At 71.9% G+C, this 57,111-nt stretch carries 41 protein-coding genes, 6 tRNA genes and 1 riboswitch; of the genes, 27 read left to right on the forward strand and 20 right to left on the reverse strand.

Annotated features, from left to right (window positions below):
• Positions 1-210 precede the first annotated feature (210 nt).
• From ACFWJX_RS12325 to purM, 3 genes are all read left to right on the forward strand, one after another.
• Positions 211-1,008, forward strand: a complete 798-nt coding sequence (locus ACFWJX_RS12325) for a sterol carrier family protein (protein ID WP_383240687.1) — start codon at positions 211-213, stop codon at positions 1,006-1,008.
• Positions 1,009-1,229: 221 nt separating this feature from the next.
• Positions 1,230-2,756, forward strand: a complete 1,527-nt coding sequence (purF, locus tag ACFWJX_RS12330; RefSeq protein WP_383240690.1) for an amidophosphoribosyltransferase — start codon at positions 1,230-1,232, stop codon at positions 2,754-2,756.
• Positions 2,757-2,802: 46 nt separating this feature from the next.
• A complete protein-coding gene (gene purM, locus ACFWJX_RS12335) occupies positions 2,803-3,885 on the forward strand; it encodes a phosphoribosylformylglycinamidine cyclo-ligase (RefSeq protein ID WP_383240693.1) in 1,083 nt (360 codons plus the stop codon).
• Positions 3,886-3,972: 87 nt separating this feature from the next.
• Here the strand turns inward: purM and ACFWJX_RS12340 are convergent, their stop codons facing one another.
• Together ACFWJX_RS12340 and ACFWJX_RS12345 are read right to left on the reverse strand one after the other, a co-directional pair.
• On the reverse strand, positions 3,973-4,230 hold the full coding sequence (locus tag ACFWJX_RS12340) for a DUF3073 domain-containing protein (protein ID WP_383240696.1): 258 nt from the start codon (positions 4,228-4,230) through the stop codon (positions 3,973-3,975).
• A gap of 280 nt (positions 4,231-4,510) precedes the next feature.
• Positions 4,511-5,614: a Leu/Phe/Val dehydrogenase gene (locus tag ACFWJX_RS12345; RefSeq protein WP_383240699.1), complete on the reverse strand. Its 1,104-nt coding sequence runs from the start codon at positions 5,612-5,614 to the stop codon at positions 4,511-4,513.
• A gap of 221 nt (positions 5,615-5,835) precedes the next feature.
• Here ACFWJX_RS12345 and ACFWJX_RS12350 point away from each other — a divergent pair, with 221 nt between their 5' ends.
• Together ACFWJX_RS12350 and bldC are read left to right on the forward strand one after the other, a co-directional pair.
• On the forward strand, positions 5,836-6,678 hold the full coding sequence (locus ACFWJX_RS12350) for a hypothetical protein (protein WP_383240702.1): 843 nt from the start codon (positions 5,836-5,838) through the stop codon (positions 6,676-6,678).
• Positions 6,679-7,225: 547 nt separating this feature from the next.
• Positions 7,226-7,432, forward strand: a complete 207-nt coding sequence (gene bldC, locus ACFWJX_RS12355; protein WP_003949541.1) for a developmental transcriptional regulator BldC — start codon at positions 7,226-7,228, stop codon at positions 7,430-7,432.
• Positions 7,433-7,859: 427 nt separating this feature from the next.
• Here the strand turns inward: bldC and ACFWJX_RS12360 are convergent, their stop codons facing one another.
• The 7 genes from ACFWJX_RS12360 to ACFWJX_RS12390 form a co-directional block, all read right to left on the reverse strand.
• Positions 7,860-8,063 carry a DUF6274 family protein gene (locus ACFWJX_RS12360; protein WP_383240705.1) on the reverse strand — a complete coding sequence of 68 codons (204 nt, stop codon included), beginning with the start codon at positions 8,061-8,063 and terminating at the stop codon, positions 7,860-7,862.
• A gap of 300 nt (positions 8,064-8,363) precedes the next feature.
• Positions 8,364-8,438, reverse strand: a tRNA-Asp gene (locus ACFWJX_RS12365).
• A 95-nt stretch (positions 8,439-8,533) separates the two neighbouring features.
• Positions 8,534-12,532: an ATP-dependent RNA helicase HrpA gene (gene hrpA, locus ACFWJX_RS12370; RefSeq protein WP_383240708.1), complete on the reverse strand. Its 3,999-nt coding sequence runs from the start codon at positions 12,530-12,532 to the stop codon at positions 8,534-8,536.
• A gap of 146 nt (positions 12,533-12,678) precedes the next feature.
• A tRNA-Phe gene (locus tag ACFWJX_RS12375) sits at positions 12,679-12,755 on the reverse strand.
• Between the two features lie 23 nt (positions 12,756-12,778).
• Positions 12,779-12,853: transfer RNA gene (locus ACFWJX_RS12380), tRNA-Asp, on the reverse strand.
• Between the two features lie 37 nt (positions 12,854-12,890).
• Positions 12,891-12,963, reverse strand: a tRNA-Glu gene (locus ACFWJX_RS12385).
• An 80-nt stretch (positions 12,964-13,043) separates the two neighbouring features.
• A complete protein-coding gene (locus ACFWJX_RS12390; RefSeq protein WP_383240711.1) occupies positions 13,044-14,648 on the reverse strand; it encodes a metallophosphoesterase in 1,605 nt (534 codons plus the stop codon).
• A gap of 79 nt (positions 14,649-14,727) precedes the next feature.
• Here ACFWJX_RS12390 and ACFWJX_RS12395 point away from each other — a divergent pair, with 79 nt between their 5' ends.
• Positions 14,728-15,078 carry a metallopeptidase family protein gene (locus ACFWJX_RS12395; RefSeq protein ID WP_211362888.1) on the forward strand — a complete coding sequence of 117 codons (351 nt, stop codon included), beginning with the start codon at positions 14,728-14,730 and terminating at the stop codon, positions 15,076-15,078.
• A gap of 246 nt (positions 15,079-15,324) precedes the next feature.
• Here the strand turns inward: ACFWJX_RS12395 and ACFWJX_RS12400 are convergent, their stop codons facing one another.
• Positions 15,325-15,717 carry a hypothetical protein gene (locus ACFWJX_RS12400; protein WP_383240714.1) on the reverse strand — a complete coding sequence of 131 codons (393 nt, stop codon included), beginning with the start codon at positions 15,715-15,717 and terminating at the stop codon, positions 15,325-15,327.
• 202 nt (positions 15,718-15,919) lie between these two features.
• Here ACFWJX_RS12400 and ACFWJX_RS12405 point away from each other — a divergent pair, with 202 nt between their 5' ends.
• The 3 genes from ACFWJX_RS12405 to ACFWJX_RS12415 all read left to right on the forward strand — a co-directional run bounded on the left by ACFWJX_RS12405 (position 15,920) and on the right by ACFWJX_RS12415 (position 20,167).
• Complete coding sequence (locus ACFWJX_RS12405; protein ID WP_383240717.1) at positions 15,920-18,295, forward strand: DEAD/DEAH box helicase; 2,376 nt, start codon at positions 15,920-15,922, stop codon at positions 18,293-18,295.
• Between the two features lie 168 nt (positions 18,296-18,463).
• A complete protein-coding gene (locus tag ACFWJX_RS12410) occupies positions 18,464-20,002 on the forward strand; it encodes an amino acid permease (protein WP_383240720.1) in 1,539 nt (512 codons plus the stop codon).
• Positions 20,003-20,091: 89 nt separating this feature from the next.
• Positions 20,092-20,167: transfer RNA gene (locus ACFWJX_RS12415), tRNA-Lys, on the forward strand.
• 71 nt (positions 20,168-20,238) lie between these two features.
• On the opposite strand, the gene ACFWJX_RS12420 is transcribed toward ACFWJX_RS12415, so the two are convergent.
• Positions 20,239-21,654: a hypothetical protein gene (locus tag ACFWJX_RS12420; protein WP_383240722.1), complete on the reverse strand. Its 1,416-nt coding sequence runs from the start codon at positions 21,652-21,654 to the stop codon at positions 20,239-20,241.
• Positions 21,655-21,926: 272 nt separating this feature from the next.
• Here ACFWJX_RS12420 and ACFWJX_RS12425 point away from each other — a divergent pair, with 272 nt between their 5' ends.
• From ACFWJX_RS12425 to ACFWJX_RS12460, 8 genes are all read left to right on the forward strand, one after another.
• Positions 21,927-22,424 (forward strand): hypothetical protein, encoded by a 498-nt coding sequence (locus tag ACFWJX_RS12425; RefSeq protein ID WP_383240725.1) that lies wholly within the window; start codon positions 21,927-21,929, stop codon positions 22,422-22,424.
• A gap of 244 nt (positions 22,425-22,668) precedes the next feature.
• Positions 22,669-24,327: a hypothetical protein gene (locus tag ACFWJX_RS12430; RefSeq protein ID WP_383240727.1), complete on the forward strand. Its 1,659-nt coding sequence runs from the start codon at positions 22,669-22,671 to the stop codon at positions 24,325-24,327.
• Positions 24,328-24,338: 11 nt separating this feature from the next.
• Positions 24,339-25,040 carry an ABC transporter ATP-binding protein gene (locus ACFWJX_RS12435; RefSeq protein ID WP_383240835.1) on the forward strand — a complete coding sequence of 234 codons (702 nt, stop codon included), beginning with the start codon at positions 24,339-24,341 and terminating at the stop codon, positions 25,038-25,040.
• The gene (locus ACFWJX_RS12440; protein WP_383240730.1) at positions 25,037-26,254 is read left to right on the forward strand and encodes an ABC transporter permease; all 1,218 of its coding nucleotides are present in this window, start codon (positions 25,037-25,039) and stop codon (positions 26,252-26,254) included. The genes ACFWJX_RS12435 and ACFWJX_RS12440 overlap by 4 nt, the downstream gene beginning before the upstream one ends.
• A 23-nt stretch (positions 26,255-26,277) precedes the next feature.
• Positions 26,278-27,354, forward strand: a complete 1,077-nt coding sequence (locus ACFWJX_RS12445; RefSeq protein WP_383240732.1) for a hypothetical protein — start codon at positions 26,278-26,280, stop codon at positions 27,352-27,354.
• A 75-nt stretch (positions 27,355-27,429) separates the two neighbouring features.
• Complete coding sequence (locus tag ACFWJX_RS12450) at positions 27,430-28,218, forward strand: DeoR/GlpR family DNA-binding transcription regulator (RefSeq protein WP_383240735.1); 789 nt, start codon at positions 27,430-27,432, stop codon at positions 28,216-28,218.
• Between the two features lie 86 nt (positions 28,219-28,304).
• The gene (locus tag ACFWJX_RS12455; RefSeq protein WP_383240838.1) at positions 28,305-28,667 is read left to right on the forward strand and encodes a DUF4406 domain-containing protein; all 363 of its coding nucleotides are present in this window, start codon (positions 28,305-28,307) and stop codon (positions 28,665-28,667) included.
• Positions 28,664-29,344 (forward strand): NUDIX domain-containing protein, encoded by a 681-nt coding sequence (locus ACFWJX_RS12460; RefSeq protein ID WP_383240738.1) that lies wholly within the window; start codon positions 28,664-28,666, stop codon positions 29,342-29,344. The genes ACFWJX_RS12455 and ACFWJX_RS12460 overlap by 4 nt, the downstream gene beginning before the upstream one ends.
• On the opposite strand, the gene ribA is transcribed toward ACFWJX_RS12460, so the two are convergent.
• Together ribA and ACFWJX_RS12470 are read right to left on the reverse strand one after the other, a co-directional pair.
• Positions 29,331-30,002, reverse strand: coding sequence for a GTP cyclohydrolase II (ribA, locus tag ACFWJX_RS12465; protein ID WP_383240740.1), 672 nt, complete (start codon positions 30,000-30,002; stop codon positions 29,331-29,333). The genes ACFWJX_RS12460 and ribA overlap by 14 nt on opposite strands.
• 117 nt (positions 30,003-30,119) lie before the next feature.
• Positions 30,120-30,641: a MarR family winged helix-turn-helix transcriptional regulator gene (locus tag ACFWJX_RS12470; RefSeq protein WP_383240743.1), complete on the reverse strand. Its 522-nt coding sequence runs from the start codon at positions 30,639-30,641 to the stop codon at positions 30,120-30,122.
• A 119-nt stretch (positions 30,642-30,760) separates the two neighbouring features.
• Here ACFWJX_RS12470 and ACFWJX_RS12475 point away from each other — a divergent pair, with 119 nt between their 5' ends.
• The 4 genes from ACFWJX_RS12475 to ACFWJX_RS12490 all read left to right on the forward strand — a co-directional run bounded on the left by ACFWJX_RS12475 (position 30,761) and on the right by ACFWJX_RS12490 (position 34,650).
• Positions 30,761-31,894 carry a dihydrofolate reductase family protein gene (locus tag ACFWJX_RS12475; RefSeq protein WP_383240746.1) on the forward strand — a complete coding sequence of 378 codons (1,134 nt, stop codon included), beginning with the start codon at positions 30,761-30,763 and terminating at the stop codon, positions 31,892-31,894.
• Between the two features lie 78 nt (positions 31,895-31,972).
• Positions 31,973-32,046: transfer RNA gene (locus ACFWJX_RS12480), tRNA-Met, on the forward strand.
• 307 nt (positions 32,047-32,353) lie between these two features.
• Positions 32,354-32,513, forward strand: a riboswitch (cyclic di-AMP (ydaO/yuaA leader).
• A 7-nt stretch (positions 32,514-32,520) separates the two neighbouring features.
• Complete coding sequence (locus ACFWJX_RS12485) at positions 32,521-33,549, forward strand: M23 family metallopeptidase (protein ID WP_383240749.1); 1,029 nt, start codon at positions 32,521-32,523, stop codon at positions 33,547-33,549.
• A 156-nt stretch (positions 33,550-33,705) separates the two neighbouring features.
• Positions 33,706-34,650, forward strand: coding sequence for an aldo/keto reductase (locus tag ACFWJX_RS12490; protein ID WP_383240752.1), 945 nt, complete (start codon positions 33,706-33,708; stop codon positions 34,648-34,650).
• Positions 34,651-34,671: 21 nt separating this feature from the next.
• On the opposite strand, the gene ACFWJX_RS12495 is transcribed toward ACFWJX_RS12490, so the two are convergent.
• From ACFWJX_RS12495 to ACFWJX_RS12510, 4 genes are all read right to left on the reverse strand, one after another.
• Positions 34,672-36,147, reverse strand: a complete 1,476-nt coding sequence (locus ACFWJX_RS12495) for a PrsW family glutamic-type intramembrane protease (protein ID WP_383240755.1) — start codon at positions 36,145-36,147, stop codon at positions 34,672-34,674.
• 51 nt (positions 36,148-36,198) lie between these two features.
• A complete protein-coding gene (gene trmB, locus ACFWJX_RS12500) occupies positions 36,199-37,035 on the reverse strand; it encodes a tRNA (guanosine(46)-N7)-methyltransferase TrmB (RefSeq protein ID WP_383240758.1) in 837 nt (278 codons plus the stop codon).
• 100 nt (positions 37,036-37,135) lie between these two features.
• Entirely contained in the window at positions 37,136-38,374 is a 1,239-nt protein-coding gene (lhgO, locus tag ACFWJX_RS12505; RefSeq protein ID WP_383240761.1) for an L-2-hydroxyglutarate oxidase, read from the reverse strand.
• Between the two features lie 52 nt (positions 38,375-38,426).
• On the reverse strand, positions 38,427-39,851 hold the full coding sequence (locus ACFWJX_RS12510; protein WP_383240764.1) for an MFS transporter: 1,425 nt from the start codon (positions 39,849-39,851) through the stop codon (positions 38,427-38,429).
• A gap of 723 nt (positions 39,852-40,574) precedes the next feature.
• On the opposite strand from ACFWJX_RS12510, the gene ACFWJX_RS12515 reads away from it, so the two are divergent.
• Entirely contained in the window at positions 40,575-42,707 is a 2,133-nt protein-coding gene (locus tag ACFWJX_RS12515; RefSeq protein ID WP_383240766.1) for an asparagine synthase-related protein, read from the forward strand.
• Between the two features lie 520 nt (positions 42,708-43,227).
• Complete coding sequence (locus tag ACFWJX_RS12520; protein WP_383240769.1) at positions 43,228-46,791, forward strand: BTAD domain-containing putative transcriptional regulator; 3,564 nt, start codon at positions 43,228-43,230, stop codon at positions 46,789-46,791.
• Here the strand turns inward: ACFWJX_RS12520 and ACFWJX_RS12525 are convergent.
• Complete coding sequence (locus ACFWJX_RS12525) at positions 46,778-48,694, reverse strand: sigma-70 family RNA polymerase sigma factor (protein WP_383240772.1); 1,917 nt, start codon at positions 48,692-48,694, stop codon at positions 46,778-46,780. The genes ACFWJX_RS12520 and ACFWJX_RS12525 overlap by 14 nt on opposite strands.
• A 558-nt stretch (positions 48,695-49,252) precedes the next feature.
• Entirely contained in the window at positions 49,253-50,020 is a 768-nt protein-coding gene (locus tag ACFWJX_RS12530) for a TetR/AcrR family transcriptional regulator (protein WP_383240775.1), read from the reverse strand.
• Positions 50,021-50,424: 404 nt separating this feature from the next.
• Between ACFWJX_RS12530 and ACFWJX_RS12535 the strand changes: the two genes are divergently transcribed.
• The 3 genes from ACFWJX_RS12535 to ACFWJX_RS12545 all read left to right on the forward strand — a co-directional run bounded on the left by ACFWJX_RS12535 (position 50,425) and on the right by ACFWJX_RS12545 (position 54,600).
• A complete protein-coding gene (locus ACFWJX_RS12535; protein ID WP_383240778.1) occupies positions 50,425-51,804 on the forward strand; it encodes an NAD(P)/FAD-dependent oxidoreductase in 1,380 nt (459 codons plus the stop codon).
• A 257-nt stretch (positions 51,805-52,061) separates the two neighbouring features.
• Positions 52,062-53,729: a SpoIIE family protein phosphatase gene (locus ACFWJX_RS12540; RefSeq protein WP_383240781.1), complete on the forward strand. Its 1,668-nt coding sequence runs from the start codon at positions 52,062-52,064 to the stop codon at positions 53,727-53,729.
• 73 nt (positions 53,730-53,802) lie between these two features.
• Positions 53,803-54,600, forward strand: a complete 798-nt coding sequence (locus ACFWJX_RS12545) for a class I SAM-dependent methyltransferase (RefSeq protein WP_383240784.1) — start codon at positions 53,803-53,805, stop codon at positions 54,598-54,600.
• A 68-nt stretch (positions 54,601-54,668) separates the two neighbouring features.
• On the opposite strand, the gene ACFWJX_RS12550 is transcribed toward ACFWJX_RS12545, so the two are convergent.
• On the reverse strand, positions 54,669-55,955 hold the full coding sequence (locus tag ACFWJX_RS12550; RefSeq protein WP_383240787.1) for an MFS transporter: 1,287 nt from the start codon (positions 55,953-55,955) through the stop codon (positions 54,669-54,671).
• 129 nt (positions 55,956-56,084) lie between these two features.
• On the opposite strand from ACFWJX_RS12550, the gene ACFWJX_RS12555 reads away from it, so the two are divergent.
• Positions 56,085-56,645: a MarR family winged helix-turn-helix transcriptional regulator gene (locus tag ACFWJX_RS12555; protein ID WP_383240790.1), complete on the forward strand. Its 561-nt coding sequence runs from the start codon at positions 56,085-56,087 to the stop codon at positions 56,643-56,645.
• Positions 56,646-57,111 lie beyond the last annotated feature (466 nt).

Raw genomic sequence — 57,111 nt, forward strand, 5'->3', positions numbered from 1 at the left:
CGACGGTCGGCCCGCATCGCAAGTCGTGCTCCAGCAGGTACGCGAACTCGCCGCCGCCCCCGAACGCCGCCCGCATGCCCTGATCGGAACACCACCACCGCCGCGTCGACGCCGACGAGTGCCCTCCCCCTCCCGAGGCGGTCGCCGCCGGCGCCCGCGAACTCGCCGAGCAGGCCTTCGCGGACCATGCCGCCGCATAGGCTGCTTCGCATGCCACCGGCCAAGAAGCGCCCCCGCGCCTATGACCCCGTCAAGATCCGCACCGCCGTGCTCGCCCAGCTCGGCAACGTGAGGGAAGCCGTCCGCACGCTCACCCCCGAGCAGCTCGCGCTGCCGACGCGGCTGGGGGAGTGGACCGTACGGGAGCTGGTCGCGCACATCGGGATGGCCGTTACCGCGGTCGGGCGGTCGCTCGATCTGCCGGAGCCGGCGAAGCCGGACGCCACGCTGCTCGACTGGCCGTTCGCGACGTCCGTGAGCGCCCCGGCCATCGACGCCTTCACCCGGCGACTGTCCGCGGAGCACCCGGACCTGGACGCCTACCTCGCGGGCGTCGAGCAGGGCCTCGTCGAACAGCTCGACGCCCACCCGGGCTCCCGGCTGCTGGTGACGAACGCCGGTGCACTGCCGCTGGCCGACTACCTGGTCACCCGCACCGTCGAACTCGTCGTCCACACCGACGACCTGAACGCGGCCGTCCCCGGCCTGGAGATCCCCTTCGACCGCCAGGCCCTCGCCGCCGCCACCCGGCTGCTGGCCGACGCCCTCGCCGTCAGGGCGCCCGGCGGCTCCACCGAGGTGCGGATCCCGCCGTACGCCGTCGTGCAGTGCGTCGAGGGCCCCCGGCACACCCGTGGCACCCCGCCCAACGTCGTCGAGACCGATCCGCTGACCTGGATACGGCTGGCCTCCGGGCGGCTGAGCTGGAAGGCGGCCGTCGAGGAGGCGAAGGTCGCCGCGAGCGGGGAGCGGGCGGACCTCGCGGAGCTGCTGCCGCTCATGTCCTGACGCGACGGATGCCTGATGATGTGCGACAGCTCACTCATGCCCGCGGAGCGAGACGTGGGACGGGGGCCGACGTGGCCCCGCCACCCGGCGACTGGATCATCCGAAACGCGGGTTGACCTGGGGAGATTCGTCGATCATGGTTTCCCCGGAGCGCTCAAGATCGAGTTACTCGCGGTATCCCCAATTCGGACCAGTGGTCGATCTCGCCTACACTCGATGATGTGCCACGTGGTGACGGTCGACTCAGTCATGATCTGCTCCCCGGCGAGAAGGGCCCCCAGGACGCTTGCGGCGTCTTCGGGGTCTGGGCCCCCGGTGAAGAGGTCGCCAAGCTCACTTACTTCGGGCTCTACGCCCTCCAGCATCGAGGCCAGGAATCCGCGGGAATCGCGGTCAGCAACGGCTCCCAGATCCTCGTCTTCAAGGACATGGGACTCGTCTCCCAGGTCTTCGACGAGACCTCGCTCGGTTCGCTCCAGGGTCATATCGCGGTCGGTCACGCCCGCTACTCGACCACCGGCGCCTCCGTGTGGGAGAACGCCCAGCCGACGTTCCGCGCCACCGCGCACGGTTCCATCGCGCTCGGGCACAACGGCAACCTCGTCAACACCGCCCAGCTCGCCGAGATGGTCGCCGACCTGCCCAAGCAGGAAGGCCGCACCCCGCGCGTCGCGGCGACCAACGACACCGACCTGCTCACCGCGCTCCTCGCGGCCCAGGTCGACGAGGACGGCAAGCCCCTGACCATCGAGGAGGCCGCCCACTCGGTCCTCCCGAAGGTCCGCGGCGCCTTCTCGCTCGTCTTCATGGACGAGCACACCCTCTACGCCGCCCGCGACCCGCAGGGCATCCGCCCGCTGGTCCTCGGCCGCCTGGAGCGCGGCTGGGTCGTCGCCTCGGAGTCCGCCGCCCTCGACATCTGCGGCGCCGCGTACGTCCGCGAGATCGAGCCGGGCGAGTTCGTCGCCATCGACGAGAACGGCCTGCGCACCTCCCGATTCGCGGAAGCGAAGCCCAAGGGCTGCATCTTCGAGTACGTCTACCTGGCCCGCCCGGACACCGACATCGCCGGCCGGAACGTGTACCTCTCGCGTGTGGAGATGGGCCGGAAACTCGCCAAGGAAGCCCCGGCCGAGGCCGACCTGGTCATAGCCACCCCGGAATCCGGCACCCCGGCCGCCATCGGCTACGCGGAAGCCTCCGGCATCCCCTTCGGCGCCGGCCTGGTCAAGAACGCCTACGTGGGCCGGACCTTCATCCAGCCCTCGCAGACCATCCGCCAGCTGGGCATCCGCCTGAAGCTGAACCCGCTGAAGGAAGTCATCAAGGGCAAGCGCCTGGTCGTCGTCGACGACTCGATCGTGCGTGGCAACACCCAGCGGGCCCTGGTCCGCATGCTCCGCGAGGCCGGCGCCGCCGAGGTCCACATCCGGATCTCCTCGCCGCCCGTGAAGTGGCCCTGCTTCTTCGGCATCGACTTCGCCACCCGCGCCGAGCTGATCGCCAACGGCATGTCGATCGAGGAGATCGGCACCTCGCTCGGCGCCGACTCCCTGGCGTACATCTCCATCGACGGCATGATCGAGGCGACCACCATCGCCAAGCCGAACCTCTGCCGCGCCTGTTTCGACGGCGAGTACCCGATGGATCTGCCCGACCCCGAGCTGCTCGGCAAGCAGCTCCTGGAGACGGAGCTGGCCGCCGGCCCGGCCGCGACGGCCGCAGCCGACGCGATCCGCCGCCCGTAGACGGTCCCGTCATACCTGCCGTACGACACGAAAGTTCTCACCTCCCATGTCTGAGACAACTGGTGCCAGCTACGCAGCGGCGTCTTACAAAACAGCGGGTGTCGACATCGAAGCGGGCGACCGCGCCGTAGAACTCATGAAGGAGTGGGTGAAGAAGACGCAGCGCCCCGAGGTCCTCGGCGGCCTCGGCGGCTTCGCCGGCCTCTTCGACGCCTCCGCCCTCAAGCACTACGAGCGCCCCCTGCTCGCCTCCGCCACCGACGGCGTCGGCACCAAGGTCGACGTCGCCCGCCAGCTGGGCGTCTACGACACCATCGGCCACGACCTGGTCGCCATGGTCATGGACGACATCGTGGTGTGCGGCGCCGAGCCGCTGTTCATGACCGACTACATCTGTGTCGGCAAGGTCCACCCCGAGCGTGTCGCCGCCATCGTCAAGGGCATCGCCGAAGGCTGTGTCCTGGCCGGCTGCGCCCTGGTCGGCGGCGAGACGGCCGAACACCCGGGTCTGCTGGGCGAGGACGACTTCGACGTCGCCGGCGCCGGTACGGGCGTCGTGGAGGCCGACCGGCTGCTGGGCTCCGACCGCATCCGCTCGGGGGACGCGGTGATCGCCATGGCGGCCTCCGGTCTTCACTCCAACGGGTACTCGCTGGTCCGCCACGTGCTGCTGAACCAGGCCGGCCTCTCCCTGGAGGCGCGCGTCGAGGAACTCGGCCGCACCCTCGGTGAGGAACTGCTGGAGCCGACGAAGATCTACTCGCTGGACTGCCTGGCCCTCACCCGCACGACGGACGTCCACGCCTTCTCGCACGTGACCGGAGGCGGACTCGCGGCCAACCTGGCCCGCGTCATCCCCGACGGGCTGCACGCGATCGTGGACCGCTCCACCTGGACCCCGGCCCCGATCTTCGACCTCGTCGGCCGGACCGGCCGGGTCGAGCGGCTGGAGCTGGAGAAGACCCTCAACATGGGCGTGGGCATGATCGCCATCGTCCCGGAGGACTCGGCGGACGTGGCGCTGACCACGCTGGCCGACCGCGGGGTCGAGGCGTGGGTCGCGGGCGAGATCACCGACCGCGGGGAGCACACGAGTGGCGCGGCCCTGGTCGGGTACTACGCCGGCTGAGACCGGTACGCGGGCTGCAACCCTGTGCGCAGCACAAGACCCGGTCGGTGACCGAAGTCACCGACCGGGTGAGTGCTCGAAGCAAGGTCAAGCGCCGCGACGGTGTTGGTGCGAGGAGTCCTCGTCCTCGTCCTCGTCGTCGCCCCCGTACAGCTCGGCGTACCGTGCGTACGGGTCGTCGTCCTGCTCATCGTCATCGTCCTCGAACGGCTCGCCATTCGGCGGAATGTTCGATGGCGATGCGCCCAGCTCTTCGGCCAGGCGTGAGAGATCCGTCCCGCCGCTGTTGTACTTCAGCTGGCGGGCGACCTTCGCTTGCTTGGCCTTGGCCCGGCCGCGCCCCATGGCTCGACCCCCTCAACGACGGGGCTCGACGGCCCCAGAGTCTTGACACGCGTTCATGGTCCGGAACGGACTCTCCGCGGAGAGGCCGGTCCGTAGGGCTTCCACGGTACCTGAGCCCGAACCCATACGGTACGTCGCCCGTAGCACGCGCGTGTGCACAGAACCTTCGAGGCGCCCTGTCCTCGCTGGTCAGTGGCGATTTTAACCACTTATTGGCGGGCGACCCGCCGGGAAGGGTGAGAGTTCTCTCGAACTTTCCCCCGGCAGGTACCGAACAGGGTCACCAGCCGCGTGCCTGAGCCGCCTCGTGCATGCGCTGTTCGGCGATCCGGTCGGCCGCCGCGGCCGGCGGAATCCCGTCCGTCTTCGCACGTGCGAATATGGCCAGCGTGGTGTCGAAGATCTTTGCGGCCTTCGCCTTGCACCGCTCGAAGTCGAACCCGTGCAGCTCGTCGGCGACCTGGATGACCCCGCCGGCGTTCACCACGTAGTCCGGCGCATAGAGGATCCCGCGGTCGGCGAGGTCCTTCTCGACGCCCGGGTGGGCGAGCTGGTTGTTGGCCGCCCCGCACACGATCCGCGCGGTCAGCACCGGCACGGAGTCGTCGCTCAGCGCCCCGCCCAGCGCGCAGGGGGCGTAGATGTCGAGCCCCTCGGTCCGGATCAGGGCCTCGGTGTCCGTCACCGCCGTCACACCCTCGGGGTGCCGGTCGAGGATCCGCCGTACGGCGTCCTCGCGCACGTCCGTGATCACGACCTGGGCGCCCTCGTCCCGCAGGTGCTCGACCAAGTGGTGGCCGACCTTGCCGACGCCCGCGACGCCGACCTTGCGGCCGCGCAGCGACGGGTCGCCCCACAGGTGCTGGGCGCTGGCCCGCATGCCCTGGTAGACGCCGAAGGCGGTCAGTACCGACGAGTCGCCCGCGCCGCCGTTCTCCGGCGAGCGCCCGGTCGTCCAGCGGCACTCGCGCGCCACGACGTCCATGTCGGCGACATAGGTGCCGACGTCGCAGGCGGTCACGTACCGCCCACCGAGAGAGGCCACGAAACGGCCGTAAGCGAGCAGCAGCTGTTCGGTCTTGATCGTGTCGGGATCGCCGATGATCACGGCCTTGCCGCCTCCGTGGTCCAGCCCGGCCATGGCGTTCTTGTACGACATCCCGCGCGCGAGGTTCAGCGCGTCGGCGACGGCCTCCTCCTCGGAGGCGTACGGGTAGAAGCGCGTACCGCCCAGGGCGGGGCCCAGGGCGGTGGAGTGGAGGGCGATGACGGCCTTCAGGCCGCTGGCACGGTCCTGGCAGAGCACGACTTGCTCGTGACCACCCTGGTCCGAGCGGAAGAGGGTGTGCAGCACATGATCAGGGGCGCCGGATACGTCGGTCACTGTGGTGACTCCTGGGTAACTAGCGGCGGTCGGGACGGGGGCTCCCGTACGGGTGGCGGGGCCTGTGGGATGAGCGTAGAGCCTGCACCGCCCGCCGAACGCGTCGTGTTGCGGATCACCTCCTCGCGGAGTACGCCCGTGCGACGATTTGCATGTTTTCCGGACCCTTCACCGGGTGCCCCGGAAGGTTTCCCGGTCGGCCCAAGGGGGAGGGAGCAGGCGTGCCTCAGGTGTCCTCGGTGATCGTCCCGTACGCGGCCTATCTGCGCGTGTACGAGCCGCTGGCCGCCTTCCCGGAGCCGGAGCGCAGCCACTGGGCGCGCTATGCCCGCCGCCGCGACCGCCCCACCTATCAGGACGAGCTGCGCCGCTCGCTGGCCGACCTGCTGCCCACCCCGCCGGTCGCCGTGCCGGTGCACGAGAGCGGCGACGCGTTCGTGACCGACGTGGACGGGGTCGTCTGCGTGTGCCCCTGGCGGACCCGGCTGCGCGGCTGGCAGGCCCTGGGGGAGTTGGGCGACGAACTGCCCGGTCCTGTCCTGGACGCGGTCCTGCCGCCCCTGGTCCGCCTCCAGGCCGCCCAGGACTACGAGCGCTGGCTGGTCCGCAACCCCGACGCCCGCCCCTGGATCCGCACGGCGACCTGGCAGATCCCGCTGAACTGGTTCGTCCTCCTCTCCGACGAGGAGCGCGAGTACGAGAAGGGGACCGCCGAACAGGCTCCCGTGCTGCGCTACCGCACGCCGATGGTGCAGGCCCGCCGCCGGGTGGCGCGGGGCCTGCGCGCCCTCAGGGACGCCATGGACGAGGGGCCGCTCATCGAGGGCCTGGTCGACGTGGGGCGCTGGCTGGAGGAGTTCCACCCGCGCTCGCTGGTGGAACTGGACTACGGCGGGCTCGTCCACGCGCTGCCGGCCGGTGATCTGGAGGGCGACCACTCGGCGGCCGACGTCGCCGCCGGCATCGACGCCCTGCGGCGCGGCGACGGCCCCGCGGCGGGCGAGGCGTACGCCAGGCTCGCGGAGCGCTGGCGGGCGGTACGGGACCGGCGCTCGGCCAACTGACGGTGTGACAGACGCGACAGGCGTTTCCATCGTGACCTGCGTCACGGTCATATGCCCTCGAACAGCGTACGGTCAGCGCACTTCACGGAACTGACGGGACGTAGGTCCCCGATCCGGGCTTTTGTCGCAAGGGTGACGGACCGCACGTACACGGCCCTTGCGCTGGTTGCCCCTCCTCGTGCCAAAATAGGACAAGGAGTCCGGGGAGGGCTCCTCCGTCCACTTGTGTTCCATCGTGGGGGGAATCTCAGCATTGCACGCTTTGGGGGGTCTGATGACTCCTGATCGCCGTGTGACTGATCGTCACACTGGCGTGACTGTCCGCTATGGCCCGGTCCATCGGCTTCCGTCGCCGATGAACACCTGGGGGGCAATTCCATCGGTTTGGCCGACGCGGCTGGACAGATGGTGTAGTTGTAGTGCCGAGGACAAGCCGTTCGTCCTATAACCGACTCGACTCGCGTCCGCCATTTCGGGCAACGCGGGTCAAGGTGCAGAATTTAGAGGAAAGAACCGAGAAGGTTCGGTTCTCCCGAGGAGGCCGCTCATGACCGCTCGCACCCCTGATGCTGAGCCGCTGCTGACCCCGGCTGAGGTTGCCACCATGTTCCGCGTAGACCCTAAGACGGTCACGCGGTGGGCCAAGGCCGGCAAGCTCACGTCGATCCGCACGCTCGGCGGACACCGCCGTTACCGCGAGGCTGAGGTTCGCGCACTGCTCGCGGGTATTCCGCAGCAGCGCAGCGAGGCCTGAGCAACTGAACAACCGGGCAACAACACCGCAGGTCCCCCAATCTGCCGAGATGTCCGAACCCTAGCTCCAAGCGACGCGGGTCCTGCCCCAACAGGCCCGTAGCCCCACACGGTGCGTCGTCGATCGCGCTGGACTCCGCCGAGTCCGGCGCGATCTTTTTTGTGCGCCCGGGAACCCTGTCGGCGGGCTCTGTGCGCGTCCTTGTCGAAGTCTGGGGCGCCCTGTGGAGGGCTGTCGGATCCGCTGTGGGGAGCCTCTGGGGGATCGGTGGGGACGCTCTGTGGAGTGGTGCAATTGCACATATTAAATTGACCAGTTGTAGGTAGCGGGTAAGAACCCACCTTCCCGAAACTCATGCAGTGACACCCGTCACATGCCACTGGCCTTGTTGCCGCCGACATGTGTGCGCTATTGGAACGGTCAAGGGTCAGGCCGTGTACGGCTGTTCGTCCTCGCCGGCCTCGCGCGGCGCCCCCGTGGTCTCCTCGGCGGCCTGGGCGGCGCCGTCCGTCACCAGCCGCTGAAGACGGCGGCAGACGGGGCAGTGGCGGGTCAGATGCCGGTAGGACGACGCGGCCGACAGATGCGCGCGGAGCAACGCCCGCGTCTCGTGCGCAGCCGATGCCGTCATACGCCACCTCCAGTGAAACCCCGCGGGAAGCACAGCCCTGACTTCTGGGGTACCGGCCGAATGTGACGCCGTCAAGGCCACGCAGAAGAGCCCGGCTCGGGGATCCGGGCTCGGCGCAGAGGAGAGGGCCCGCACCCGGTAGGTGCGAGCCTTCTTCGATCGATGCGGTCCTGGCGGGTTTTGCTGTGCCTGATTGCGGCTGCGCCGCGGGCGCGGCCTCCGTCTTGATGGGGTGGCGGGCGGCAGCGGGGATGCGAAGAAGGCCCGCACCCGGTAGGTGCGAGCCTTCTTCGATCGATGCGGTCCTGACGGGATTTGAACCCGCGGCCTCCACCTTGACAGGGTGGCGAGCACTCCAAACTGCTCCACAGGACCAGGTTTTGCGGCACATTTTGTTGCGCTGTGCTGCGAGACGAGACTCTACAGGAGGCTGGCCCGCCTGGTCGAACTCACCCTCCGTGCAGTGGACGTCACGGTGCGGCCGCGTCGATCGCCTTCACGATCCGCTTGTCGGAGACGGGGTACGCCGTGCCCAGCGCGTGGGCGAAGTAGCTGACGCGCAGCTCCTCGATCATCCAGCGGATGTCCAGCACCGAGGACGGCACCGGGCGGCCCGGGGGCAACTGCTCCAGCAGCCAGGCGTACTCGTCCTGCATCTCGTGGACCTTCTCCATGCGGGCGGTGTCCCGCTGGGCGTTGGTCGGCATCTGCTGGAGGCGCCGGTCCGCGGCCACGAGGTACCGCATCAGGTCCGGCATCCGGCGCAGCCCCGCCTGCGTCACGAAACCGGGCCGAACGAGCGCGTCCAGCTGCTTGCGCACGTCCGTCAGGTTCGCCAGCAGCGAGGGGCTGCGGACGCCCTTCAGGCGGCGCTCGCAGGACTGCCAGGCCGCCAGCACCTGCTGCACCTGCCCGACCGTCCGCACGGTCGTGTCGACGATCTCCGCCCGCACCTTGTCGTACAGCTTCCGGTACGACTCCTCGTCCCACGCCGGTCCGCCGAAGTCGCCGATCAGCTTGTCCGCCGCGGCCATCGCGCAGTCGTCGAACAATGCCTGGACGGAGCCGTGCGGATTCGCGGACAGGGCGAGCTTGTGGGCGTTCGTGAGCTTCTCGGATGCGAACTTCGCCGGGTTGACCGGGATGTTGCGCAGGATCAGCCGACGGGTGCCCTTCCACATCGCCTCGGCCTGCTCCTCCTCCGTGTCGAAGAGGCGGACGGAGACCGTGTCGCCGTCGTCGACCAGCGCCGGGTACGCCTTCACCGGCTGGCCCGCCCGGCGGGTCTCGAAGACGCGGGTGAGCGTGCCGATCGTCCAGTCGGTCAGGCCGGACCGCTCCAGGGACTCGCCGCCCTCCCGCTCGGCGATGGCCGCGGCGGCCTGGGAGATGGCCTGGCGGGCCTTGGGCTTCAGCCGCAGCTTCAGCGCCTCCAGGTCCTTGTCCTCGGCCAGCTTGCGGCGCCGCTCGTCGACGATCCGGAAGGTGATCTTCAGGTGGTCGGGGAGGCGGGACCAGTCGAAGTCCTCGGCCTCGAAGGGGACGCCGACCATCCGCTTGAGGTCACGGGCCATCGCCGTCGTCAGCGGCTCCTGCAACGGCACCGCCTGGTCCAGGAACCGCTGGGCGAAGTTCGGCGCCGGCACGTAGTTGCGGCGGATCGGCTTCGGCAGGGAACGGATCAGCTCGGTGACGACCTCCTCGCGCAGGCCCGGGATCTGCCAGTCGAAGCCCTCGTCCGTGACCTGGTTGAGGACCTGGAGCGGGATGTGGACGGTCACGCCGTCCGCGTCCGCGCCCGGCTCGAACTGGTAGGTGACCCGGAACTTCAGCGGGCCCTGCCGCCAGGTGTCCGGATAGTCGTCCTTGGTGACCGCCCCGGCCGACTCCCGGATGAGCATCTCCCGCTCGAAGTCCAGGAAGTCGGGCTGCTCGTGCCGCTTGTGCTTCCACCAGGAGTCGAAGTGGGCGCCGGACACGACATGGTCGGGCACCCGCTGGTCGTAGAAGTCGTACAGCGTCTCGTCGTCGACGACGATGTCCCGGCGCCGGGCCCGGTGCTCCAACTCCTCGACCTCGCTGAGGAGTTTGCGGTTGTCGGCGAAGAACTTGTGATGCGTGCGCCAGTCGCCCTCGACGAGCGCGTTGCGGATGAACAGCTCGCGGGAGACCTCCGGGTCGATCCGCCCGTAGTTCACCTTGCGCTGGGCGATGATCGGCACGCCGTACAGCGTGACCTTCTCCAGCGCCATCACCGCGGCCTGGTCCTTCTCCCAGTGCGGCTCGCTGTACGTCCGCTTCAGGAGGTGCTCGGCGAGCGGCTCGACCCACTCGGGCTCGATCTTGGCGTTGACGCGCGCCCAGAGGCGGCTCGTCTCCACCAGCTCCGCCGACATGACGAACCGGGGCTGCTTCTTGAACAGGGCCGAGCCCGGGAAGATCGCGAACTTGGCGCTCCGGGCGCCCAGATACTCGTTCTTGTTGCCGTCCTTGACGTCCTTCATCCCGATGTGGGACAGCAGGCCGGCGAGGAGCGACACGTGGATGCTGTCGCCGGCGGCGTCCCGCTCGTCGAGGTGGATGCCCAGCTGCTTGGCGACGGTCCGCAGCTGCGAGTAGATGTCCTGCCATTCGCGGATGCGCAGGAAGTTCAGGTACTCCTGCTTGCACATCCGCCGGAACGACGAGGAGCCGCGCTCCTTCTGCTGCTCGCGGATGTACCGCCACAGGTTGAGATAGGCGAGGAAGTCGCTGGTCTCGTCCTTGAAGCGGGCGTGCTGCTGGTCGGCCTGGGTCTGCTTGTCGGCCGGGCGCTCGCGCGGGTCCTGGATGGACAGCGCGGCGGCTATCACCATGACCTCGCGGGCACAGCCGTTCTTGTCGGCCTCCAGGACCATCCGGGCCAGCCGCGGGTCGACCGGCAGCTGGGCCAGCTTGCGGCCCATCTCCGTGAGCCGGCTGCGCGGGTCCTTTGAATGGGCGGAGGGCCGCGCAGTGGCTCCTTGAGGGGTGGTGGTCGGGTGACGGGTGGGCGGGTCGAGCGCTCCCAGCTCCTGGAGCAGCTGCACGCCGTCCCGGATGTTGCGGTGGTCCGGCGGGTCGATGAACGGGAACTTCTCGATGTCGCCGAGCCCGGCCGCGGTCATCTGGAGGATGACGCTCGCCAGGTTGGTCCGCAGGATCTCCGGGTCGGTGAACTCGGGCCGGGCGAGGAAGTCGTCCTCGCTGTACAGCCGGATGCAGATGCCGTCGGAGGTGCGGCCGCAGCGGCCCTTGCGCTGGTTGGCGCTGGCCTGCGAGATCGCCTCGATGGGCAGCCGCTGCACCTTGGTGCGATGGCTGTACCGGCTGATCCGGGCGAAGCCGGGGTCGATGACGTACTTGATGCCCGGGACGGTGAGGGAGGTCTCGGCGACGTTGGTCGCGAGAACGATCCTGCGCCCGGTGTGCTGCTGGAACACCCGGTGCTGCTCGGCGTGCGAGAGGCGGGCGTACAACGGCAGCACCTCGGTGAACCGGTACTGCTTCTTCTCCAGCGCGTCCGCGGTGTCCCGGATCTCCCGCTCACCGGAGAGGAAGACCAGGATGTCGCCCTTCCCCTCGCCCATCAGCTCCTCGACGGCATCGGTGATCGCGGTGATCTGGTCGCGGTCGGAGTCCTCGGACTCCTCCTCCAGGAGCGGCCGGTAACGCACCTCCACGGGGTACGTCCGCCCGCTGACCTCGATGATCGGCGCCTCACCGAAGTGCCGGGAGAACCGCTCGGGGTCGATCGTGGCCGAGGTGATGATGACCTTGAGGTCCGGACGCCTCGGCAGCAGCTGGGCGAGGTAGCCCAGCAGGAAGTCGATGTTGAGGGACCGCTCGTGGGCCTCGTCGATGATGATCGTGTCGTAGGCGCGCAGCTCGCGGTCGGTCTGGATCTCGGCGAGCAGGATGCCGTCCGTCATCAGCTTCACGAACGTGGCGTCCGGGTTCACCTGGTCGGTGAACCGCACCTTCCAGCCGACGGCCTCGCCGAGCGGCGACCGCAGCTCCTCGGCGACCCGCTCCGCCACCGTCCGGGCGGCGATCCGGCGCGGCTGGGTGTGCCCGATCATGCCGCGGACGCCCCGGCCCAGCTCCAGACAGATCTTCGGGATCTGCGTCGTCTTGCCGGACCCGGTCTCACCGGCGACGATCACGACCTGGTGATCGCGGATCGCCTCCGCGATCACGTCCTTCTTCTGGCTGACCGGCAACTGCTCGGGATAGGTGACGGCGGGCATACGGGTGCGCCGCGCGCCCATCCGTTCCTCGGCGGTCGCGACCTCCGTCTCGATCTCGGCGAGGACGGCGGCTCGGGCCTCCGGGTTGCGGATCTTGCGCGCACCTTCGAGCCTGCGCCCGAGCCGGTGCGCATCGCGCAGGGACAGCTCGGCCAGACGGGGGGCGAGAACGCCGAGGGCGGGGGCAGGGTGCGTAGACATACGGGATCCAGGATCTCATCCCGCGGAAAAACGTGGCGAGTGCTTTTGTCGGCGGCGGCTACGACGGCTACGACGGCCCGCTCGGCGCTGTCGCGCGGGGGAACACGAACAGGGCCCCGATCCGGAGATCGGGGCCCTGTTCGATGTGGTGGCTGGGGCCGGGGTCGAACCGGCGACCTATCGCTTTTCAGGCGATCGCTCGTACCAACTGAGCTACCCAGCCACGGAGTTCACGAGGAACTCCAGCGGTCCTGACGGGATTTGAACCCGCGGCCTCCACCTTGACAGGGTGGCGAGCACTCCAAACTGCTCCACAGGACCAAGCTGTGTGTACGACAGTGTCGCACACGGTGTTGCGTGCCCCCAACGGGATTCGAACCCGTGCTACCGCCTTGAAAGGGCGGCGTCCTAGGCCGCTAGACGATGAGGGCTATCGGCCCGCCTGGGCGCTTCGCAGCGCGTCGGGGACGTGAGAAGCATATGGGATGGCAGGAGCTATCGCCAAAACGATTTAGGAGCGGGAGCCGGAGGGCGTGCGGGAGGCCGGTGCCGGGGTCCCGGAGGACGGCGTGGACGGCGTGGGCGCAGGGGTGGACGGTGTGGGCGTCGGGGAGGCGCCCGGCTGGTTCTCCTTCGGGAGGTGACGGCTGACCTCGGCCGTCGTCAGGCCCAGGCCGCCGAGTTTGATCTCGTCCCAGGCCTGGAGGCGCCGGGAGTCGCGGTCGAAGTACAGGATCGACGCCTCGATGGGGTCGGGGTACTTGCCCTCGACGGCACGCAGTCCGCTGCCGCCGGTGGAGCCCTCGACGCGCAGCCGGGTGCCCTCCTTCAGGATCTCCATCTCGGTGTGGTGGAGGTGGCCGGCCAGCACCATCGGTACCTCGCCGTCGGTGCGGCGGGCGGCGGAGGGCTCGTGGGCGATGGCGACGTCCACGGGGGTGCCCGCGGCCCGCTGGGCGCGGAGCGCGTCCGCGAGACGGTCGCCCGCCGCCTCCTGGGTCCCCTCGGCGTCCGGGACGGCGGAGCGGTCGGGGGTGAACTGCGGGTCGCCGATGCCGGCGAAGCGCAGTCCCGCGAGGGTCACGGCGCGGCCGTCGTCCAGGACGTGGACGTTCTTCATGTTCTCCAGGTAGGCCTGGGTGGTCGTGGAGTCGTGGTTGCCGCGGACCCAGACGTAGGGCGCGCCGAGGTCGGGGATCGGGTCGAGGAAGCCGTTCTCGGCGGCCGTGCCGTGGTCCATGGTGTCGCCGGAGTCGACGATCACGTTGACCTTGTACTGCTCCACCAGCGAGGCGATGATCTTCCAGCTCGCGGGGTTGAGGTGGATGTCGGAGACGTGCAGGACGCGCACGGTGGTGGGGTCTGGCTGGTAGGCGGGGAGGGTGGAGGTGACGTCGTAGAGCTTGGTCACGTTGGTGACCAGGCGGGCCAGTTCCTGCTGGTAGACGTCGAACTCCGTGACGATGCTGCGGGCGTTGCCGACGACGGAGGGGGCGGAGGAGAGCAGGCCCGAGAAGCGGGGTTCGAGGACCGACTTGGGGTTCCAGGTGGCGTAGGCGGTGGCGCCGGAGGCGGCGAGCAGGGCCAGGGCGAGGCCGCCGGCGCCGAGGGCGCGGCGGGGGCGGCGGTAGACGGCGAGGCCGAGCGCGGTGGCGCCGGCGACGACGGCGACGCAGGAGCGCACGGCGAGGTCGAGGGTGCCGTGTTCGATGTCCGCGGTGACCTCGTCCTGGAGTCCGGAGAGGCGCTCGGGGTGGTCGACGAGGGCCTGGGAGCGGTCGGGGTCGAGCTGGTCGACGTTCACGTCCAGGCGGACGGGGGCGATGTGGCTGTCCAGGTGGAGGGCGCCGAGCGGGGAGATGTTGATCTTCGTGCCGCCGTCGAGGGCGGGCCGCAGGGTCATCGTGGTGTTCATGGGGCCGACGGGCACGCGGACGTTCCCGACCACCAGCAGCCCGAGCCAGGCGCCCAGCAGGACGACCGTGGTGAGGCCGAGGGCGCGGGCCCAGGGGCGGGGCTGGGCGGCGAGTTCGGGGACGGGACTCTCGGGTCGGCGGGTGGTGCGGAGACGGTTCACGGCGTTCAGGGCTGCGGCGGGGACGCGGACGCGGGCCATTGGTCGCGTATGCCCACGTGTGCGCCCGGACATGCGGAGGTACCCGCCGTACGGCGCTGTCGTACCGGAGAATGGGGCCGTGCTGGAAATGACGCGCGAGGAGTTCGAGGAACTGGTCGCCGAGGCCCTGGACCGGATTCCGCCGGAGTTGACGCGGCTGATGGACAACGTCGCGGTGTTCGTCGAGGACGAACCGCCGGCGGACGATCCGGAGCTGCTCGGGCTGTACGAGGGGACCCCGCTGACGGATCGCGGTGAGTGGTACGCGGGCGTGCTGCCGGACCGGATCACGATCTACCGGGGGCCGACGCTGCGCATGTGCGAGTCGCGGGAGGAGGTCGTCGAGGAGACCGAGGTGACCGTCGTGCATGAGATCGCTCACCATTTCGGGATCGACGACGCCCGGCTGCACGCGCTCGGGTACGGCTGAGCCGGCGCCGCGGGGCGCGTGTCTTCCTGCGGGCGGCGGGAGTTGGGGAGGTTGACTCCTGCGTCTGCCCCCTGGAGGTGGCCCCGTGCGCCCCTTGTACGTACCCGTTCGCCTGGCCGTCACGGTCCTGGCCGTCGCAGCGGCCGCCGGTTGCATGAGCGTGGGCGACGAGCAGGGGGGCCGGGCCCAGCCCTCGCATTCGGCGGGCGGACACGGCGGTGACGCGCCGGACGGCGGGCCCGGCGGTCAGGCCGGCGGGGGCTGGTCGGGCGCGGGCGGTGGCGGCGGGCACCGGGGCGACGGCAAGGGCGGGAAGAAGGGTGATCCGGACGGGTCCGGATCCCCCGCGGCCGCGCCGTCGGCGGGGCGCAGCGCGGGGGCCTCGAAGGGGCCGGAGCCGGACCGGAGCGAGCGGCCGGGGATGCCGCACCCGCCGAAGGAGGAGCCGTCGCCGACGCGTTCCTCGGACCCGGAACCGCCGGCCTCGCCGGAGCCTCCCGCGTCGCCGTCTCCCGAGCCGACCGTGGCGGAGCCGTCCTCGTCGGCGGACGCGGAGCCGGTGCCGCAGCTGGTCGAGCGCGAACCGGCGCCGGAGGCCGGAGCACCGGCGTAGATGCCGTACAGTGGTGTGCGACCCACGTCTACGCAGACCGGTTTGCCTCCAGGGGTGCAGGGTGCGTATGGTGGTAGATCGTTTGATCCCATTTGCCCGGCGCCACCACAGAGCGCGCCGTGTGGCGCGTACTCTCCCTTACCGTGACGGACCGCATTGAGGCGGTCGAATGCGAACACGGAGTTGACGGGCGCGTGCCGACGAGACTCCGGAAGGTTTCGCATTCGCATGTCCATTTCCAGTACTGATCACGCCGTCGTGTCCGAGAACAGCGAGGCGGTCGAGGCCGTCGAGGTCACCGCGACCGTCGACGCCGTAGCGACCGTCGACGCCGTCCGGGCCACCGACGCCGTCGAGACCGCGGACGCCGACGAGGCCGCGGCCGACAAGGCGCCCGAGCTGACCTTCACGGACCTCGGTCTCCCCGAGAGCGTCGTGCGCAAGCTCACCCAGAACGGCGTGACCTCCCCCTTCCCGATCCAGGCGGCGACCATCCCGGACGCCATGGCGGGCAAGGACATCCTCGGCCGCGGCCGTACCGGCTCCGGCAAGACCCTCTCCTTCGGTCTGCCGACGCTGACCACGCTGGCCGGCGGGCACACCGAGAAGCGCAAGCCGCGCGCCGTCATCCTCACCCCGACCCGCGAGCTGGCGATGCAGGTCGCCGACGCGCTCCAGCCGTACGGCGACGTCCTCGGCCTGAAGATGAAGGTCGTCTGCGGCGGTACGTCGATGAGCAACCAGATCTACGCCCTCGAGCGTGGCGTCGACGTCCTCGTCGCCACCCCGGGCCGACTGCGCGACATCATCAACCGCGGCGCCTGCTCCCTGGAGAACGTCAAGGTCACCGTCCTCGACGAGGCCGACCAGATGTCGGACCTGGGCTTCCTGCCCGAGGTCACCGAGCTGCTCGACCAGGTCCCGCAGGGCGGTCAGCGGATGCTGTTCTCGGCCACGATGGAGAACGAGATCTCCACGCTGGTCAAGCGCTACCTGCACAACCCGGTCACGCACGAGGTCGACAGCGCCCAGGGCAACGTCACGACCATGTCGCACCACATCCTGATCGTGAAGCCCAAGGACAAGGCGCCGGTCACCGCCGCGATCGCCTCCCGCAAGGGCCGCACCATCATCTTCGTCCGTACTCAGCTGGGCGCCGACCGCATCGCCGAGCAGCTCTGCGACTCCGGTGTGAAGGCCGACGCGCTGCACGGCGGTATGACGCAGGGCGCCCGTACCCGCGTGCTCGAGGACTTCAAGAAGGGCTACGTCAACGCGCTCGTCGCCACCGACGTCGCCGCCCGCGGTATCCACGTCGACGGCATCGACCTGGTCCTGAACGTGGACCCGGCCGGCGACCACAAGGACTACCTGCACCGCGCCGGCCGTACGGCCCGCGCCGGCCGCACCGGCACCGTCGTATCGCTGTCGCTGCCGCATCAGCGTCGGCAGATCTTCCGCATGATGGAGGACGCGGGCGTCGACGCCGGGCGTCACATCATCCAGGGCGGTACGGCCTTCGAGCCCGAGGTCGCCGAGATCACCGGCGCCCGGTCGATGACCGAGGTCCAGGCCGAGTCGGCGGGCAACGCCGCGCAGCAGGCCGAGCGCGAGGTCGCCGAGCTGACCAAGGAGCTGGAGCGCGCGCAGCGGCGTGCGAGCGAGCTGCGCGAGGAGGCCGACCGGCTGGTCGCGCGGGTCGCCCGCGAGCGTGGTGAGGACCCGGAGACGGCGATCGCCGAGGCCCAGGCCGCGGTGGCCGGCACCGGCGAGACCGTCGTGGCGGAAACCGTGAGCGAGGTGTCCGTTTCGGCGCAGCCCGCCGCGCGCGACGCCGACCGTCCCGTCCGCGAGGAGCGTCCGGCCGGCTCGTCGTCGTACGAGCGTCGTGAGCGTCGGGACGACCGCGGTGACCGTGGGGACCGTGGCGGTGACCGGGGTGGCTTCAACCGGGACCGTGACGACCGTGGTGGCCGTTCCTTCAACCGGGACCGTGACGACCGCGGTGGGCGTTCCTTCGAGCGTCGTGACGACCGTGGTGGCCGTCCCGCGTTCAACCGTGACGACCGTGGCGGCCGTTCCTTCGAGCGTCGTGACGACCGTGGTGGCCGTCCCGCGTTCAACCGTGACGACCGCGGCGGTCGCTCCTTCGAGCGTCGCGACGACCGCGGTGGCTTCAACCGTGACCGTGACGACCGCGGTGGCCGTGCCCCGTTCAACCGTGACGACCGCGGCGGGCGTTCCTTCGAGCGTCGTGACGACCGTGGTGGCCGTCCCGCGTTCAACCGTGACGACCGCGGTGGCGACCGTGGCGCCGACCGCGGTGGCTTCAACCGTGACCGTGACGACCGCGGTGGCCGTTCCTTCGAGCGTCGTGACGACCGTGGCGGCTTCCGTGCCGGCGGCGAGCGCGGTGGGCACCGGGGCAGCGACCGTCCGTTCAACCGTGACCGCCGCGACGACCGTCCGGGCACCGGCTTCCGCGCCGGCGGCCACGAGCGTCCGGCAGCCCGCCGCGACGACCACCGTGGCACCGGCACCGGCACCGGCACCGGCTCCTTCGGGCGCCGTGACGACAAGCCGCGCTGGAAGCGCAACGGCTGACGTCGGCTGAGTGACCGGCTGCATCTGTAGCTCGCATCGGGAAGGGCCCGTACGACTTCGGTCGTACGGGCCCTTCCCCGTGTCCGCCGGATCTCCAGGATCCTCAAGGGCTCTTTCTGGCCAAGTTGTGACGTGTGTCACGCCCCCGGTGGGGGAATTGCTGGGGGCATGACAGATGACGGCACGGCGACTGGGCTCTCGGACGAGGAACGGCTGGCCCAGCTCGGATACACGCAGGTTCTCGCGCGCCGTATGTCGGCGTTCTCCAACTACGCGGTCTCCTTCACTATCATCTCGGTCCTGTCGGGCTGCCTGACGCTCTACCTGTTCGGCATGAACACCGGCGGCCCCGCCGTGATCACCTGGGGCTGGGTCGTGGTCGGCCTGATGACCCTGTTCGTCGGGCTGTCGATGGCCGAGATCTGCTCGGCCTACCCCACCTCGGCCGGCCTGTACTTCTGGGCCCACCGGCTGGCGCCGCCCCGCAGCGCGGCCGCCTGGGCCTGGTTCACGGGCTGGTTCAACGTGCTCGGCCAGGTCGCCGTGACGGCCGGCATCGACTTCGGTGCCGCGTCCTTCCTCGGCGCCTACCTCAATCTCCAGTTCGACTTCGAGGTCACGCCCGGCCGGACGATCCTGCTGTTCGCGGGGATCCTGGTGCTGCACGGCCTGCTCAACACCTTCGGGGTGCGGATCGTCGCGCTCCTCAACAGCGTGAGCGTGTGGTGGCACGTCCTCGGGGTCGCCGTGATCGTCGGCGCGCTGACCTTCGTACCGGACGACCACCAGTCGGCGTCCTTCGTCTTCGGCGAGTTCGTGAACAACACCGGCTGGGGCAGCGGCGTCTACGTGGTCGCCCTCGGCCTTCTGATGGCCCAGTACACCTTCACCGGCTACGACGCCTCCGCCCACATGACCGAGGAGACGCACGACGCCTCCACCGCGGGCCCCAAGGGCATCGTGCGGTCCATCTGGACCTCGTGGATAGCCGGCTTCGTCCTGCTCCTCGGCTTCACCTTCGCCATCCAGTCCTACGACGGCGCCCTCGGCTCCCCGACCGGCGCGCCGCCCGCCCAGATCCTCCTCGACGCGCTCGGCGCCACGGCGGGCAAACTGCTGCTGCTCGTCGTGATCGGCGCCCAGCTGTTCTGCGGGATGGCGTCCGTCACCGCCAACAGCCGCATGATCTACGCCTTCTCCCGCGACGGCGCTCTGCCCTTCTCGCAGCTCTGGCGCACCGTCAGCCCCCGTACCCGTACGCCCGTCGCGGCGGTCTGGCTCGCGGCCGGTGGCGCGCTGCTGCTGGGCCTGCCCTACCTGATCAATGTCACGGCGTACGCGGCCGTCACCTCCATCGCGGTCATCGGCCTCTACATCGCCTACGTCATCCCGACCCTGCTGCGGCTGCGCAAGGGCGACGACTTCGCCCGCGGCCCGTGGCACCTGGGCCGCTGGTCCCGGGCGATCGGCGTGGTGTCCGTCATCTGGGTGGGCGTCATCACCGTCCTGTTCATGCTCCCCCAGGTCTCCCCGGTGACCTCCGAGACCTTCAACTACGCCCCGGTCGCCGTCCTGGTCGTCCTCGGCTTCGCCGCCGTGTGGTGGTTCGCCTCGGCCCGGCACTGGTTCCTCAAGCCAACGGAGCCGGTCCCCGGTGCGGCGGGGTCCCCGCAGGCGGAGGTGACGGCCGAACCGGTCGATCCGTGACCGATCTCCGCCATCCGGCACGGCCGTGTCCCGATACCCGATCGGCGACACGGCCACGTCCCGCTATGCTCGGGGAGGCAACATCGCCTGGGCCCTTAGCTCAATTGGCAGAGCAGTGGACTTTTAATCCATTGGTTGTGGGTTCGAGTCCCACAGGGCCTACCAGAGAGCCCCCGCACCGGAGACTTCCGGGGCGGGGGCTCCTGCGTTTCCGGGGACCGGAGGACGGGGCCCGGTCAGCCGTTGACGACGATCCTGGCCGAGTTGTTGGTCAGGTCGGGGTCGTAGGTGCGGATCGGGGGCTCGTACTGGTTGTTGTCGATGGCGACCGTCGAGGTGGACCGGGTCGCGCTGTCGACGCGGAGGTCGAAGGGGAAGGTGTGGGTGGCGTGTTCGTTCAGGTAGATCGGGGTGGTGCAGCGGTAGCGGGGGGCGCCGAGCTGTTCCTCGACCCACTCGCCGTCCGCGGTCAGGGCGTAGCAGTCGTCGGGGCGGGCGGTGACGGTGGCGCCGGCCGGGATGCGGACGTCGACCGTGGCCACGGGCTCGCCCGCGCCGAGTGAGGCGACCCAGGCGGGGCCGCGGTTCTTGACCTTGATGTCGGCCCGTACGGTCTCGCCGACCGCGCCCTCGACCCGGCTGCCGATCAGCTTGAGGTCGGCGGTGTTGGTGGCGTGGATGATGACCGAACGGGAGTTGTCCTGCGGGTCCAGGTCAGGGACGGCAGCCGTGGCGGTGGCCGCAGGGGGGGTCTGCGCGGGGGCCGGGTCCAGCTCGGCGCCCGTGCCCGGCGTGTACGTCCGGCCGGCGCGGGCCGCTTCCAGGGCCTCGGCCGAGTAGGGCTCGACGGAGTAGTCGTAGCGCTCGTACAGGGCGTTCCGGCGGGCCTTCAGGGGGTTGGTGAGGGTGATCGACTCGCCGGGGGCGAGTGCCTCGTCGAGGACGCACAGCGCCTGGGTGCCGACCTCGGTGTCCAGGTACTCGCAGTTCGCGGGCCGCTCGGTGTAGGCGAGGCCGCGGGAGGCGGACAGGCGGAGCAGGACGCCCTCGGCGGTGCGGTTGCCGTTGTTGCTGAGGGTGGCGGGGGCGCTGATCAGGGTGCCCGGCGTGACGCCGTCCTGCCGGGGGGACTGGCTGAGGGCCAGGTCGGGGCCGTTGCCGACGGTCACCCGGGTCTCGCCCGGGTAGGACGTCAGCTCGCCGGCGGCGGCGGTGTAGCGCAGGGTGCCCGCGGCGCCGTCCGGGGCGTCCGGCAGCGCACTGACCCTGAGTTCGGCGGCCGTCACCACATCGGTGCCGGTGAGCGCGGGGACGTCGCAGACGGCCGTGACGGCGGTGTCGGGCGCACAGTTGGCGGGCCAGGTGATCTTCGCGAAGGCGGCCAGTTCGCCGGCGTCCACGGTCAGGCTTCCGGCGCCGACCGGGTTCGCGATGTTGTCGTGGGAGACCTTGAGCGTGACCGTCCGCTCGGGCGCGGACCCGTCCTCGTACGCGCCGGGCAGGATCAGCTCGTAGGGGTCCGAGTAAGTCCAGAGCTGGTCGCTGTCGGCGGCCGCGGGGCCCGCCGTGCCGAGGGTCAGCAGGGCGGAGGCTGCGAGGACGGGTACGAGCACGCGCCGGGTGCGGCGGGTCGTCGTATACAAGCGTGTCATGACCAGGCTGACTCGCGCCGGGGCCGATGGGTTGTACGGCGGCGGGTTCCGGTGCGGCGGCCGTACCGGACGGCATTTCTCCGGTTCGGGTTCCACCGATTTCCTGTGGGGTGCTTCACGCCGGGAATCTGATGGCTGGATTGGACAGTAATGATCAAGCCATGCGGTAATTGCGGGGCGCTTGATCAGCTCGGGGGAAACGGGCGGGTCCGGGGCTGGTTTCCGATACCGGGAAACCGATTCAACAATGAACAATACGGGGAGTCGATCGAATGACCAACGGAATACGCATGCGCCTGATCTCGGGTGCCGCCGCCGCATGCGCGGCCGGGGCGCTCGTGCTCACGGCGTCGCCGGCCCACGCCACCTCCGCCTCCACCTCGGTGGGGCTTCCGGGCGGCAACAAGGTGTCGGTCAACGCCTGGCACTGCGGCTTCTACGTGTCCGCCTGTGACTGGAAGGCGTCCACCAAGATGTCCGGCACCAACCCGCGCAAGGCCAAGTGGATCCAGAACCGCGCGGAACTCCAGGCCCACGGCATCAGCGTCTCCCTCACCATCTCCAAGAACCCCGAGGCCACGCTCACGATGAAGAGCCGGTCGCTGGGTGAGGTGCGGTGGAAGAACACCAATGCCAACATCTCCGACACCTACGGTCAGATGCGCCCCGGCGGCGCCACCACGTACGTGTCGACGCGCAGTTGCGGCTCGGCCCAGGTGACGAGCGCCATCAAGGTCAGCGAGAAGTGCGCGTACGCGGGCGCGGCCTGACCGTCGGACCGGCGCGGGTGAGCTGACGCTCGCTTCGCGCGATCCATGAGGGTGCCACACCGTCAGGGCCCGGCGGTGTGGCATTCCCTTCACGCTTTCATCGCATTTCCGTCGAGCTGGTTCCGCAATCACCGAAATCCATTTTCGCTGAATGCGGTGGTGCGGGCGGTGTGCGCGCAGAGAAATACGACGCACGGGGGCGTTCGTGAAATTCATCGGTGGTGGCAAGCGCGGGAGACGTGTCGTGTCCCGCGCGGCGGGGGTGGCGATATGCGCCGTGCTCGTGGTGTCGTGCACGTCCGCGGACGGCGATTCCGGGCGGCGAGAACCAGCCAACGCCCGTCAATTCGACCTGCTGGTCAGCGAGCAGAACGGTTACTACTACCACCCGTTCCTGCGTCAGGAGCCGGCCGGTCCCCAGGCACAGTCGTACGCCTTGCGGACGCTTTCCGAACTGGGCCGTGACCCGAGGACCGGCATGGCCGCGGAACGGGTCGCGTCCTTCCGCCGCGAGGCGCTGGAGGCGTCCCCGCTGTGGGGCCGCGAGTGGCTCGTCCCGCTGTGGCGGACCGGTGCCCGGGAGGCGCTGGGCGCCGGTGACGCGGCCGAGGTGAACCGGCTGCGGACTGCGGGCGGCTGGTACGTCGACCCCGCACTCGGCGACGACGGTGACGCGGCCCGCCTCGGCGCCACCTGGGCCGCCCTGGAGGTTCTCGACGCGCTCGGGCGCCTGCCGGAGCTGCCCGCGGCGGACCGGGCCGCCACCGTCTCCTGGCTGCGCGTGACGGCGGGCCGGGTGCGTGCCCTCGACCAGGCCGGTGCCCTGGCCCGCTCGCTGGAACTGCTGACGGAACCGGTTCCCGCCCCGCTCACCCGCATCGCGGCACCGCGCACCGACGACTTCGCGGACCTCACGCCCGAGACCAGGGCCGTCCGGCTCGACGACACCTACAGCTACGTGCTGGTCCAGGAGGCCGCGGGCAAGCGGCCCGCCGTGGACCGCCGGATCTGGGAGCCGGTGCTGCGCGACGGCGCGGCCACCCTCCCCTACGAGCAGCTCCACAACCTGGTGCACCTCCTCAAGGCGGCCGGGTCCCCGGCGGCCGTGTTCGCGCCGGTCCTGAAGCGGCTGGACGGCGAGCGCCTCGACGACGGCACCGTGCGGGACCCAGACGCCTACCTCGGCAACCCCGACGCCTCCCTCTTCGTGCAGCGGCTGCGGGCGCTGGCCGGCTGGTCGCGGAAGGACCCGGCGCTCCTGACCGCGCCGGAGCGGGAGGAGACGTCCGGCGAGGCGAGCCAGGAGGGCCCCGAACGGCTGAACCGGGCCGCCCTGCGCACGGTCACCGAGGGCGTCGACGCGAGCGGACCGGCACGGGAACTCTGCGCCGACCCGCGCGTCCTGCCGGCCACCGTGACCGAGCGGAACGCCACCCAGTGGCAGCGCACCGCCCTCACCTGCGCCGACGCCGGCATCACGACCGGCGTCCCGGCGATCGGCAGCTGGCGCGCGGACACCCCGGACCGGGTGGTCGCGGCGGCCACGGTCGTCGTCGGCCTCGCCGACAGCGGCCGGCGCGACGCCGTCCCGTCGTGGATCGACGCCGGGACCCTGAAGCGCTGGGCCCTGCACCCGGACCGGTTCACCTCCGTCTACGGCTACGCGCTGGTCGTACGGGCGTACGCGCTGCTCGGCGGTCGGCTCGACGCGGCTCTGCGCGAGGCACTCGGGCGCGGTGTCACGCCGTACAGGGGCTGTCCGGGACTGCCCGACCTGTACCAGGTCGGCGGCGGGGACGAGGCCTGCGATCTGAAGACCACCTGGGGCGTATGGACGCTCGACCGGCAACTGGACGGCGCCATGGGCTGGTTGCCGACCGGGGCCACGAAGAACGGAAAGTGAGCGGGAATTCGGTGAACGTGTTGCTGCGGGCCGAGGGCGTGGGCAAGTCCCACCCCCTGCGGGGAAGGAGGGTCGACGTCCTGCGGGAGGTCGACCTGGCCGTGAGAGGCGGCGAGATCACGGCGCTGGTCGGGCACTCGGGCTCCGGGAAGACCACGTTGCTGCACATCCTCGGGCTGCTCACCCAGCCGGACGGCGGCCGCGTGGTCGTCGAGGGCGGCGACGGCCCCGTCGACACCTCGGGGCTCGGGGACGACGCGCTGGCCGGCCTGCGCCGCCGCAGGCTCGGCTTCGTCTTCCAGTCGTACAACCTGCTGCCGCAGCACTCGGCGCTGCGCAACGTCCTCCTGCCGTACGCCGGCCGGCGCGGCGAGGGCGAGGAACGCGCCCGCAGCCTGCTGGCGCGGGTCGGGCTCGCCGAGCGCGCCGACCATCTGCCCGGCGAGCTGTCCGGCGGCGAGCAGCAGCGCGTGGCCCTGGCCCGCGCGCTGGTCAACGACCCGCCCGCGATCCTGGCCGACGAGCCGACCGGAAACCTCGACACCGACAGCGAGGAACTGCTCCTCGGCCTGTTCCGCGAACTCGCAGACGAGGGCCGGGCGGTGCTCCTCGTGACCCACAACCCGGCCGTCTCCGACTCCGCGGACGTCGTGCACCGGCTGGAACGCGGCGTCCTTGCGACCACGGAGGAGAAGAGGGGGAGCGCGGAGTGAACGTCTTCGGTCTGGCCCTGGCCAACGTCCGCGCCCTGCGCCGCCGTCTGTTCGGCCTCGTCGCGCTGGTCTCCGTCGCCGCCGCCGTCTGCCTCGGTGCACTCGGCATCGCCGAACGGGCGCAGGGCGTCACCGACACGGGCGTCAAGGAGAGCAACGCCAACCGCAGCATCACCGTCGACCGCCCCGCCGACCGGCCGGGCACCGCGCCCCTGACGGACCGTACGGCCGCACGCCTCGCGAAGCTGCCGCACGTCGAGTCGGTGCAGCACCGGGCGCAGGTGTCGTTCGGCGTCCTCACCGACGCCGGGGACACCGTCCTGCTGTATGCCACGACCCACCGCCCGGCCCTGACCCCGCCGATCACCGAGTCCGTGCGCGAGGACCTCTTCCCGCTGCGCCCCGGCGAGATCGTCACCCCGGCCACCTCCCAGGGCGTGGACCTGAGCCGGCTGGTGGGCCAGGACGTCGAGACCGAGACCACCCGCTTCGTACGGCCCGGCGAGGGCACCGGTGTCACCGGCCACGCCCGCCTGGTCGGGGTGTACGACCCCACCTGGCAGCTCGACAACCCCGACGCCGCCTACGCCGCCGACCCCACCGTGATCGGCTGGGCCGCCCAGCGCTCCGGGGAACCCGAGAAGAACTACCTGGCCACCATCGGCTACGACCAGCTGACCGTGGTCGCCCGTACGGCCGCGGACGTGCCCGAGGTGACGAAGGCCGTGCAGCGGCTCGGCTATCCGGCGGTCACCCTCCAGCAGCAGCTCGACGCCCTGCCCGCCGTCCTGGAGATGATCCGGGTGGTCGGTCAGGTGCTGCTCGGCGTCCTCGGTGTGCTGGCCTTCGTCGGCGCGGTCACCGTGACCGGGGCGCTGTCCCGGCAGCGGGCCCAGGAGATCGGCATCCTCAAGGCGGTCGGTTTCCGCACCCGCGCCGTCCTCACGATGCTCGTCGTGGAGATGGCCCTGGTCGGCGGGGTGGCCGCACTGCTCGGCACGGTGCTCGGCGCCCTCCTCGGCTCGGTCGCCGCGGCCTTCCTGCGCGGCAGCGCCGACCTGGCGCCGTACGTCGGGGGCTGGGTGCTGCTCCCGCCGCCGGTCACCCTGCTGCTGCTCCTCGCCCTGACCGTGCTGGTGGTGGCGGCGGGTTCGCTGGGCCCGGCGCGCAGGGCGGCCCGGATGTCCCCCACGGATGCGATGAAGGACTGGTGAACGTGAATCCCGTCAATCCCCCCATGCCCCGCCCGACGACGCACGCGCGTGTGCGCACGCCGCTCTCCGTCGCCGCCCTCGCCGCGACGGCCGCCCTGCTCGCCACGGCCTGCTCGGGCCCGGGTGGCGTCGACCTGGGCACGGACTGGAAGGGCGCCTCGGCCTTCGCGCTCGCCGAGGTCGACGGCCTGGTGACGGTCGTCGGGGTGAACGCGGACAAGTCCCGCGCGGAGAGCCTCGCCGTGGTGCCCCAGCAGGCCGACGACGACCGGGCGGTCGGCCCGCAGATCGTCGAACTGGCCGACGGACGCTGGCTGGTGACGGTCCCCCGCAAGGGCGGCAAGCCGGACCGGCGCTACCTCGTCAACCGTGCGGACCACACGCTGGACGGCCTGCGGGGCGACGAACGGCTGCGTCGCGTCCTGCCGGGAAGGACGCTGGTCGCCGAGGTCGCGGGACTGCCCGACGCCAAGTCGGCGAGCGGGTCCCCGGAGTCCACCGTGCTGGTGCGGAACCCCGCCGACTGGTCCACCCGGCGCGAGGTGAAGGTCCCGGGCACGATCGGCCTCGCCGCCTCCGACCCGGCCTCGGACACCGTCTGCCTCGGCAGCGGCAGCGGTTCCGGTTCCGGCACCCGCGTCACCGTCGTACGGCTGACCGACGGCGAGGTCACCACCGTGGCCGGACCGGCCGGACTCGACGTCACGGGCCTCGCCTGCCCGGCCGGTCGTCCGGTCGTCGTCGGCTCCCCGGCCGAGGGCGCCTCCGGCGCGTCCGGCAAGGTGCGGGTCTCCGTGACCGGGAACGCCGCCGGTACGGCCGTCTCGGTGGACGGCGGCCGGGCCGACGCCGTCGCCGCGACCGGCACGTCGATCGTGGTCGCCGCGGCGACGGGCGGCGACACCGACCTCGTGGAGGTCGACGCCGGGACGGGCGAGGAACTGCGCCGTGCCCGCGTCGAGGGCCTCGCCGGGGCCCAGCACCTCACCCGTACGGCGACGGGCTGGCTCGTCTACGGCGAGGACTCGGTGACCCGCGTCGACCTCGGCTCCGGCGCGACCGAGCGGTTCGACCTGCCGGGGACCCTGCTGGACGCCTGAGCCGCACGGCCGTGGAGCGACCCGATGTGAACAAGTGGATGTGAGTTCTCACATCTGAGTGATAGAACTGTCCTCATGGGTATCGCCAACCGTCTCGATCTGACCCTGCGGCTCGTCCAGGGAGCCGTGGGGCAGGTCTCCGTCGCCGAACTCGCGCAACGGCTCGGGGTGTCCGAGATGACCGTGCGCCGGGACCTCGACGCGCTGGAGAAGCAGGGCCTGGTACGCCGGGTGCACGGCGGGGCCGTACCGGCGCGGGCCCGTGAGGAGGGCGCCGGCTTCGACGCGCGCGAGGCGTGGCAGGGCGCGACCAAGGACCGGCTGGGCGCTGCCGTCGCCGGCCTCGTGGAGCCGGGAACTCGGGTGCTGCTGGACGCCGGGACCACCACCGCGCACGTGGCCGAACACCTCGCCGGGCGCGGCCCCTTGACCGTCGCGGTGCTCAGCCTCCAGGCGGCGGCACGGCTGGCCGACCGGCCCGGCGTCGAGCTGCTGGTCGTCGGCGGACGCTCGCGGCCCGGCGAGCGGTCCCTGGTGGGGCCGCTCGCGCTGCGCACCCTGGAGTCCCTCGCCTTCGACCTGTTCGTGATGTCCATCGGCGGGGTGCACGCCGGGCACGGCTGGTCGGAGTTCTCCCTCGACGACGCGGCCGTGAAGCGGGCGGGGCTCGCCCAGGCGGACCGCACGGTCGCCGTGGCCGACGCGACGAAGCTGGGCGTGCGCGCCTTCAACCGGGTCGCCCCGCTCGACGCCGTGCAGACCTTCGTCACCGACACCGCCGCGGCCGACCCCGGCACCCACCCCGCGGGCCCGGAGACCCTCCGCGCCCTGGGGGAGGCCGGCGTCGAGACGCTGCTGGTCTGAGAACGACCTCTGGGACGCGCGTACAGCGCTGGTCCGTCAGTCCACCACCGAGCCGAGGAGTGAACCCCGTGTCCCACCCGCCCCTGATGATCCTCGTCGCCGGCCCGTACCGCTCGGGCACCGGCGACGACCCCGCGAAGCTCGCCGCGAACGTACGGGCCATGAACGAGACCGCCCTCGCCCTGTACCGCGCCGGGCACCTGCCGGTCACCGGCGAGGCCCTGGCGCTGCCCCTGCTGGAGACGGCGGGCAGCACCGGCCCCGGCGACCCGCTCTTCGAGGAACTCTTCCACCCCCTCGCCGAGCGCCTCCTCGACCGCTGCGACGCCGTCCTGCGGATCGGCGGCCCCTCGCAGGGCGCGGACCGGATGGTGGACCGGGCCCACGCGCGCGGCAAGGACGTCTACACGGACCTCGCCGGCGTACCGGCCGCCGGCGGCACCCGATGACCGCCCCGGCCGGCCGTCCCGGCATCGACGTCCCCGACCCCCGTGGCCGTACCGGACTCGACCGCCAGGGCCGCGACCTGACGGGCAACGCGCGCGTGCGCGTCGTCGACGTCGAGGTGCTCGCCTGCGACTGGTCCGTGCTGCGCCGCACCACCTTCGACTACCGGCACGGCGACGGCCACTGGAGCCGGGAGCGACGCGAGACCTACGACCGCGGCGACGGTGCCACCATCCTGCTCTACGACCCCGACCGGCGTACGGTACTGCTGACCCGTCAGTTCCGGCTGCCGGCCTACGTCAACGGCCACCCCGACGGCATGCTGCTGGAGACCGCGGCCGGACTGCTGGACGGCGACGACCCGCGGGAGGCGATCCGCCGCGAGGCCGTGGAGGAGACCGGGCGGACCGTCCACGAGGTCGAGCACGTCTTCGACGCCTTCATGAGCCCCGGCTCGGTCACCGAACGCCTGAGCTTCTTCGCCGCCCCCTACGACGGCTCGGCACCCGGCGTGGAGACGGCCGGCGTCGCGGCGGAGGGGGAGGACATCACGGTGGTGGAGCTGCCCTTCACCGAGGCGCTCGCCCTGATCCGCACGGGCGGGATCGCCGACGCGAAGACCATCATGCTGCTCCAGTGGGCGGCGCTGGACGGGCCGTTCGGCCTCAGCTCACGCTGAGTTCGGTGAGATCGGTGACGTCTGTCAGTTCCGTCCGATCCGTCAGGTCGGCCAGCGGCAGCGTGTGCCGGGTCGTCAGGACCTTGGCGCGCAGGTAGCGCACGTTGTGCGGGGTGGTGAAGACGCCGGTGGGCACGCGCTCCTGGACGCCGATGCCCAGCCCGCGGAGCTGCTCCGCCTTGTCGGGGTTGTTGGACAGGAGGTCGAGTTCCGTGATGTCCAGGGCGCGCAGCATCTGAGCGGCGGCGGTGTAGTCCCGGGCGTCCTCCGGCAGCCCGAGGGCGGCGTTCGCCTGGTAGGTGTCGAGGCCCTGGTCCTGGAGGGCGTACGCGTCGAGCTTGTTGTAGAGGCCGATGCCGCGGCCCTCCTGGCGCAGGTAGAGCAGGACCCCACCGTGCTCGGCGATGCGCTCGACCGCCTCGCGCAGCTGCGGGCCGCAGTCGCAGCGGGCGGAGCCGAAGACGTCACCGGTCAGGCACTCGGAGTGCAGCCGGACGAGGGGCACGGGGCCGGGTTCGCCGAGGACGACGGCGACGTGCTCCTGGCCGTCGGCGAGTCCGTGGAAGGTGACGAGTTCGGCGTCGACCGAGTAGCCGTCGTGGAAGCGCAGCGGTACCCGGACGCGGGCACGCTGGGTGGCGGCGGGGGTGTCGAGCATGCGGGTTCTCCGGGTCCGGTGTTCTGCTTCAGATTTGAAGCAGATCTACGGTCGCGACCCTACCCCATGCTTTAAATTTGAAGCAACGGACTTGTGCCGCGGCTCACGGTGGCGTGGCTACGACGCCCCGGAGCAGGGCGACGAACGCCGGCGCCACGGCAGATCCTCGGGCGCGGCCTCGCCGCCGTCCCCCTGGAGACCCTGGGCGACCTGCGTGAAGATCTGCTCCAGCTGCCCCACCTGCTCGGGCGTGAGCCGGTCGAACAGCAGGCTGCGTACGGTGTCCACATGACCGGGCGCCGCGTTCTCCAGGACCGCCATGCCCTCGTCCGTCAGGACCGCGACGCTCCCGCGCTTGTCCCACGCGCAGTCCTCGCGCCGCACCAGCCCGTCCTTCTCCAGCCGCGTCACCGCGTACGTCAGCCTGCTGCGGGTCGCCTTCAGCCGCTCCGCCAGGTCGGTCATGCGCAGCCGCCGTTCCGGCGCATCGGAGAGGTTGGCGAGGATGGAGTAATAGGCGTGAGGCATGCCGGCCTCCTGCTGGAGCTGCCGGTCGATCGCGTCCTCCAGGAGGAGGTATCCGGCGATGTACGCGCGCCAGGCGCGCTGCTCCTCGGGGGTGAGCCAGCGGGTCGTCATGCCTCCAGTGTAGGTTTGTTTCAAACTTGAACCAAGCCCGTTGTCCGACCGGGCCCCGCCGTCCCGCCGAACCCGGGCATCCGTCCGTTCCGACCCCGATCCCGGAGAGACCCGCGCCGATGCCGTACCCGTACGTCCTGCTGTCCGCCGCCGTCTCCCTCGACGGCTACCTCGACGACACCGGCCCCGACCGGCTGCTGCTGTCCGGCCCGGCCGACTTCGACCGGGTCGACGAGGTGCGGGCCTCCGTCGACGCCATCCTGGTCGGGGCCGGCACGATCCGCGCCGACAACCCGCGCCTGCTGGTCAACTCACCCGTCCGCCGCGCGGCCCGGGTGGCCGCAGGGAAGCCGGAGTACCCCCTCAAGGTGACGGTCAGTGGTACCGGGGAGCTGGACCCGGGGGCGCAGTTCTGGCACACCGGCGGTGACAAGGTCCTCTACACGACGGGCACCGGCGCGGACCGCGCCCGTGCCCTCGGTCTCGGCCGCGCGGCCGACGTGGTCCCGCTGGGTCCCGGCCTCGACTGGCGCCGGCTCCTGGAACACCTCCACGACGTACGGGGCGTACGGCGCCTCATGGTCGAGGGTGGCGGCACGGTCCACACCCAGCTCCTCCAGGCCGGCCTCGCCGACGAACTCCAGCTCGTCACGGCCCCGCTGTTCGTGGGCGACCCGGACGCGCCCCGGCTCTTCGGCCCCGGGGGCTATCAGGGTGGACGCCTGCGGCTGGTCGGGACCCGGCGCATCGAGGACGTGGTCCTCATGTCGTACGAGCCCACCGCGCCCGGCGCCGGCCCGCTCCCCGCCGCCGCCGACCGGCACTGGCTGGCCCTCGCCTGCGAGCTGGCCGCCGCCTGCCCGCCCTCGCGGACCGCGTTCAGCGTCGGCGCCGTCGTGGTGGCGGCCGACGGCACGGAGCTGGCGCGCGGACACTCCCGGGAGGCTGGCGATCCCGTCGTCCACGCCGAGGAAGCGGCCCTCGCCAAGATCGACGCCGCCGACCCCCGGCTGGCCGGCGCGACCGTCTACAGCAGCCTGGAACCCTGCGCCCGGCGCTCCTCCCGTCCGGCCCCGTGCGCCCGCCTCATCCTCGACGCGGGCGTGCGCCGGGTCGTGACGGCCTGGCGGGAGCCGGACACCTTCGTCACCGACGCCGACGGGAGCGGCCTGCTCGCCGCCGCGGGCGCGGACGTCGTCGTACTTCCGGAGTACGAGGTGCAGGCGAAGGCGCCGAACGGTCATCTGCTCTGACGGACCCCCTGCGCGGCCCCCCGGGTCCGACCGTGGTTCTGAGCGTCCCCCGCATGGCGTAGACTGGTGTCACACCGACGCGGGGTGGAGCAGCTCGGTAGCTCGCTGGGCTCATAACCCAGAGGTCGCAGGTTCAAATCCTGTCCCCGCTACTCAAGGCCGAGGGCCGGAATCCTGATCATGGGATTCCGGCCCTCGGTGCGTTCGGGGCGGCACTGACGTCACCTTCCGTGATCGCGTCGGAGCCCTGTGCATAACATCTGAGTCACCATCAAAACCCTTGTGGCCCCTGAGGGGTGTCCGTCCGGCGGTCAACTCGCCCGTTTTTCACCGGTCGTGGGTCGAAAGTCCAGGCCAGAAATGTTGTTGATCAAGCAGAACGGCTTGGAATCCCGCCCCCGGGTCTATTAACGTTCGATAACGCAGCGCGGTCGTCCCAGCCGTCACAAGAGTCGGCTCCGTGCGCACGCGCCGAATCCCGCAAGGGAACCGGGGAACCACCAACTTGGGGTGAATCACGCGGAAGCCGCCGTACAGTCACGGCCGGTATACGCGCGTAGGAGACCTTCCCGCTCCGAACCCGTCAGCTAACCCGGTAGGCGACGGAAGGAAAGGAGCACGCCCGCGTGGCGTCCAACCGGCCTGTCCCAGAAGCCCCCACCGTGCCCGCCCAGCAGACCTTCGGCTACGGCACGTACCGCACCGACGAGGGCCCCTGGGAGGAATGGAACCCCACCGCGGACTCCGTTCGCCCGGTGCGCGGAAAGCACCGCGTCGCCAAGCAGCGCGGCGGACTCGCCCGCAGCTCCACCGTTCTCGGCGTCGGTGTCATAGCCGCCGTCGGCGGCGCGGGCATGGCCAGCGCCAACACCGGCAAGTCGCCGGTCTCCATCTCCCTTCCCGACCTGCCCTCGGTGGGTTCCCTCATCTCGGACGACGACACCCCCGAGGAGACGGCGGCCCCCGCGCTCAGCACCTTCGGCGCCGAGACCGTCGCCGACGAGAGCGCCGACAGCGGTGCCGACGCCGGTGAGGCGCTGCGCAGCCGGATCATGGCGCAGGTCGAGTCGCAGCAGACCCAGGTCGAGACCAAGGCCCAGGAAGCCGCCGAGGCCGCCGCGGCCAAGGCCGCCGCCGACGCCGCCGCCAAGGCCGAGAAGGCGGCCGCGGCCAAGGCCGAGGCCGCCAAGAAGAAGGCCGCCGAGGAAGCCGCCAAGAAGGCGGAGGCCGAGCGCCTCGCCGAGCTGGCCAAGCAGTACACGCTGCCGACCTCCTCGTACACGATCACCTCGACCTTCGGGCAGGCCGGCCCCTACTGGTCCTCCGGGTACCACACCGGCCTCGACTTCGCCGCCCCCACCGGCACGCTCATCAAGGCCGTGCACAGCGGCACCATCACCTCCGCCGGCTATGACGGGTCGTACGGGTACAAGACCGTGCTCACCCTCGATGACGGCACCGAGATCTGGTACGCCCACCAGTCCTCGATCAGCGTCAGCATCGGCCAGAAGGTCGCCACCGGCGACGTCATCGGCCGCGTCGGCGCCACGGGCAACGTCACCGGGGCCCACCTCCACATGGAGGTCCACCCGGGCGGCAGCAGCTCCGGCATCGACCCGGCCGCCTGGCTGCGGGACAAGGGGCTCAACCCCTGAGATTCCTTCCAGGGGGCCCTTGCCCGGTCACCCTGAGGTCTTCCGGGAAGTGTCACGGGGGTCGGTGAGGTCTGCGCCCGGATGTTTCCCGGATGTTCGTGAACCCTGGCCGGAGGCGCGGAATGCGTGCCTTCGGCCAGGGTGTTGTCATAACTCATGACTTCTCTGCGCAAGCTCGGCTCCTCCGGCCCGGAGGTCTTCCCGCTCGCCCTCGGCGGCAACGTCTTCGGCTGGACCGCGGACGAGACGGCCTCCTTCGCCGTCCTCGACGCCTACGCGGCCGGCGGCGGCAACTTCGTCGACACCGCCGACTCCTACTCCTCGTGGATCGAGGGCAACAGCGGCGGCGAGTCCGAGACCGTCATCGGCAACTGGGTCAAGGCCCGCGGCAACCGCGACGACGTCGTGATCGCGACCAAGGTGAGCCAGCACCCCGACCACCAGGGGCTGAGCGCGGCCAACATCAAGGCCGCCGCCGACGCCTCGCTGCGGCGCCTGGGCACCGACCGCATCGACCTCTACTACACCCACTTCGACAAGCCCGAGGTGCCGGTCGAGGAGATCGTCGGCGCGCTCGACGAACTGGTGAAGGCGGGCAAGGTGCGGCACATCGCCGCCTCCAACATCACGCCCGAACGCCTGCGGGCCTCCCTGGAGTTCTCCGACCGGGAGGGCCTCGCCCGGTACGTGGCGCTCCAGCCCCACTACAACCTGGTCTCCCGCGAAACCTACGAGGGGGAACTCCAGGACCTCGTCGCCGCCTCCGGCCTCGCCGCCGTGCCGTACTACGCGCTCGCGTCCGGCTTCCTCACCGGCAAGTACCGCCCCGGTGCGACGGTGGACAGCGCCCGCGCCCAGGGCGCCGCCAAGCACCTGGCGACCGAGCGGGGGCAGAAGGTGCTGACCGTCCTCGACGAGGTCGCCCGCGCCCATGACGCCGAGGTCGCCACGGTGGCCCTGGCCTGGCTCGCCGCCCAGCCGACGGTCGCCGTGCCGATCGCCTCCGCCCGCACGGTCGACCAGCTGCCCGCCCTGCTGGCGATGGCCGACCTGGCGCTGACGGAGGCGGAGATCACCCGCCTGACGGAGGCCTCCGCCTAGCGGGTACGGGTCGTACGGCGCTCAGGGCTGGTGCGGGGCGGGCTGGGTGTACGGGGTCTGCGGGTACGGGGTCTGCGGGTACGAGGTCTGCGGGTACGAGGCCTGGGGGTACGGCGAGGCGTAGGGGGTGTACGAGGCCTGCGGCTGGGGTGAGGGGTGCCCGGGGTACCCGTAGTACCCGGGTTGCGGGTGCGCCGCCCCCATCGGGTACCCGTACCCCCCGTGCATGCCGTACGCCCCGTAGACCGGCAGGGGCGCGGGCGCCGTCAGCCGGGACGCGTGCTCCAGCGCGGGCCGGGCCACCTCCCTGCGCCGCCACAGCTCGTTCAGCAACTCCCGTTCCCGAACGACGAAGTCGGTGCCGCCCCGCCCGTGCCGCCCGCGGTGCCGCAGGAACGCGAGGGACGTGGCGTAGGCCTCGTACTGCGCGACCGCCCGTGCCGCGGGCCTGCCCAGGTGACGGCGGGCGTACTGCCGGGCCAGCCTCCGCGCCCGCATCGAGCCGAGGGCGTACGGCTCGGCCGGGCCGATCCAGCCGGCGGCCGTGTACGCGGGCAACTCGTCGCGCACGGTGCCCAGCTCGCGCTGGCGCGTCCACACCACCAGCCAGGTCAGCACCCCGAACGCGGGCACCATGAACGCCCCGTACACGGCGAAGAAGCCCCAGTCGCCGAAGGTCGCCGAGCCGTTCCACAGGGCGTGCATGAGCATCGCGAGGAACAGGCCGCACAGGGGCAGCACCACGCGCCGTACCCGCTGGCGCTCGCCGGACAGCGCGGCGATGCCGAAGCCGAGGCCGGTCAGGACCGTGAACAGGGGGTGCGCGAACGGCGACATGACGACCCGCACGAAGAACGTCGCGACGGTGACGGAGGCGATGCCGCCGTCACCGGTGAGCTGGTCGGTGCCGAAGGCGTTGCCGAGGTACAGGATGTTCTCGGTGAAGGCGAAGCCGGTGGCGGTGATCCCGGCTATCACCACCCCGTCGACGATCCCGGTGAAGTCCCGCCTGCGGAACAGGAACACGAGGAGGATGGCCGCCGCCTTGGCGGACTCCTCGACGACGGGCGCGATGACCGTCGCGCCCAGGGTGTCGGCGTGGGCCGGATCGGCCGTCGCCGTCGCTATCCAGCGGACCGCGAAGCTGTTCGCGACGATCGCTATCAGCGCCGCCGCGCACGCGCCCCAGGCGAAGGTGAAGACCAGATTGCGCCAGGGGCCGGGCTCCACCCGGTCGAGCCAGCGGAACGCGGCTATGAGCAGCGGTACGGGAAGCACCGCGAGGCCCAGTCCGACCAGGAACCCCTCCGTGCCCGTCTGCTCACGGACCAGGGCGAGGATCACCAGCCCCGACAGGAAGAGCAGCGTGATCAGCGCGCCGTAACGGACCCACTTGTGCTGCCACCAGTGCGCGTGCCGCAGCACACCGCCCCCGGCCGGGCCGCCGGGCTGCGGCGGGTGCGGGGGAAGCGGTGGGAACGGGGAACTGGTGGCCACGGCATCGACCCTAACGAGGGAGAGGACGGTGGTGGAGGGAATTACGGCTGGTCAGTGATCCCGGCGACCCTCGTGCTGTACGCGGCGGAAGAGCAGATCGTTCACCACATGACCCTTGTCCAGACCCTGTCCCTCGAAACGGGTCAGCGGCCGGAAGTCGGGACGCGGCGAGAAACCGCCGTCGGCCGTCGTGTTGGCGAAGTCGGGGTGCGCGGTCAGCACCTCGAGCATCTGCTCCGCGTACGGCTCCCAGTCGGTCGCGCAGTGCACGAGCGCGCCCGGTCTCAGCCGGGTCGCGGCCAGGCTGAGGAACTCCGGCTGGATGAGGCGCCGCTTGTGATGGCGCTTCTTGGGCCAGGGGTCGGGAAAGTAGACGCGCAGCCCGTCGAGGGAGTCCGGGGGGAGCATCTCGCGGAGCAGGATGATCGCGTCGCCGTTGGCCACGCGGACGTTCTTCAGACCGGTCTGGTCCGCGAGGTTGAGGAGATTGCCCTGGCCGGGGGTGTGGACGTCCACGGCGAGGATGTTCGTCTCCGGGTCGGCGGCGGCCATCTGGGCGGTCGCCTCGCCCATGCCGAAGCCGATCTCCAGGACGACCGGCCGGTCGTTGCCGAACAGGTCGGCGAGGTCGACGCTGTGTCCGTCGATGTCCAGGCCCCACTTCGCCCACAGCCGCTGGAGCGCGTCGGCCTGTCCCGCGGTCACCCGGCTGCGGCGCGGCTGGAAACTCCTGATCCGCCGCTCGAAATGCGATCCGGCGGGGTCGGCCCTCGGACCGTCGGGAAAGCGCGGCTCCCCCTTGGCACGGGTACGGCGGACGGACTCGCCGGGGTGGTGATCACCGGGGGCGGGCCTGGGAGCTTCTGGGGTACTCAGCGAATCAGACACAGTGCGGTCGATTTTACGGCCGTCGGAAGGGGTGGGCCGGGCCGACGGGGGGGGAGTGCGTGAGCGCGGGTGGGGCGATCACCGTCGCGCCGCCACCCGCCTACACCTGCCCCAGTGCCGCCAGTGCCCTGCGGGCCACCTCCCGGCCGATCGGCAGGGAGGCCGTCGCCGCGGGGGAGGGGGCGTTCAGCACGTGGATCGCGCGCGGGGACTGTCGTATGAGGAAGTCGTCCACCAGGGAGCCGTCCCGCCGGACGGCCTGGGCGCGGACGCCGGGGGCCGCGCGGACCAGGTCCTGCGGCTGGACGGCGGGCAGCAGGCGGCGGACCTCCGCCACGAAGGCGCGCTTGGACAGGGACCGGTGCAGCTCCCCGACGCCATGGCGCCAGTGCCGGCGGGCCAGGCGCCAGGCGCCCGGCCACGCCGCCGTCGCCGCGGCCTCCCGCGGGCGGACGACGCCCCAGCCGTATCCCTCGCGGGCCAGGGCCGGGACCGCGTTGGGGCCGACGTGGACGCTGCCGTCCAGGCCGCGGGTGAGGTGCACGCCGAGGAACGGGAAGGCCGGGTCGGGGACCGGGTAGACCAGGCCGCGCACCAGGTCCTGGCGGGCCAGCTCGTAGTACTCGCCGCGGAAGGGGACGATGCGGACCTCGGGGTCGTCGCCGGTCAGGCGCGCGATCCCGTCGCAGTGCAGACCCGCACAGTTCACCAGGACGCGGCCTCGGACGATCTCCCCGCGCGCGGTGCGGACGGCCACACCGCGGTCGGGGCGGCGGTCGATGCGGACGACCCGCGCGCCGTAGCGGATCTCCGCGCCGGAGGCCTCGCCGAGCTGCCGCGCGACCGCGGTGAAGTCGCAGGTGCCGGTCGTGCCGACGTGGATCGCCGCCAGGCCGGTGACCTCCGGCTCGTACTCCGTGATCTGGGCGGGGCCCAGTTCGCGCACCGCGATCCCGTTCTCCCGGCCGCGCTGGGCCAGGGCGTGCAGGCGCGGCAGCTCGGCGCGGTCGGTCGCGACGATCAGCTTGCCGGTGACGGCGTGCGGTATGCCGTACTCCGCGCAGAACTTGATCATCTCGGCGGAGCCCCGGACCGCGTAGCGCGCCTTGAGCGAGCCGGGGCGGTAGTAGATACCGCTGTGGATGACGCCGCTGTTGCGGCCCGTCTGGTGGCGGGCCGGGCCCGGTTCCTTCTCCAGCACCGTCACGCGGGTGCCCGGCGCGGCACGGCTGATCGCGTGCGCCGTCGACAGGCCGACGATCCCGCCTCCGATCACCAGCACGTCGCAGTCGTAGCCGATCGCCCGCACCTGCACCACCTCCCGGCTTCGATAGTGCACTGCGCCACTGACAATGCCTTCAAACCCGTGCGGCGCCCCCGGCGCGGCCGGCTCAGGCCGGCGTCATCAGCAGGGGCCGGGCCCGCTCGCGCAGCTCGACCACGCGCGGCTCGTCGCCGTACGGCTCCAGGCGGTGCAGGAGGTCCTTGACGTACTCGGTGGTGCGGGCGGACGAGATACGGCCGGCCACCTCCACCGCCCGTACGCCCTGCGCGCAGGCCGCGTCCAGATTGCCCGATTCCAGCTCGGCGACGGCCGAGACGACGAGCCGCAGGCCGTGCGAGCGCACGAACTCCTCCGTCGGCTGCGACAGTGCCTGCTCCGTGAAGCGGCGCACCTGGCGTGGTGCCTTCAGGTCGCGGTAGCACTCGGCGGCGTCGGCGGCGAAACGGTCGTAGGAGTAGAAACCCAGCCAGGACGGGTCGTGGTCGCCGTCGCGGGCCCGCTCCAGCCAGCTTTCGGCCGCCTTGAGAGCGGCACCGGCGGCCTGCGCGTCACCGGCGCGCGCGTGGGCGCGTGCCTCGACGAGGCGGAAGAAGCTCATCGTGCGGGCCGTGGCCAGGCCGCGGTTGCGCTCCAGGGCGGCCTGGGCGAGATCGACGCCCTCGTCGCCGAAGCCGCGGTAGGTCGCCTGGAGGGACATGGAGGCCAGGACGTATCCCCCGAGGGGTACGTCGGCCGCCGCGCGCGCGAGGCGCAGCGCCTGGATGTAGTAGCGCTGGGCGGCCTCCTGCTGGCCGGTGTCGAAGGCCATCCAGCCCGCGAGCCGGGTGAGTTCGGCGGAGGCGCCGAACAGGGCACGGCCGACCTCGTCGGAGTACGCGCCGAGCAGCAGCGGTGCCGCCTCCACCCGCAGGCACTCCGGCACCATGGACGAACGCCAGTCGCCGCCCCCGTACTTGGAGTCCCAGCGCCTGGCGTCCTCGGCGGCCTCCCGGAGTTTCCGTACGTCGCTGTGGCCGACTTTGAGCGGTGCGCCGGAGGCCTCGGCGGAGTTCACCTCGCGCGCCACCGAACTGTCGGCCGGGGTTATCAGCCACCGAGAGGCGGGCGTCGCGTACGCGCTCACCGCGAACGATCCCGCCAGCGACTGCCAGATGCCGCCCGAGCCGGCCCGGCGCCCCGCGAGGTCGAGCCGGTACAGCTCGGTCGCCGAGCGCACGGCCTGGCCGACGTCCCTGGGGAAGGCCAGGCCCACTTCGGGCGCGGGGTCCGCGTCCGCCAGTCCGATCTCGTGCAACGGCACGGGCCGGCCGAGCTTCTGGCCGATGGCGGCCGCGATCAGGTGCGGCGCGGCGCCCTGCGGCACCATGCCTTTCGACACCCAGCGCGCCACCGACGTCTTGTCGTAGCGAAGCGTCAACCCGCGTTGTGCGCCAAGGTCGTTGACGCGACGCGCGAGTCCCGCGTTGCTGATTCCCGCGAGGGCGAGAACGGCGCCGAGTTTCTCGTTCGGCCCGCGTTGCTCCCTGGACATTGCGCCACCCCTCGACACAGACGGCTGCCGCGCTGGCATAACCATGCGGCATTCGTAAACCCAGCGTAGTTCGCCGCATCCCAAGCGTTAAGGGGCATTCTTCCGGTTGGCGGGATTGTGGTCCGTACGGAAGTACGGGTCCCCATACGCACGGTTGCGGCGTGCTCCCGACGTGTGGCCGTGCGCCCGTCCGTGCGCTCTACTCCGGCCACCGGGGGAGCGCTTCCATGGGCGGTGCGTGGGTCGGCCCGCTGTACTGGATCCAGTGGGCTGGGGGACACCGCCGCCACAATCCCCGCGGGCGGCGGAGCGGTCCGGGGGGCGTTCGACGCCTCCCGGACCGACGCGCCGTGTTGAGGGCGCGAGCGTGACGGAGCGTGTGCGAACCTGTGCGAACAGCCGGGCCGCGCGCGGTATTTGGCTGAAAATCGACCCTGTGTTCCGTCGGCGAATACGCCTCCCACCATGGAAATCCAGGGCGCTCGGGGCGTTTTGGGGGAGCGTATCGGGGGCGCATTCGCGTCGCACGCGCGGGGGTGCACGCGGTCATCGCCGCTCCACGCGCGGGAGTTCACACAGTCCTCCTGGTAGGCGCGGGGGCGCTCGCGCGGGCGCACTTGGCGGATCCTGCGCGGCGTCACCCCACTCTGCGGTGCGTTCTTCGTGGCAGCATGTGAACCGTTCGGACGGTGCAGCTGTTGTCCACAGCCTGTGGAGGCGTCGATGCGGTGGTTGGTGGGATGGAGCAGCACCGCCGCGGCCACCGGCCTCGGTGGCCCCGGTACATCGGGAGCGGGGGCGTACGGCGGCCCCGGCACGTACGCCGCCGAGGACGGCGGCCGGATCGGCCATGACGGCGAGACGTTGCACCCGGTCGGCTCCCAACTCCTGTGGGGCGACCCGGATCCGCTGTGGGCGGTCGGCGACTGGCGGTCCGACGAGGTGCGCGTGGTGCGGGCGGACGCCCGGACCCGGATCGCGGTCCTCGGCACCTGCGGGGCGACGGACGAGCAGTTGCGCGTCGGCCTGTTCGCCGCGCGCGGAGGCGCACTCCGGCATCTGACGGCGTGGCCGGGCAGCTACACCGCGATCGTCCAGGTCGACCGGCGCATCACCGTCTGCGGCGATCTCGCGGGCGCCCGCCCGGTGTTCCACACCCCCTGGGCGGGCGGCACGGCGTACGCGACGGCCGCGCTGCCACTGGCCGACCTCATCGAGGCCAACCTCGACTTCGGTCACCTCGCGGCCCTGCTCGCCGCTCCCGACGTACCGGCCGCCGTACAGGACTCCACCCCGTACGACGGCGTACGACGCATTCCGCCGGGGCACGCACTCATCCTGCGCGCCGGTGCCCGCGAGATCGCCGGGTACGAGCAGGTGGCGTCGCTCGCCGTGGCGGCCGTCCAGGCGGACCCGGACAGCGCGGTCGACGGCGTCCGCGACGCACTCGTCGAGGCGGTACGCGCGCGACTGTCCGCGCCGCGGCACGTCCCCGACATCGACCCCGGCCCCGTACCCGGCATGGGACCCGCGGAGCGGCGCGCCGCGCGCGGGATGCCGGTTCCGGGCATCGGCGCCGACCTGTCCGGCGGCCCCGCATCCGGGACGCTCGCCCTCCTCGCCGCCGGCCTGCCCGGCATGCCCGGCACGCTCCTCGGTCACGGCACGGGCGCGGGCGAGCGTCTGCTGGCCGTCACCTTCAACGACCTGGCCGTCGGCGGACGCGAGGCGGAACTGGAACGGGCCGGGACCCTCGCGGCCAACCCCCGCCTGCACCACGTCGTCGTGACCGGTGGCGAGGAGACCCTGCCGTACGCCGACCTGGACGGCCCGCTGACCGACGAACCCGGCCCCAGCCTGGTGACCGCCGCCCGCCACCGCGCCCGCCTCGCCGCGGGCAGCGCCGACCACTTCACCGGCTACGGCGCCCGTCAGGTCCTCGACGCCCACCCGGCCCGCCTCGCCGACCTCCTCATGGACCGCAAACGACGCCACCTGGTGCGCCCCGTCGCCGCCCTCACCAAGGCGGACGGCTCCGTCCTCGTCCCCGCGCGCGTGTACGGCGCCGCCCGCCGGCTGGCCCGTACGCCGTACCGGGCGGGACTGGACGGCCTCGCCGAACGGCTGATGCACCGCCGCTTCGACGACCCCGGAGGCGCGGTGGGCGCCTCCCTGGCCGCCCTCGCGTGGGGCGGGCCCGGCCCGGCGGCACGGTGGCTGACCGGCGAGGCGCTGGCTGAAGTATCGGTTCGCCTCCAGAGCACGGCCCACCGTGCCGGAGGGGGACCCGGCCAGCGTCCCGGCGACTACCGCGCGCGTGCCGCCCTCGCCCGCCACGCGGCCGACCTGCGCGTCCTGGAACAGGCCGCCGAGATCCGCTCCCAGCGCCTGCACGCGCCCTTCCTCGACAACCAGGTCGTACGTGCCTGCCGCGCGCTCCCCGAGACCCTGCGTGTGCAACCCGGAGCACGCGCCGCGATCCTGCGCACCGTCCTCAAGAGTTCCGGCGTGGCCGACCTCCCGCCCGGCTGGGGCACGCCCACCCAGGCCACCACCACCGCCGCGGCCCGCGCGGGCCTGCGCATGGCGGCGGACCCCCTCATCGCCCTCTTCGACGCGCCCCTCCTCGCCGACGCGGGCCTGATCGAGGCCCGCGTCGTCCGCAAGGCGCTCCGCGCGGCCGCCGCGGGCGAACCCCTCCCCCTGGACGGCCTCGCCGACCTGATCTCCCTGGAACTCTGGCTCCGCCGCCTCCTCTCCCGCAGAGGCACCTGCTGGACAGGCACCCCGGCCCGAGCCCGCGCGGTCCCCTCGGGCATCGCCCCACAAAGACGGGCGGTCTCTTCCGGGGGGTAGGACCCGGCAGCGGAGGAGGACACGCCAGGCATCCGGCTTGGCCGCGGCGACTTGCCCGAGGTCTGCGGGCGTGTGTGCGGCACAGGGGGCGGCCTGCGGTCTGCCTGCTCCTGCCGGTACGGCCTGTGGGAACTGTCGCCACGTGCGGCCCGCGGCCTGCGGTCACCCGTCCGCCGTCCGGCCTGCGGCCCCCCGGCCCCCCGGCCGCCCAGCCTGCGGCCACCGGCCACCGGCCACCGGCCTGCGGCCACCGCCACCGCCACCGCCACCGATCACCGGCCACCGGCCGCCGTCTGCGGGCTTGCGTGCCGCCTGGGGCGGCACGGGTGGGCGCAGGCGGCACCCCGGCAGCGCCGGGCCGCGCGACTCACGCACCTCAGCACCGACCCCGGTCACTCTCCACGGACGGCCCGTCAGCCGACCTCCGCACGCAGACCCGTCACGTCACACCGACGGCCGGTCACCCCACCTCCGCCGGAAACCCCGTGCCCCACCCCACAACCCCAGCGACAATGACCCCGTGCGGTACAGAATCCTGGGCGTCGCCCAGACAGCGGACGACCACGGCACCCCCGTCCCCCTCCCCGGTCCCCGCCTCCGCGCCCTCCTCACCGCCCTGGCCCTCCACCCGGGCCGTCCCGCCACCCCGGAAACCCTGATCGCCGACGTCTGGGCCGATGCCCCGCCCCAGGACGCCCCCGCCGCCCTCCAGGCCCTCATCGGCCGCCTCCGCCGTACCGTCGGCAAGGACACCGTCACCTCCGCCCCCGGCGGCTACCGCCTCGCGGCGACGGAGGACGACGTCGACCTCTTCGTCTTCGAACGCCTCGTACGAGAGGGCACCGAGGCCCTGCGCAAGGGCGACCCCGCCACCGCCGCCCGCACCCTGGACGAGGCCCTCGCCCTGTGGCACGGCCCGGCTCTCGCCGACCTCCGCGACCACCCCGCGGCCGCCCGCCCGGAGGCCCTGCGCCTGGAGGCGTCCCGCACCCGCGCCGAGGCGGACCTCCTGCTCGGCCGTGCCGACGAGGCCGTACCCCGCTTGGCGGAACTGACCACCACGCACCCCTACGACGAACCGCTGCACGCGCTCCTCATCCGCGCCCTGCGCGACACGGGCCGCCCGGCCGACGCCCTCGCCGCGTACGAGACAGCCCGCCGCACCCTCGCCGACGGCCTCGGCACCGACCCCGGCCCGGCCCTGCGCGCCCTGCACGCCGAACTGCTCGACGGCAAGGGCGTAAGCCACGGTCACGGCGGCAGCCCGCCGCGGCAGGCCAAGGCGGACACGCCCCTCACCCCGCCCCGACTCCCCGAACGCACCGGCAACCTCCGTCCACGGCTTACCTCTTTCGTGGGCAGGGAACCCGAGATCGCCGCCATCCGTTCCGAATTGCACAGGGCTCGTCTCGTCACCCTCACCGGACCGGGCGGCTCAGGAAAGACCCGTCTCGCCGAGGAAGCCGCCGCCGGGCTCCCGCAGGCGTGGCTGGTCGAGCTGGCGTCGCTCGACCGGCCGGAGGCGGTGCCCGGAGCGGTGGTCAGTGCCCTCGGTCTGCGTGAGACCGTGCTGATGACCACCGACCTGGCGACCCCGCAGGACGACCCGGTCGCCCTGCTCGTCGAGTACTGCGCCCCGCGTAGCCAGCTCCTGATCCTTGACAACTGCGAACATGTCATCGGCGCCGCCGCCGGCCTCGCCGAGACCCTGCTCACCCGTTGCCCTGGGCTCACGATCCTCGCCACCAGCCGTGAACCCCTGGGAGTGCCCGGCGAGTCGGTCCGCCCGGTCGAGCCCCTCCTCCCCGACCAGGCGTACCGCCTCTTCACCGAGCGCGCGGCCACCGTCCGCCCCGACGCGGCCGCCGCCCCGCGGGACGAGGAAGCGGTGACGGAGATCTGCCGGCGGCTGGACGGGCTGCCGCTCGCCATCGAGCTGGCCGCCGCCCGGCTCCGGCTGCTCACCCCACGTCAGATCGCCGACCGTCTCGACGACCGCTTCCGCCTCCTCACCTCCGGCAGCCGCACGGCCCTGCCCCGCCAGCAGACCCTGCGGGCCGTCGTCGACTGGTCCTGGGACCTGCTCGACGAGCCGGAGCGCACGGTGCTGCGCGAGCTGTCCGTGTTCGCCGGCGGCTGGGACCTGGAGGCGGCGGAGGCCGTGTGCACCGGCCCCGTCGCCGACCTCGTGGGAGCGCTCGTCGACAAGTCCCTGGTCGTCGCGGCCCCAGGCACCGGGGACGGCGGCGACGGCATGCGCTACCGCATGCTGGAGACGATCCACGAGTACGCCACCGAGCGTGCCGCCGAGACCCCGGAGGTACGCGCGGCGGCCGAGCGCCGGCATCTGGGCTGGGTGCGCGCGCTCGTCGAGCGGGCCGATCCCCTGCTGCGCTCCGCGGAGCAACTCCCCTGGATATCCCGCCTGGAGACCGAGCTGGACAACATCCGGGTGGCGATCCAGCGCGGCCTCACCGCGGGCGACGAGGAGGCGACCGCCGCCGTCTGCATCGCCATGGGCTGGTTCTGGTGGCTGCGCAACTACCGCTACGAGGGCGCCGCCTGGACCGACCGCACCCTGCGCCTGGGCGCGGTCCTGGACCGACTCCCCACCCCGCGCCCGGACCTCACGGCCCCCGCCGCGCCAGCATCCTCCGTCCCAAATCCGCCAGATGCCCTAGGCATCCCGACCGTCCCCGCCGACCTCGCCACCCGTATGGCCGCCGTCGATCCCGTCGACGCCTTCCTCGCCGAGCCCGACGGGGAGGAGACCCACCCCCGGCACACGCAGCGGATGTGTCTCCGGATGCTGCACCTGTTCATGTTGTCCGAGTCCGAGCCCAGGGGCGTGGCGGCGGACCCCCGTCAGGCCGCGTACCTCCAGCGGCTGCGCAGCCGCTATGAACCGGGTGGCCCGGAGGCGGCCCGCATGCCGGGCCTGATCTGGCCGCTGACCGCCTTCCACCTGCGGGACACGGAGGACCTGCGAGGCCTCCTGGAAGCGGCCGTGACCAACTGCCGGACCCACGGCGGCGACTGGGAACTGGGCTGCGTCCTGATGTTCCGTACGCACGCGGTCGTCGACTCCCCCGGCGGGCTGCTCGGCGTGGACGACGACCTGGCCGAGCTGCGCGTGCTCAGCCGACGCGTCGGCGACCGGTGGATGCGGGCCCAGGTGTGCAGTGCGGCCGGTGAGGCGGAGATGGCCCGCGGCAGGTTCGCGGAGGCCGAGGGGGAGTACCGGGAGGGGCTGCGGCTCGCCTACGAGGTCGGCGCCTACGCGGAGTCGCCGTTCCTCATCGCCCGTCTCGCGGAGATCGCCTACCGCTCGGGCGACCGGGCCGGCGCCCTCACCGCCCTGGACGAGGCGGACACCGCGGCCGAGCGCTACGGCGTGGCGGACGCGCGGGCGTTCGTACTCCTGCTGCGCGCCCAGATCGCGGTGGACGAGGGCGACACCGCGCACGCACGGGAGCTGTGCGACGCGATCCGCGTGGCCGCGGACGCGGGCACCCCACCGCCCCAGTTCATCGCGGCGCTCGGCATGCTCGACGCGGAGGTCACCGCCGAGGAGTCAGGCCCGGAGCCCGCCCTGGCACTGCTCGCCGACACCCTGCGGCAGGCGCTGGCCGACCACTGCGCCGAGGCCGTCCTCTCGGCCGTCGTCGACGGTGCGGCGAGCCTGCTGACCCGGCTCGGGGACCTCCCGCGCGCGACCCGGCTGCTCGCGGTCGCCGACGCGCTGTACGGCCCCCACCCGCGGCCCGCCCCACAGCGCGCCCTCGCCGAGCGGGCCGAGGCGGCGGCCCGCGAAGCCCTGGGCGCCGAACGCCAGGAGGCCGAGAGGGCCCGGGGCAGGGCCCTGACGGTGACCGGCGCCCTGCGCGAACTCACCGAGGCCGTACACGCACACCCGACACCGGCCGCGGCACCCACCCCCAAGGCGGCACCCACCCTCAAGGCGACACCGACACCGACACCGACACCGACACCGACACCGACACCGACACCGGCACCCACCCCCAACGCGACACCGGCACCGGCACCCGGCACTCCAGGCACCCCAACCGCTACGAACAGGTGAACTTGGACTCGGCCCAGTCCGCCAGCGCCACCGTGTCGAGGTGGTTGTGCGGCTCGACCACCAGCGTGACGGTCTCCCGGCCGGCGAGGTTCACATGGACGGGCACGGCGGGGTCGCCGCCCTTCACCGTCCCGGACGACCACAGCCGTACCCCGTCGGCGTAGACCGCGAAGACGACCTTGCCGAGCTTCAGCGTCATGTCGTCGACGCCGGCCACAGCGTCGTAGGCGGTGCAGCCGCGGTTGAGGTCGATCGTGACGGAGGAGTCGCCGTGCACGGTCACTCCGCGCGCGTACTCCCGGTCGGCGACGGACAGGCCGTTCCGCTGCCACACCCAGCTGCTCGCGCCGAGGCGGATCTCCGGCCCGGTGCCGTCGCCGTTGACGTCGAAGGACAGCTCGCTCAGCTCGTAGACCGCCGGGGCGGGCGGGGGAGTGGGCGTCGGTGTCGGGGTGGGCGTCGGGGTCGGGGTCGGCTCGGGGGTGGGAGTGGGGGTCGGCGTGCGTGTCGGCTTCGCGGGCGTGGGGCTGGGCGTCGGGATGGGAGCCGCCACCGGGACGACCACCGGGGGCAGCGGGTCGGGCTCCTCGGGCGTGGGGGTGGGCGCGCCCACCGGTTCCTCCGGCAGCACGACCGGCGCGGACACCGACGGCTTGGCCACCGGCTGGTCGGCCGGGCTGTCGTCGCCGACCAGGGCGAGCGCCACCACGGCGGCCGCCACCGCGACCACACCGGCAGCGATACCGGCCTTCACTGGCGCGCCCAGTCCCTCCGAGGCGGCCGCGCCGCCGGCGCTCGACCCGCCCGTGCCGCCGCTCGCCGCCGCGGCCGCGCCCGCGGCGCCCGCCGCCCCGGCTCCGGCACCACCGGCGACGAGCGCGACGGCCTTGGCGTACCCGGCGGCACCGAACCAGCCGATGACCGCGATCGGCACCACGGCGGGGATGCCGCTGGCGACTTCCTCGATCTGGAGGGCGGCCAGCCGGCATTTGGCGCACTCGTCCAGATGCTTGCGCAGCCCCCGCTCGGCGCGGGTGCGCAGCCGGCGGCGGGCGTAGGTGCCGAGTTGGTCGGCGTAGTGGGCGCACTCCTCGTCGCTGGTCAGGGTCGCGCTGACGTGGGCCTGGAGGTAGGCCTGCTTGAGGCCCTCGCGGGCGCGGCTGGCGAGCACGCGGGTGCCGTTGGCGTCGAGGCCGAACAGCATGGCCACCTCGCTCGGCGACTCGTCCTCGACCTCGGTGTGCCACAGCACGGCCTGCCAGCGCTCCGGCAGGGAGCGGAAGGCCTGCATGGCCATGGACTGCTCGGCCTCGTGCATGGCGAGTACGTCGGCGCCGAGGTCGAGGGTGTCGTCGTCGGACACCTCGGAGGAGCGGGAGGCCTGCGTGGCGAACAGTGCGAAGTCGTCGACGAGCTGCTCCCGCTTCGCGGACTGCGTCCAGCCCGCGGCGACCCGGCGTACGGAGGTGAGCAGATAGGCGCGTACGGCGTACTCGGGGCCGGAGCCGCGGCGTACCGCCTGGAGCATGCGGGCGAAGACCTCCGCGGTGAGGTCGTCGGCGGTGTGGGCGTCCCGGCAGCAGGTGTGCGCGTACCGGCGCACGGCGTCGGCGTGGCGCCGGTACAGCTCCTCGTACGCCGTGTCGTCGCCGGAGCGCATCCGGGCGATGAGGTCGGGGTCGGCCGGCGGCACCTCGCGCAGCGGCGGCAGGACGCTGTCCTCGCGCCGGTCGCGCTGTGCCGGGACGCTGTTCTCGACCGGGACACCGCTCTCGGCCGGGGCGGGGTCGCCACCCTGGGGGACTCCCGCGCGCCCGCCCTGACTGGGCACTTGCGGTGAAATCCGGCCACCGGCCTCCGCGTCACCGTCGCCCAGTGACTCGTCCCTGCCGTCAACGCTCATCCCGGAAAGCCCCCGCCGCCTGCCGAACCAGTCCCGACCACGGGTCAGAGTGCCATATTGGCTTTTGTTCAGAACCCCGCGGGACGGGCCGTCCACTCGTCCGTGGGGACTTGCTCCCATCCGGCACTGGAATTCACTCGGACGGGGAAGGTTCAACTGGCGTTCTGCGCAGTCCGGTTGACGTCCACGGTTGATATGCGAGGAATGCCTCGACGGTCGACGAGAGGCAGGGCCCGGCCCGGTCCGCGGATCCCCGCATCACCCTTTCGAGTAGCCATCCCGCACCCCGCTGACGGCCCGGCCCCCGCCCGGCCGAGGGCCGCGCCCGGAACGAGAACCACCCCACGGGACGACCTGCCTGCCCCCGCCTGCTCACCCTCAAGCAGGCGGGGGCTCCCCCGGCGAACCCGGGGAGCCCCCATGAAGAAGCGGCCGACGACCCACCCTCAGGACCGGTCGCCATCCGGCTTCGCGGCGGGCGGGCCTACCGCGCGGGGCCACGAAGCACCCCGCGATCCACCCTTCGCGCCTAAGACCGCCCTCCGATTGCCGGTCGGTCTAAGAAGCCGGCCGAGACCGCAGCCCCTCCAGCAGGATGTCCAGCAGTCGGGACGAAGCCGCCGCCTGATGGGCCGGGTCCGGCAGGGAAGGCGCCGCGGTGGCGATGACCAGCAGGACGTCAGACACCGAGACGTCCGGCCGCAACTCGCCCGCCGCCCGTGCCCGGTCGACGAGCTGGCCCACGACCTCGAGCAGTGCCGCGGCCCCCGTGTCGTCCACGACGGCCTGCAAACCCTCGTCGGCGAGCAGCCGCAGTTCGCCGCCGCCCGGCTGGCTCCGCTGCTGCGGAACCCGCGCCTCGTCGAGGGCCGAGCCCTCCGCGCCCTCCTCCGCGACGCCGACCCGCAGCACCTGCGGCGGCAGCAGCCGCCCGGCGCCGGAGGCCACCGACGTGCGCAGGAAGCGCGACAGCGCCGACCAAGGCTCGTCCTCCTGACCCAGCGCCGTCCGGGCCTGGTCGGTCAGCCGGGAGGTCTCCTCCTCGGCTATCCGCCGCACCAGGACGTCCTTGCTGGGAAAGCGCCGGTACACCGTGCCGACACCGACCCGGGCGCGCCGCGCCACGTCCTCCATCGGCGCGCCGTAACCCAGCTCGCCGAAGACCTCGCGCGCGGCACGCAGTACGTGCTCCAGATTGCGCTGTGCGTCCACGCGCAGTGGCGTGGTCCGCGAGGTGTCCCCGCGTCCGTTGCCCGCCGCCGCGCCTACCATGCCGCCCGGTCCAAGCGTGGACGCGGACGACCAATGCGTGTCCTGAATGTGCATGAATGTTCCCCCGGTAATGACGTCTCCCCCCGGAGACTCTCCCCGCCATGGAAAGCACGGGGCGCATGGAACAGGGGACAACCGACCCGGACCCGCCGATGAGGCCCTGCCGTCAGCAGCACCTCGCGGATCCGACGAGCGCTTCCCCCTACACCCCGTCGACACACGAACATAGTTGAGAGGGAGTCAATTCAGAAGGGGCAGGTTCCGCACGGAGCGCCCCCCGATCGGAGTACGGGACGCATACGTCCCGATAATGCCCCTTCCCGCGCCCCGGCGCATACCCGCTGACCTGCACGCCTTCCATCCGCGCCGACGTTTCGGCCGCCCTCGCCCCGGCCCGGCCCGCGGACACACAAATTGTCGGGGCTGTGGACAAACTCCGGCGCCGGGTGCGTCATGGGATGGTGAAGGAACGTGCGCGCATTCTCGTTGTCGGCGGTGGCTACGTCGGGATGTACACGGCTCTGCGGCTCCAGCGCCAGCTGAAACAGGAACTGGGGCGGGGCGAGGCCGAGATCACCGTGGTCACACCCGACCCGTACATGACGTACCAGCCGTTCCTGCCCGAGGCGGCCGCGGGCGCGGTCTCCCCGCGGCACGTCGTCGTACCGCTGCGCCGCGTCCTGCCGCACTGCCGGGTCGTCGTCGGCGAGGTCACCGCCATCGACCACGCCAAGCGCACCGCCTCCCTGACCACCCTCGCCACCGGCGAGGAGGGCACGGGCCCGCAGCAGCTGACGTACGACGAACTGGTCCTGGCGCCCGGCTCGGTCTCCCGCACGCTGCCCATCCCGGGCCTCGCCGACTTCGCCATCGGGTTCAAGACCGTCGAAGAGGCCATCGGGCTGCGCAACCACGTCATCGAACAGATGGACATCGCCTCCTCCACCCGCGACCCCGCGATCCGCGACGCGGCCCTCACCTTCGTCTTCGTCGGCGGCGGCTTCGCCGGCGTGGAGGCGCTCGGCGAGCTGGAGGACATGGCCCGCTACACCACGCGCTACTACCACAACGTCAAACCCGAGGACCTGAAGTGGATCCTCGTCGAGGCCTCCGACCGGATCCTCCCCGAGGTCGGCGAGGACATGGGCCGCTACACCGTCAGTGAGCTGCGCCGCCGCAACATCGACGTCCGCCTCGGCACCCGCCTGGAGTCGTGCGCGGACCGCGTCGCCGTCCTCAGCGACGGCGCCCGCTTCCCCACCCGTACGGTCGTATGGACCGCCGGCGTCAAACCCCACCCGGTGCTCGCCGCCAGCGACCTGCCCCTGACCGAGCGCGGCCGCATCAAGTGCACCCCGGAGCTGACCGTCGAGGGCGTCACGCACGCGTGGGCGGCCGGAGACGCCGCCGCCGTCCCCGACGTCACCGCCGCCCGGCCCGGCACGGACACCGCCCCGAACGCCCAGCACGCCGTACGGCAGGCCAAGCTCCTCGGCGACAACATCGCCCGCTCCCTGCGCGGCGAGCCCCTGAAGACGTATGCGCACAAGTACGTCGGCTCGGTCGCGTCCCTGGGGCTGCACAAGGGCGTCGCGCACGTCTACGGGCGCAAGCTGAAGGGCTACCCGGCCTGGTTCATGCACCGCGCCTACCACCTCAGCCGCGTCCCCACGTTCAACCGCAAGGCGCGCGTCCTCGCGGAATGGACGCTGTCGGGACTCTTCAAACGGGAGATCGTCTCGCTCGGATCTCTCGAACATCCCCGCGCGGAGTTCGAACTCGCTGCCGGTGGAAAGCCTTCTGACGATTCTCCCGGCGACCCGAAGGGGTCGTCCTGACCCGATCCAGGAACTCCACCGGCCGCCCCCACGTCTGACGAATGCCGGCCCGCACGGCGGCCGCACTGCCAGACTGCTCCCTGCTCATCGCCCTCCCGAGCCCCCGGCGGGCCATCACCCGCCCCTGCCGAACCCGAGGCTGTTCCACGTGCTCCACACCCCGGGTGCTGTAACAATGTGCGGCCACCGCCGCGCGGCCCCCGGAGCCCAGGCCGGGCCCGGAGCCGGCCGTCGACGACTACACGAGGCAAGGATTCGTGAACTTCACGCGCTGGAGCGCCCGGCTCCCCGGAACGCAGCGCCGCGCCGCCGCCGCGCGAGCCGAGCACCCGGTCACCACCACGGACCGGCGGAGCGAGGGCTCCGGCCCACGCTCCGTACCTGCGGCCCGTGCCGAACAACTCACCGACGAGCCGCCCCCGGTGCCCGCCGTCGACGAACTCCCGGCCCGCGAGGTCCTCGACCGCGTCCCGGCCCTCGTCGCCCTCGTCCACGGCCCCGACCACCGCCTCGCCTACGTCAACGACGCCTACACGGCAGCCTTCGGCGCACGGCCCATCGGCGAACCGGCCGCCGAGGCCCTGCCCGAGCTGCGCGAACTCGGCCTGATGCCGCTCCTCGACCAGGCCCAGCGCAGCGGCAAGCCCCGCACCCTGAAGTCCCGCAAGGCCCCCGACGGCCGCTCCTACACCTTCACCTGCACCCCGGTTCCGGAGAACCATGGCGAGAGCGCCGTACTGGTTTTCGCCACCGACGTCACCGATCACGCCGAAGCCGGCGAACGCCTCCGGGCCAGCGAGCGCCGCCAGCGCGAGACCGCCGTCACCCTCCAGCGCTCCCTGCTCCCCCAGGAGCTGGAGGAACCCGACGACCTGCGCATCGCCGCCACCTACCACCCCGGCGGCACCGAGGCGGCCGTCGGCGGCGACTGGTACGACGTCATCACCCTCGGCGGCGGCCGCACCGCCCTCGTCATCGGCGACGTCATGGGCCGCGGCGTCCGCGCGGCGGCCGTCATGGGCCAGCTCCGCACGGCCGTCCGCGCCTACGCCCGCCTCGACCTCCCCCCGCACGAGATCCTCCAGCTCCTCGACGGCCTCGCCATGGAGATCGACGCCAACCAGATCGCCACCTGCGTCTACGCCATCCACGACCCCAACGAGGGACGGCTGGTGTACGCCTCCGCGGGCCACTTGCCGATCCTGGTCCGCGACGAGAGCGGCACCGTCCTGCGCGCCGACGAACCCACCGGCCCGCCGCTCGGCACCGGCGGCTGGATGCACGCCTCCGGCTCGATCCCCCTCGGCCCCGGCTCCACCGCCGTCCTCTACACCGACGGCCTCGTCGAGCGGCGCAACGAGGACCTCGACGAGGGCATCGCCGCACTGGAGCGCGCCCTGGCCGGCGCCACCGGTACCCCCCAGGTGGTCTGCGACCGTCTGGTCCGCTCGGCGGGCGTCACCGCCGACCACGACGACGACGTGGCCGTCCTGGTCCTCCAGCACCCCGCCCGCACCGGCCCCGACAGCGAGCTGTTCCGCAACGCGGCCCTGGAACTGCTCGGCGGCGTCGAAGCGGCCCCCCGCGCGCGTGCCTTCGCCTCCGGTGTCCTCACCAGCTGGCGCTTCCCCGCCGAGCTGCACGACCTGGGCGTCCTCGCCACCAGCGAACTCGTCGCCAACTCCCTCCAGCACGGCATCCCGCCCATGCGCCTGCGGCTGCGCCGCACCGACCGCCGCCTGATCATCGAGGTCACCGACGGCGACGACCACCTGCCGCGGCGCCGCCGTGCCGAGCCGGCCGACGAGTCCGGCCGGGGCATCGCCATCGTCGCCACGATCGCCACCAGCTGGGGCAGCAGACGCACCCCGGGCGGTGGAAAGGCGGTGTGGTGCGAGTTCGTGCTGCCCAAGCCCACCGACTGAAACAGGCCTCGAACACCCATTCCCTCGCGCGCGCCACCTAGGCGAACGCGCCCCCCGGTGCTAGTAGCTCCCCATGGCAGACGCAACGGGCTTTCACCTCAAGGGAAGCGCCCCCGAGCGCTACGAACACTACGTCGCGCCCATCATGGCGCCATTCGTGACCGCACTCGTGGACGCCGCGGACCTCTACCCCGGCGCCACCGTCCTCGACCTCGCGTGTGGCACCGGCTTCGCGGCCCGCGCCGCCGCCGCACAGGCCGGCCCCACCGGCCGCGTCGCCGGAGCCGACGCCAACGAGGCGATGCTCAAGGTCGCCGTGGACCGCCACCCGCGCCTCTATCCCGACATCGAGTTCACCACCGCCCCCGCCGACGACCTCCCCTATCCGGACGCGGCCTTCGACGCGGTCCTCTGCCAACAGGGCGCCCAGTTCTTCCCCGACCTCGACGCGGCCCTGCGGGAGACGGCCCGCGTCCTGCGCCCCGGGGGCCGCTTCGCCGCCACCGTCTGGTCGAACCTCGAAGCCTCCCCCTACTTCGTCGCCCAGCTCCGGGCCGTCGAGCAGTACGGCGACCCGGAGACGGCAGCGGTCTTCCGGGCCGCCTTCCACAGCGCCGACCGCCTCACCACGGCCCTCGACCACGCGGGCTTCCGCCGGCCGACCCGCCGCGAACTCACCTTCCCCGTCACCCTCCCCCCGCTTCAGGACTACGTCCGCGGCCACCTCTCCGCGATCCCCTGGGGCCAGACGATCATCGACACCGCGGGCGAGGAAGCCCTCACCCGAGCCGCCGACTCCATCCGCGCAGCCCTCCCCGCCGACACGACGACCTTCCCCTTCACCGCCACCCTGGTGACGGCCCACCGCTGACGGCCACCCTCCGGCGGCACGAAAAAGGCGGCCGTCGCCTCCCGACGACGGCCGCCTCCACCCCTGCCTCACGCCTCCGCGGCCACCGGCTCCACAGCGGCCCCACCCCGGGCCACCACCCGCTTCCGCGCCACCCACGGCTGATCCTGTACGACGGTGAGCTGCCGCCCCAGCCGCAGCGCGAGCACCGTGATCCCCAGCGAGAACAGCAGGAACGTCACGATGTACGGCGCGTGCAGCGAGGCACCCATCGGCCCGCCCACGGCCGGCCCGACCGCCAGCGCCAACTGCTTGACCAGCGCGAACGCCGAGTTGTACTGCCCAGCGAGCCCGGCCGGCGCCAGATCGGCCACCAGCGGCGCGACCGTCGGCGACAACATCGCCTCGCCCAGCCCGAACAGCGCGTACGTGGACACGAACGCGGCCGTCGCCATCTCCTGGCTGCCGTTCCCGAGCCCGGCGTACCCGGCCACGGCCCAGGCCAGTGCCCAGATCAGCCCCACGGCCGCGATCACCCGTGACCGCTTCTGCCGCTCGACGAACCTCAGCACCGCGAACTGCGCGACGACGATCACCGCGGTGTTGGCGGCCAGCGCGGTCCCGAGCGCGGACGTCGAAATGCCCGCGGCCTCGACGCCGTACGCACTGAGACCCGACTCGAACTGTCCGTAGCAGGCGAAGAACAGCACGAAGCCCAGCACGGACAGCTGCACCATGGCCCGGTTGCCGAGCAGCTGCTTCCAGCCGCCCTTCGCGGACCCCCGCGGAACACCCTCCACCCGCGGCGAACGCGGCAACCGCACACCGGCGATCACCACGACCAGCAGCAGGAACATCGCCGCCTCGATCGCGAACAGCAGCGTGAAGGAGGACACCCGCGTCGTGTCGACGAGATGCCCGCCGATGAGCCCACCGACCCCGAGCCCCAGGTTCTGGAGAAAGAACTGCGTCGCGAACGCCCGCGACCGCGTCTCCGTGGTGGAGCAGTCCACGATCATCGTGGCGAGCGCCGGCTGCATCACGGCCTGCCCGGCCCCCAGCGCGGCAGCGGCGGCCAGTACGGCGGTGGCGTTGCCGGCCAGCCCCAGGCTCAGCGCGCCCAGCGCGGCGGTGACCAGGGCGGCGATCAGCACCGGCAACGGGCCGCGCCGCACGATCGCCCGGCCGGCGAACGGCAGCACGATCAGCGCGGCCACGGCGAACACGGCGAGGACGAGCCCCGCCGTCATGGCACCGAGCCCACGCACCTGCGCCACATAGACGTACAGGTAGGGGACGGTGAAGCCGAGCCCGAACGCGCTGAGTGCGTTGCCCACGTGGATCCGGCGCATCGCTGCGCCCATGGCCCTGGTCACGTTCACCTCTCTCAGGTAGTTGGTCAGTCTCAGCTCTTAGAACCGAAGACTTCGAAGATAAATTTCGAAGCTAAACAGTACACTCCGAAGAACTTCAACGCGAACGAGCCGCGTGCGATACTGACGTCCATGGGCGACACCCCCGGCAGCACAGGCATCGGCGGCGAGCCGACCCTCGAAGAGCAGATCGCCGCCTACCAGCGCGAGTTCCAGGACCTCGACCCCCAGGTCGAGAAGATCGTCTCGGCGCTCTCCCGCCTGAACCGCCGCATGAACGTCGCCTACGGCCGCCAGACCGCCGCGCTCGGCATCAGCAACGCCGACTGGGAGGTCCTCAAGGCCCTCGTCCTCTCCGGTGCCCCCTACCGGATGGGCCCCGGCGAACTGGCCAAGCGGCTCGGTCTGACGCCGGCCGCGATGACCCATCGGATCGACCGCATGGTCGCGGAAGGTCTGGTGACCCGGAAGCGGGACGAGACCAACCGTGTGCGAGTGATCGTGGAGCTGACGACCGAGGGCCGGGAGAAGTGGCTCGAGGCGATGCGACTGGCGACGGTCTTCGAGGAGGACCTGCTCCAGGACCTCTCCGCCGACGACCGCACGGCCCTCGGTGACGTCCTGACCAGGCTGCTCCGCAGGGTGGAGCACGCCCAGCCGGACGCCGGCGGGCGCCTCACCGACCTGGACTAAAAGATCTTGACAGGGCCGCTTGACACTGCCTTGCTCGGTCCGTAGAGTTCTTCGGGTTGCCGCGGAGCCGTAACGGTTCTTCGGTGGCACTCCGCCGCGGTAGCGGCACTCAAACCAAAGCAAGATCTCCCAGCGGGGTTGTAATTCGGCGTGCCCGAATTCAATTCGATTTGGGCCCGGCAGCTCGATTAGCGCTCGCCGGGGAGGATCCGCTAAGGTTTGAGACGTCGGAACGGCCCAACAGCCGGGAAGGCAACCCCCCTCTGACGGGGAATCAGCGCCGAAAGGATCTGATAGAGTCGGAACCGCCGGAAAGGGAAACCGCGAAACAAAAGCGGGAACCTGGAAAGCACCGAGGAAATCGGATCGGGAAACGGTCTGATAGAGTCGGAAACGCAAGACCGAAGGGAAGCGCCCGGAGGAAAGCCTGAGAGAGTCTCTCGGGTGAGTACAAAGGAAGCGTCCG

Origin of the sequence: Streptomyces sp. NPDC058335 (assembly GCF_042723915.1) — a bacterium.
GTDB lineage: Bacteria > Actinomycetota > Actinomycetes > Streptomycetales > Streptomycetaceae > Streptomyces.

Bases quoted from the DNA above. Each gene is read 5' to 3' on its own strand.
- ACFWJX_RS12325 (WP_383240687.1), top strand. From the start codon at position 211: ATGCCACCGGCCAAGAAGCGCCCCCGCGCCTATGACCCCGTCAAGATC.
- purM (WP_383240693.1), top strand. From the start codon at position 2,803: ATGTCTGAGACAACTGGTGCCAGCTACGCAGCGGCGTCTTACAAAACA.
- ACFWJX_RS12340 (WP_383240696.1), bottom strand. From the start codon at position 4,230: ATGGGGCGCGGCCGGGCCAAGGCCAAGCAAGCGAAGGTCGCCCGCCAG.
- bldC (WP_003949541.1), top strand. From the start codon at position 7,226: ATGACCGCTCGCACCCCTGATGCTGAGCCGCTGCTGACCCCGGCTGAG.
- ACFWJX_RS12360 (WP_383240705.1), bottom strand. From the start codon at position 8,063: ATGACGGCATCGGCTGCGCACGAGACGCGGGCGTTGCTCCGCGCGCAT.
- hrpA (WP_383240708.1), bottom strand. From the start codon at position 12,532: ATGTCTACGCACCCTGCCCCCGCCCTCGGCGTTCTCGCCCCCCGTCTG.
- ACFWJX_RS12390 (WP_383240711.1), bottom strand. From the start codon at position 14,648: ATGGCCCGCGTCCGCGTCCCCGCCGCAGCCCTGAACGCCGTGAACCGT.
- ACFWJX_RS12405 (WP_383240717.1), top strand. From the start codon at position 15,920: ATGTCCATTTCCAGTACTGATCACGCCGTCGTGTCCGAGAACAGCGAG.
- ACFWJX_RS12410 (WP_383240720.1), top strand. From the start codon at position 18,464: ATGACAGATGACGGCACGGCGACTGGGCTCTCGGACGAGGAACGGCTG.
- ACFWJX_RS12420 (WP_383240722.1), bottom strand. From the start codon at position 21,654: ATGACACGCTTGTATACGACGACCCGCCGCACCCGGCGCGTGCTCGTA.
- ACFWJX_RS12425 (WP_383240725.1), top strand. From the start codon at position 21,927: ATGACCAACGGAATACGCATGCGCCTGATCTCGGGTGCCGCCGCCGCA.
- ACFWJX_RS12445 (WP_383240732.1), top strand. From the start codon at position 26,278: ATGCCCCGCCCGACGACGCACGCGCGTGTGCGCACGCCGCTCTCCGTC.
- ACFWJX_RS12450 (WP_383240735.1), top strand. From the start codon at position 27,430: ATGGGTATCGCCAACCGTCTCGATCTGACCCTGCGGCTCGTCCAGGGA.
- ACFWJX_RS12455 (WP_383240838.1), top strand. From the start codon at position 28,305: ATGATCCTCGTCGCCGGCCCGTACCGCTCGGGCACCGGCGACGACCCC.
- ACFWJX_RS12460 (WP_383240738.1), top strand. From the start codon at position 28,664: ATGACCGCCCCGGCCGGCCGTCCCGGCATCGACGTCCCCGACCCCCGT.
- ribA (WP_383240740.1), bottom strand. From the start codon at position 30,002: ATGCTCGACACCCCCGCCGCCACCCAGCGTGCCCGCGTCCGGGTACCG.
- ACFWJX_RS12470 (WP_383240743.1), bottom strand. From the start codon at position 30,641: ATGACGACCCGCTGGCTCACCCCCGAGGAGCAGCGCGCCTGGCGCGCG.
- ACFWJX_RS12475 (WP_383240746.1), top strand. From the start codon at position 30,761: ATGCCGTACCCGTACGTCCTGCTGTCCGCCGCCGTCTCCCTCGACGGC.
- ACFWJX_RS12490 (WP_383240752.1), top strand. From the start codon at position 33,706: ATGACTTCTCTGCGCAAGCTCGGCTCCTCCGGCCCGGAGGTCTTCCCG.
- ACFWJX_RS12510 (WP_383240764.1), bottom strand. From the start codon at position 39,851: ATGTCCAGGGAGCAACGCGGGCCGAACGAGAAACTCGGCGCCGTTCTC.
- ACFWJX_RS12515 (WP_383240766.1), top strand. From the start codon at position 40,575: ATGCGGTGGTTGGTGGGATGGAGCAGCACCGCCGCGGCCACCGGCCTC.
- ACFWJX_RS12525 (WP_383240772.1), bottom strand. From the start codon at position 48,694: ATGAGCGTTGACGGCAGGGACGAGTCACTGGGCGACGGTGACGCGGAG.
- ACFWJX_RS12530 (WP_383240775.1), bottom strand. From the start codon at position 50,020: ATGCACATTCAGGACACGCATTGGTCGTCCGCGTCCACGCTTGGACCG.
- ACFWJX_RS12535 (WP_383240778.1), top strand. From the start codon at position 50,425: ATGGTGAAGGAACGTGCGCGCATTCTCGTTGTCGGCGGTGGCTACGTC.
- ACFWJX_RS12545 (WP_383240784.1), top strand. From the start codon at position 53,803: ATGGCAGACGCAACGGGCTTTCACCTCAAGGGAAGCGCCCCCGAGCGC.
- ACFWJX_RS12555 (WP_383240790.1), top strand. From the start codon at position 56,085: ATGGGCGACACCCCCGGCAGCACAGGCATCGGCGGCGAGCCGACCCTC.